General features: G+C 62.5%; 42 protein-coding genes, 1 tRNA gene and 2 pseudogenes. 20 read left to right on the forward strand and 25 right to left on the reverse strand.

Features of this window, described 5'->3' with window-relative positions; genetic code table 11:
- From ACH2DG_RS17495 to ACH2DG_RS17505, 3 genes and pseudogenes are all read right to left on the reverse strand, one after another.
- Positions 1-1,281, reverse strand: a pseudogene (locus tag ACH2DG_RS17495) (trehalose-6-phosphate synthase); the annotation flags it as partial.
- The gene (gene otsB / locus ACH2DG_RS17500) at positions 1,278-2,054 is read right to left on the reverse strand and encodes a trehalose-phosphatase (protein ID WP_395027678.1); all 777 of its coding nucleotides are present in this window, start codon (positions 2,052-2,054) and stop codon (positions 1,278-1,280) included. The gene otsB and the pseudogene ACH2DG_RS17495, both read right to left, overlap by 4 nt.
- Before the next feature lie 2 nt (positions 2,055-2,056).
- A complete protein-coding gene (locus tag ACH2DG_RS17505; RefSeq protein WP_395027679.1) occupies positions 2,057-2,260 on the reverse strand; it encodes a hypothetical protein in 204 nt (67 codons plus the stop codon).
- Between the two features lie 111 nt (positions 2,261-2,371).
- On the opposite strand from ACH2DG_RS17505, the pseudogene ACH2DG_RS17510 reads away from it, so the two are divergent.
- Positions 2,372-3,013: pseudogene (locus ACH2DG_RS17510) on the forward strand (IS5 family transposase); the annotation flags it as partial.
- Between the two features lie 98 nt (positions 3,014-3,111).
- Here the strand turns inward: ACH2DG_RS17510 and ACH2DG_RS17515 are convergent.
- The 7 genes from ACH2DG_RS17515 to ACH2DG_RS17545 form a co-directional block, all read right to left on the reverse strand.
- Positions 3,112-3,187 (reverse strand) — tRNA-Thr (locus tag ACH2DG_RS17515).
- Between the two features lie 53 nt (positions 3,188-3,240).
- Entirely contained in the window at positions 3,241-4,248 is a 1,008-nt protein-coding gene (locus ACH2DG_RS17520; RefSeq protein WP_395027680.1) for a class 1 fructose-bisphosphatase, read from the reverse strand.
- A gap of 156 nt (positions 4,249-4,404) precedes the next feature.
- Positions 4,405-7,128 carry an aminopeptidase N gene (pepN, locus tag ACH2DG_RS17525; RefSeq protein ID WP_395027681.1) on the reverse strand — a complete coding sequence of 908 codons (2,724 nt, stop codon included), beginning with the start codon at positions 7,126-7,128 and terminating at the stop codon, positions 4,405-4,407.
- Positions 7,121-7,792 carry an HAD family hydrolase gene (locus ACH2DG_RS17530; protein ID WP_395027682.1) on the reverse strand — a complete coding sequence of 224 codons (672 nt, stop codon included), beginning with the start codon at positions 7,790-7,792 and terminating at the stop codon, positions 7,121-7,123. Before ACH2DG_RS17530 ends, pepN begins: the two co-directional genes overlap by 8 nt.
- A 106-nt stretch (positions 7,793-7,898) precedes the next feature.
- A protein-coding gene (prfB, locus tag ACH2DG_RS17535; protein ID WP_395027684.1) for a peptide chain release factor 2 occupies positions 7,899-9,003 on the reverse strand; the annotation gives its coding sequence in 2 pieces (ribosomal slippage) (positions 7,899-8,921 and positions 8,923-9,003; 1,104 coding nt in all).
- A gap of 164 nt (positions 9,004-9,167) precedes the next feature.
- On the reverse strand, positions 9,168-9,845 hold the full coding sequence (locus tag ACH2DG_RS17540) for an NUDIX hydrolase (RefSeq protein ID WP_395027686.1): 678 nt from the start codon (positions 9,843-9,845) through the stop codon (positions 9,168-9,170).
- Positions 9,846-9,858: 13 nt separating this feature from the next.
- Positions 9,859-10,776, reverse strand: coding sequence for an alpha/beta fold hydrolase (locus ACH2DG_RS17545; protein WP_395027688.1), 918 nt, complete (start codon positions 10,774-10,776; stop codon positions 9,859-9,861).
- 182 nt (positions 10,777-10,958) lie between these two features.
- Here ACH2DG_RS17545 and ACH2DG_RS17550 point away from each other — a divergent pair, with 182 nt between their 5' ends.
- The 3 genes from ACH2DG_RS17550 (at position 10,959) to plsY (ending at position 13,299) form a co-directional block, all read left to right on the forward strand.
- Positions 10,959-12,020: an aldo/keto reductase gene (locus tag ACH2DG_RS17550; protein ID WP_395027689.1), complete on the forward strand. Its 1,062-nt coding sequence runs from the start codon at positions 10,959-10,961 to the stop codon at positions 12,018-12,020.
- A 76-nt stretch (positions 12,021-12,096) separates the two neighbouring features.
- The gene (ybaK, locus tag ACH2DG_RS17555; RefSeq protein WP_224152214.1) at positions 12,097-12,597 is read left to right on the forward strand and encodes a Cys-tRNA(Pro) deacylase; all 501 of its coding nucleotides are present in this window, start codon (positions 12,097-12,099) and stop codon (positions 12,595-12,597) included.
- Positions 12,598-12,666: 69 nt separating this feature from the next.
- Positions 12,667-13,299 (forward strand): glycerol-3-phosphate 1-O-acyltransferase PlsY, encoded by a 633-nt coding sequence (gene plsY / locus ACH2DG_RS17560; RefSeq protein ID WP_395027692.1) that lies wholly within the window; start codon positions 12,667-12,669, stop codon positions 13,297-13,299.
- A gap of 3 nt (positions 13,300-13,302) precedes the next feature.
- Here the strand turns inward: plsY and ACH2DG_RS17565 are convergent, their stop codons facing one another.
- A complete protein-coding gene (locus ACH2DG_RS17565; protein ID WP_395027694.1) occupies positions 13,303-14,010 on the reverse strand; it encodes a Crp/Fnr family transcriptional regulator in 708 nt (235 codons plus the stop codon).
- Between the two features lie 95 nt (positions 14,011-14,105).
- Here ACH2DG_RS17565 and ACH2DG_RS17570 point away from each other — a divergent pair, with 95 nt between their 5' ends.
- Genes ACH2DG_RS17570 through ACH2DG_RS17585 form a run of 4 tightly spaced genes read left to right on the forward strand, consistent with a single transcriptional unit; the run spans position 14,106 to position 20,070 of the window.
- Positions 14,106-16,409 (forward strand): TonB-dependent receptor, encoded by a 2,304-nt coding sequence (locus ACH2DG_RS17570; protein WP_395027695.1) that lies wholly within the window; start codon positions 14,106-14,108, stop codon positions 16,407-16,409.
- 3 nt (positions 16,410-16,412) lie between these two features.
- Positions 16,413-17,738 carry an MFS transporter gene (locus ACH2DG_RS17575; RefSeq protein ID WP_395027696.1) on the forward strand — a complete coding sequence of 442 codons (1,326 nt, stop codon included), beginning with the start codon at positions 16,413-16,415 and terminating at the stop codon, positions 17,736-17,738.
- Complete coding sequence (locus ACH2DG_RS17580; protein ID WP_395027697.1) at positions 17,735-18,871, forward strand: siderophore-interacting protein; 1,137 nt, start codon at positions 17,735-17,737, stop codon at positions 18,869-18,871. Before ACH2DG_RS17575 ends, ACH2DG_RS17580 begins: the two co-directional genes overlap by 4 nt.
- Complete coding sequence (locus ACH2DG_RS17585; protein WP_395027698.1) at positions 18,871-20,070, forward strand: MFS transporter; 1,200 nt, start codon at positions 18,871-18,873, stop codon at positions 20,068-20,070. The genes ACH2DG_RS17580 and ACH2DG_RS17585 overlap by 1 nt, the downstream gene beginning before the upstream one ends.
- A gap of 75 nt (positions 20,071-20,145) precedes the next feature.
- On the opposite strand, the gene ACH2DG_RS17590 is transcribed toward ACH2DG_RS17585, so the two are convergent.
- Entirely contained in the window at positions 20,146-20,847 is a 702-nt protein-coding gene (locus tag ACH2DG_RS17590; RefSeq protein ID WP_395027699.1) for a TIGR02281 family clan AA aspartic protease, read from the reverse strand.
- Positions 20,848-20,971: 124 nt separating this feature from the next.
- Entirely contained in the window at positions 20,972-21,457 is a 486-nt protein-coding gene (locus ACH2DG_RS17595) for a YajQ family cyclic di-GMP-binding protein (RefSeq protein WP_395027700.1), read from the reverse strand.
- Between the two features lie 66 nt (positions 21,458-21,523).
- Here ACH2DG_RS17595 and murB point away from each other — a divergent pair, with 66 nt between their 5' ends.
- The 3 genes from murB (at position 21,524) to ACH2DG_RS17610 (ending at position 26,899) form a co-directional block, all read left to right on the forward strand.
- Entirely contained in the window at positions 21,524-22,624 is a 1,101-nt protein-coding gene (gene murB, locus ACH2DG_RS17600) for a UDP-N-acetylmuramate dehydrogenase (RefSeq protein ID WP_395027702.1), read from the forward strand.
- 207 nt (positions 22,625-22,831) lie between these two features.
- On the forward strand, positions 22,832-24,373 hold the full coding sequence (locus ACH2DG_RS17605) for an acetolactate synthase large subunit (protein ID WP_395027703.1): 1,542 nt from the start codon (positions 22,832-22,834) through the stop codon (positions 24,371-24,373).
- Positions 24,374-25,006: 633 nt separating this feature from the next.
- The gene (locus ACH2DG_RS17610) at positions 25,007-26,899 is read left to right on the forward strand and encodes a trypsin-like peptidase domain-containing protein (RefSeq protein WP_395027704.1); all 1,893 of its coding nucleotides are present in this window, start codon (positions 25,007-25,009) and stop codon (positions 26,897-26,899) included.
- Positions 26,900-26,963: 64 nt separating this feature from the next.
- Here ACH2DG_RS17610 and ACH2DG_RS17615 read toward each other — a convergent pair whose 3' ends face one another.
- Together ACH2DG_RS17615 and ACH2DG_RS17620 are read right to left on the reverse strand one after the other, a co-directional pair.
- The gene (locus tag ACH2DG_RS17615; protein ID WP_395027705.1) at positions 26,964-27,887 is read right to left on the reverse strand and encodes a DMT family transporter; all 924 of its coding nucleotides are present in this window, start codon (positions 27,885-27,887) and stop codon (positions 26,964-26,966) included.
- Positions 27,888-27,973: 86 nt separating this feature from the next.
- The gene (locus ACH2DG_RS17620; protein WP_395027707.1) at positions 27,974-28,864 is read right to left on the reverse strand and encodes a LysR family transcriptional regulator; all 891 of its coding nucleotides are present in this window, start codon (positions 28,862-28,864) and stop codon (positions 27,974-27,976) included.
- 84 nt (positions 28,865-28,948) lie between these two features.
- Here ACH2DG_RS17620 and ACH2DG_RS17625 point away from each other — a divergent pair, with 84 nt between their 5' ends.
- Positions 28,949-29,194: a hypothetical protein gene (locus ACH2DG_RS17625; RefSeq protein WP_395027709.1), complete on the forward strand. Its 246-nt coding sequence runs from the start codon at positions 28,949-28,951 to the stop codon at positions 29,192-29,194.
- A gap of 94 nt (positions 29,195-29,288) precedes the next feature.
- Here ACH2DG_RS17625 and ACH2DG_RS17630 read toward each other — a convergent pair whose 3' ends face one another.
- Entirely contained in the window at positions 29,289-30,515 is a 1,227-nt protein-coding gene (locus ACH2DG_RS17630) for a YbfB/YjiJ family MFS transporter (RefSeq protein ID WP_395027711.1), read from the reverse strand.
- A gap of 85 nt (positions 30,516-30,600) precedes the next feature.
- Here ACH2DG_RS17630 and ACH2DG_RS17635 point away from each other — a divergent pair, with 85 nt between their 5' ends.
- Complete coding sequence (locus tag ACH2DG_RS17635; RefSeq protein WP_395027712.1) at positions 30,601-31,653, forward strand: GlxA family transcriptional regulator; 1,053 nt, start codon at positions 30,601-30,603, stop codon at positions 31,651-31,653.
- Between the two features lie 97 nt (positions 31,654-31,750).
- Positions 31,751-33,409: a hypothetical protein gene (locus ACH2DG_RS17640; RefSeq protein ID WP_395027713.1), complete on the forward strand. Its 1,659-nt coding sequence runs from the start codon at positions 31,751-31,753 to the stop codon at positions 33,407-33,409.
- A 164-nt stretch (positions 33,410-33,573) separates the two neighbouring features.
- Here the strand turns inward: ACH2DG_RS17640 and ACH2DG_RS17645 are convergent, their stop codons facing one another.
- From ACH2DG_RS17645 to ACH2DG_RS17685, 9 genes are all read right to left on the reverse strand, one after another.
- A complete protein-coding gene (locus tag ACH2DG_RS17645; RefSeq protein WP_395027714.1) occupies positions 33,574-34,350 on the reverse strand; it encodes an ABC transporter ATP-binding protein in 777 nt (258 codons plus the stop codon).
- Between the two features lie 38 nt (positions 34,351-34,388).
- Positions 34,389-35,102 carry an ABC transporter permease gene (locus ACH2DG_RS17650; protein ID WP_395027715.1) on the reverse strand — a complete coding sequence of 238 codons (714 nt, stop codon included), beginning with the start codon at positions 35,100-35,102 and terminating at the stop codon, positions 34,389-34,391.
- Complete coding sequence (locus ACH2DG_RS17655; RefSeq protein ID WP_224152235.1) at positions 35,099-35,785, reverse strand: ABC transporter permease; 687 nt, start codon at positions 35,783-35,785, stop codon at positions 35,099-35,101. The genes ACH2DG_RS17650 and ACH2DG_RS17655 overlap by 4 nt, the downstream gene beginning before the upstream one ends.
- A gap of 305 nt (positions 35,786-36,090) precedes the next feature.
- Positions 36,091-36,852 (reverse strand): transporter substrate-binding domain-containing protein, encoded by a 762-nt coding sequence (locus ACH2DG_RS17660; RefSeq protein WP_395027716.1) that lies wholly within the window; start codon positions 36,850-36,852, stop codon positions 36,091-36,093.
- Between the two features lie 382 nt (positions 36,853-37,234).
- Complete coding sequence (locus ACH2DG_RS17665; RefSeq protein WP_395027717.1) at positions 37,235-37,765, reverse strand: hypothetical protein; 531 nt, start codon at positions 37,763-37,765, stop codon at positions 37,235-37,237.
- Positions 37,766-38,139: 374 nt separating this feature from the next.
- Positions 38,140-39,477, reverse strand: coding sequence for an argininosuccinate synthase (gene argG / locus ACH2DG_RS17670; protein WP_395027718.1), 1,338 nt, complete (start codon positions 39,475-39,477; stop codon positions 38,140-38,142).
- A gap of 85 nt (positions 39,478-39,562) precedes the next feature.
- On the reverse strand, positions 39,563-39,880 hold the full coding sequence (locus ACH2DG_RS17675) for a pyrimidine/purine nucleoside phosphorylase (protein ID WP_224152239.1): 318 nt from the start codon (positions 39,878-39,880) through the stop codon (positions 39,563-39,565).
- A 219-nt stretch (positions 39,881-40,099) separates the two neighbouring features.
- Positions 40,100-40,924, reverse strand: a complete 825-nt coding sequence (locus tag ACH2DG_RS17680; RefSeq protein WP_395027719.1) for a glycine zipper 2TM domain-containing protein — start codon at positions 40,922-40,924, stop codon at positions 40,100-40,102.
- Between the two features lie 326 nt (positions 40,925-41,250).
- Positions 41,251-41,613: an ArsC family reductase gene (locus ACH2DG_RS17685; protein ID WP_395027720.1), complete on the reverse strand. Its 363-nt coding sequence runs from the start codon at positions 41,611-41,613 to the stop codon at positions 41,251-41,253.
- A 46-nt stretch (positions 41,614-41,659) separates the two neighbouring features.
- Between ACH2DG_RS17685 and folC the strand changes: the two genes are divergently transcribed.
- The 6 genes from folC (at position 41,660) to gltX (ending at position 48,821) form a co-directional block, all read left to right on the forward strand.
- Positions 41,660-42,979 (forward strand): bifunctional tetrahydrofolate synthase/dihydrofolate synthase, encoded by a 1,320-nt coding sequence (gene folC, locus ACH2DG_RS17690; RefSeq protein WP_395027722.1) that lies wholly within the window; start codon positions 41,660-41,662, stop codon positions 42,977-42,979.
- 47 nt (positions 42,980-43,026) lie between these two features.
- Positions 43,027-44,025, forward strand: coding sequence for an SPOR domain-containing protein (locus tag ACH2DG_RS17695; protein ID WP_395027723.1), 999 nt, complete (start codon positions 43,027-43,029; stop codon positions 44,023-44,025).
- Between the two features lie 89 nt (positions 44,026-44,114).
- The gene (locus ACH2DG_RS17700) at positions 44,115-44,654 is read left to right on the forward strand and encodes a CvpA family protein (protein WP_395027724.1); all 540 of its coding nucleotides are present in this window, start codon (positions 44,115-44,117) and stop codon (positions 44,652-44,654) included.
- A gap of 19 nt (positions 44,655-44,673) precedes the next feature.
- On the forward strand, positions 44,674-46,179 hold the full coding sequence (gene purF / locus ACH2DG_RS17705) for an amidophosphoribosyltransferase (RefSeq protein ID WP_395027726.1): 1,506 nt from the start codon (positions 44,674-44,676) through the stop codon (positions 46,177-46,179).
- Positions 46,180-46,209: 30 nt separating this feature from the next.
- Positions 46,210-47,424: an O-succinylhomoserine sulfhydrylase gene (locus ACH2DG_RS17710; protein WP_395027727.1), complete on the forward strand. Its 1,215-nt coding sequence runs from the start codon at positions 46,210-46,212 to the stop codon at positions 47,422-47,424.
- On the forward strand, positions 47,421-48,821 hold the full coding sequence (gene gltX, locus ACH2DG_RS17715) for a glutamate--tRNA ligase (RefSeq protein ID WP_395027728.1): 1,401 nt from the start codon (positions 47,421-47,423) through the stop codon (positions 48,819-48,821). The genes ACH2DG_RS17710 and gltX overlap by 4 nt, the downstream gene beginning before the upstream one ends.
- The last annotated feature ends 119 nt before the right edge of the window (positions 48,822-48,940 follow it).

The following is a 48,940-nucleotide window of genomic DNA, read 5'->3' on the forward strand; positions in this document are numbered from 1 at the left end:
CCGCTCGATGCGCTCGGCCAGCGGCATTTGCAGCGCCTGGTCAATGCTGTCGGCGGTGCTGTGGACGTCATACGGATTCACCAGCAGGGCTTCTTGCAACTGCTCGGCTGCTCCGGCAAAGCGCGAGAGCACCAGCACCCCCGGGTCGGCCGGGCGCTGGGCGGCGATGAATTCCTAGGCAACCAGGTTCATGCCATCGCGCAACGGCGTGACCAGTCCCACGGCGGCCGAGCGGCACAGCCCTGCCAAGTGCGCGCGCGTCAACACTTGATGGATGTAGCGCACAGGCATCCAGTCCAACTCGCCAAAATCGCCATTGATGGCGCCGCACAGCGACTCAAATTGACTGCGGATACCCGTATAGGCCTTCAGGTGCTCGCGGGTGGGGGAGCCGATCTGCACCAGGGTGGCGTTGCGCCGCTGGTCAGGGTGCCGCTCCAGCAGATCGCGAAAAGCGTGGATGCGCTCGGGCAGGCCCTTGGAGTAGTCAAGCCGGTCTATACCCACCACTAGTCGGCGCTGGCGGTATTCCTGCTCCATCGTGGCTTGCACTTGCTGGGCTGGGAGCGTGTCCGTCAGTGCCGCAAAGGCGCGTGCGTCGATGCCAATCGGAAACACCTCGCAGCGGGTTTGCTTGCCATGGGCGTGGTAGTGGTGGCGGTGGCTGATGCGGCCATCGGCCTGTGCCAGCGCATAGCTCTGAAAATGCTGCAAGTCTTGCCGACTTTGCAGGCCCACCAAGTCAAAGGCCATCAAGGCCTGCATCAGCGCCTTATGCTGCGGCACGGCGCTGAGAGCAATCAGCGGAGGAAAGGGGATGTGCAGAAAAAAGCCGATGCGCTGTTGGCAGCCCAGCGCGCGCAGCTCTGCTGCCAGCGCCATCAGATGGTAGTCATGCACCCAGATGAGATCGTCGTCTTGCAGCAATGGCAGCAGCTGCTGTGCAAACTGCCGGTTGACGCGCTGGTAGCCTTCATAAAAGCCGGGGTCGAACACGGCCAAGTCCAGGCGGTTGTGAAATACGGGCCAAAGCACATTGTTGCAAAAGCCGCTGTAATAGCTGTCGTGGTCACACCGCTCCAGCTCGGTCGTGGCGACTGTCACCGCGCCCCATTGGCGGACGGAGAGCTGAGGCTTGGACTGATTCGTGAGCTTGCCACCCCAGCCAAACCACAGGCCACTCTCGCGCTGCAACGCTTCTTCTAGCGCAATGGCCAAGCCGCCGGGCGCGGCATCCTGCGGATCGGCCACCCGGTTGGAGACAACGACGAGGCGGCTCACGGCCGAGCCTCCGCAGGTTGGCGCAGGCTATTCAACATGCGTAGCTGCGTGCAGGCCGCCTGCAGCCAGTGGTAGACGGCATTCACACCTTCCAGTCGATGGCTGGCACCGCTGGCACCGGAACCTACCTTGATGGCGACACCGCGCTGGGCCAGAACGGCAGCAAAGCCGCTTTCGTCGCTGATGTCATCACCGAGGAAGAAGGACGTGCGCCCGGCAAAGGGTGGCTCTTGCATGAAGGCCTGGATGGCGCGGCCCTTACTCTTGCCCAGCGGCAGGATCTCCAGCACCCGCTTGCCGCGCAGCAAGATCCACTGCGGCCTATGGGCAAGCATGGCTTGCAGGCTGCGCAGGCACAGGTCCTCCAGCGATGGGTCGCGGCGGTAGTGCAGGGCTACGCCGCTTTGCTTAGGCTCCACATGTAGCGCGGGGTGTGCCTGGGCCAGTTGTTCGCAGGCCTCGATCACTGCTGAGATATCGCCCGGCGCATCGCCGCATTGCTGGCCCCTTGCATCACGGCGCTGCGCACCATGCGCGCCTGCACATGGCAGTTGCAAGGGCTGCAGGTAGTTGTCTAGCGAGGCAATATCCCGGCCAGAGATGATCGCCACAGCGCCGCCCAGCAATGCCTGCAACTCGCGCAGCAGCGCTACCAGTTGGGCGGGAACTGCGATGCTGTCCGGCGTGGATGCTATCGGCACCAGGGTGCCATCAAAGTCCAGAAAAAGCGCCCCATCGTTGGGCAGGTGAGGGGGCAGAGGCGAGGCGGTCAACATCAGGGATTCAGCGGTTCGTGGCCGACGACGCGCTCGGACTCCAGGTCTTGCGGGACGTCGGGCTCAGTGCTGGGGGAGAATGGAGGGTCCGGAGGGGCATCGCCAAGCTCGGGCGTCAAAGGCAGCTGCTCAGGTTCACCGACCGGGTCGATGCTTTCGTCTTCCGTGTGGTCAAGGTTTTTGTTGGACTGGGTCGTACCCATGGCGTGTTCTCCTCGCTGTGATGCCTACTAGATTGGCTGCACTGAAACCGCAGGTCTGTAGGATTTCTGCGCCCGCGCATGGAGTCATCCGCCTGAGTTGGCAGGCATGGCTTGCACATGCTTACCGACTCCACAGGGATCAAGTTTTTGGGCGAAGGCGAGTGGAAAACAAAGAAGCACGGCGCCGAGCGGTGCCGTCAGTGGCGCAAGGTGCACCTTGGCATAGATGCAGAAAATATGCAGATACGAGCCATGGTGGTGACCACCAATGAAGCTGGTGATTCACCAGTAGCAGCAGGGCTACTGCGCCAAATACCAAGCCATGAAATAGTTGCCAGTTTTACAGGCGATGACGCGTACGACACAAAAGACGTGCATGAAGCCTGCCACCACCGCAAAGCCATCCCCGTCATTCCTCCTCGCAAAGGCGCAAGGTTGCGTAAAGGTCTGGCATTCGCGCATCGCAACGAAGCGGTCAAAGCGTGCAAGAAGTTGGGCCGTACTATTTGGAAGCGCTGGAGCGGCTACCACCGTCGGTCCTTGGTGGAGACGAAGATGAACTGCTTGAAGCGCCTAGGCGAGAAGGTGATGGCTAGAGCCGTGCACGGTCGGATCGCCGCTCTTGCCGCAGGCGTCATCCTCCAGGGGCGGGAAGGTCGGCTCGGCTGGCAAATCGTATTTCTGGTGATGCATGGCCTCACGCACGGGCGGATGAAAGGTCAGTGCTTGTACAACACTCGAAGGAAAGTCTGAGCTGCAAAACCATGTACCGATGGCTACACAGTGGCTACACGGAGCAGAAAAATAAAAACCTCGCTATCGTTTAAATAGCGAGGTTTTCTTTTCTGTTGTGGTGCCGGAGAGATGAATCGAACACCCGACCTTCTCATTACGAATGAGCTGCTCTACCGACTGAGCTACACCGGCGTTAGAGATAAATTATAGCGTGAATTTTTGGCTCTCGGGCCAAATTGCGGAATTTATGCTTCCACGTGGTAGCGGGTGACGCGATCCACCTCGTTCTTGGAGCCTAGCACCACGCTGACGCGTTCGTGCAGCTTGGTGGGCTGCAGATCGAGGATGCGTTCGCGGCCGTTGGTGGCTGCGCCGCCGGCCTGCTCCACCAGCCAGGCCATGGGGTTGGCCTCGTACATCAGGCGCAGTTTGCCGGGCTTGTTGGGTTCGCGCTTGTCCCAGGGGTACATGAAGATGCCCCCGCGCGTGAGAATACGGTGCACGTCAGCCACCATCGAGGCAATCCAGCGCATGTTGAAGTCCTTGTTGCGAGGGCCTTCGACGCCCGCCAGGCATTCGTCGACATAGCGCTTCACGGGTGCATCCCAGTGGCGCATATTGCTCATGTTGATGGCGAATTCCTTGGTGTCTTCGGGAATGCGCACGTTTTCCTGGGTCAGGACGAAGCTCCCCATTTCGCGGTCCAGCGTGAACATAGCCACGCCGTCGCCCACGGTCAGCACGAGCGTGGTTTGCGGGCCATAGACGCAATAGCCTGCTGCCACCTGCTGGGCGCCGGGCTGCAGAAAGTCTTCTTCGGTCACGCCAGGGTGGCCTTCGGGTTTTTTGAGCACGCTGAAGATGGTGCCGATCGACACGTTGACGTCGATGTTGGACGAACCGTCCAACGGATCGAACATGAGCAGGTATTCACCTTGGGGGTAGCGGTTGGGCACCAGATAGATGCTGTCCATTTCTTCCGAGGCCATGGCGGCGAGGTGGCCGCCCCATTCATTGGCTTCGATCAGCACTTCGTTGGCAATGATGTCGAGCTTTTTCTGCACTTCGCCTTGCACATTTTCGCTGCCAGCCGTGCCCAGCACACCACCCAGGGCGCCCTTGTTGACGGACTGGCTGATGCTTTTGCAGGCGCGAGCCACTACTTCGAGCAGCAGGCGCAACTGCGCGGGAATGAGGCCGTCGACGCGCTGCTGCTCAACGAGGTAGCGCGACAGGGATATACGTTGGTTCATAACCGTTCCTATCAATACAAATCCGGTTTACACAAATCGGGACGCAGCGAGATGTCTTTCCAGCATGAAGCAGGCGTTGCATCCTCGTCCCTGTTTGCGCAAGTCCTAAAAAACACGACCAGCCGCACATCGGCGCGGCGGGTGAGGCTTGGCGCATCAGTGGTTCATTGCCTGGGTGATGATTTCGCGCACATCATTGCTCAGCTTGGGCTTGGCGGCGACCTTGGCAATGGCGTCACCTGCAGCAGTGCGGTAGGGCTCAGCCAGCTTCTTCCAGCGGTCAAGTGCACGCGCCAGGCGGGCAGCCACCTGCGGGTTGAAGGCGTCCAGCGCGATCACTTGCTCGGCCCAGAAGGCATAACCTGCACCATCGGTGCGGTGGAAGCCGCCAGGGTTGCCGCTGCAGTAGCTGAAGATCACGCTGCGGGCGCGGTTGGGGTTCTTGATATTGAAGTCGGGCAGCTTCATCAGTGCGCGCACGGCGGGCAGGGCGCTGCCGTCCACATCCGGTGCACCTGCTTGCAGGGCGAACCATTTGTCCATCACCAGCTCGTCGTTCTTGAACATGGCATGGAAGGACTGGAGTGCATTGGCTGCCAACTCGCTGCCACTGACTACCAGGGCGCTCAGCGCGTTGTAGCGGTCCGTCATATTGCCCGCGTCCTTGAAGCGCTGCAGCGTCTTGCCGGGCCAGACTTTGTCGCCAGAGGCACGGGCTGCCACGCACAGCATCAGGAGCGCATGGCCGGCGAGGGCCCGCTTGCCGCCGCTTGCGGCGTCGGGCACATAGGCGCCCGTGTTGCTGCACTGTTCATAGACCCATGCCCAGTCGGAAGCCAGATCAGTAGCCAGTTGCTGGCGCATGGCTTCGCGCACCTGATGCACGATCTGTGGATCAACGCTGTCCAACTGTTCGGTGATATAGGCCTCGGATGGCAAGGTCAGTGCCAGGTCCTTGAAGGCGGCATCGAGCAGCGGGTCGCGCAGCACGGCTCGCATGGCTTCGACAAATGGCGCAGGCAAGATGTTTGCATCCAGCGCGCTCTCAGCACCTGCAGTACCTGCACGTGCTGCTATGTTTTGCAGAGCAATGCGCAAGCCCAGGCGCTGGCTGGCCTCCCAGCGGTTGAAGGCGTCTTCGTCGTGTGCCAGCAGGTGGCGAAGCTGGTCGTCGCTGTAGTCCATCTCCAGCACCACGGGGGCGCTGAAATTGCGCAGCAGCGATGGTGTGGGCTCCTGGGTCACGCCTTCGAACACGATGGTCTGTGTTGGCTGCGTCAGTACCACGGTGTGGCTGGTCGCGCTGTTGGCAAAGGCAGAAAGGCCTTCTGCGGCGCGGATGGCCACAGGCAACTGGCTGCCGTCGGCGCCCACCAGGCCCAGCGTGACCGGGATCACGAAGGGCTCCTTGTTGGGCTGCCCAGCCGTGGCGGGGCAGTGTTGTGACAAGGTGAGCGTGTAGGTCTGGGCCGAGGCATCGTAGGTGCCGCTGGCAGCGACACGTGGCGTGCCCGACTGGCTGTACCAGCGCTTGAACTGCGCAAGGTGCTGGGCCAGTGGAGAGCCGGGGTTGGCATCTGCCATGGCCTGGGCGAAGTCATCGCAGGTCACGGCCTGGCCGTCATGGCGCTCGAAATACAGCTTCATGCCCTTGGCAAAGCCTTCGCGGCCCACCAGCTCGGACTGCATGCGCACCACTTCGGCGCCTTTTTCGTAGATCGTGACCGTGTAGAAGTTGTTGATCTCGATATAGCTGTCGGGGCGCACGGGGTGGGCCATGGGGCCGGCATCCTCGGGGAACTGCACGGTGCGCAGCACGCGCACATCGTCAATGCGCTTGACGGCGCGGGCCGAGGCGCTGCCGGCCATGTCCATGCTGAATTCCTGGTCGCGGAAGACGGTCAGGCCTTCCTTGAGCGAGAGCTGGAACCAGTCGCGGCAGGTGACGCGGTCACCCGTCCAGTTGTGGAAGTACTCGTGGCCCACCACCGACTCGATATTGGCGTAGTCGGCATCGGTCGCGGTGGCCTGGCTGGCCAGCACGTACTTGGTGTTGAAGATGTTCAGGCCCTTGTTCTCCATCGCGCCCATGTTGAAGTCGCTGGTGGCGACGATCATGAAGCGCTCCAGGTCCAGGCTGAGGCCAAAGCGGGCTTCGTCCCAGGCGATGGAGGCCATCAGCGAGTTCATGGCGTGCTCGGTCTTTTCCAGATCGCCGGGACGCACGTAGACCTGCAGCAGGTGTTCGTTGCCAGCGCGGCTCTTGATCTTCTGCTCACGCGCAACCAGGTTGCCAGCCACCAGGGCAAACAGGTAGCTGGGCTTCTTGTGCGGGTCCACCCACTTGGCAAAGTGGCGCCCGTCGGGCAATTCGCCTTGCTCCACCAGGTTGCCGTTGGACAGCAGTACCGGGAACAGTGCCTTGCTGGCGCGCAGGGTGACGGTGTACATGGCCATCACATCGGGGCGGTCCAGAAAGTAGGTGATGCGGCGGAAGCCTTCCGCTTCGCATTGCGTAAAGAACGAGCCGTTGCTGGTGTACAGGCCCATCAGCTTGGTGTTCTTCTCGGGAATGCAGGTGGTGAAGATTTCCAGATCCACCGGATCGCTGCCTTCTGGCAGGTTCTCCAGTACCAGATCGGAGCCTTCCATCTTGAACGATGTACCTGCTCCATTGACCAGCACGCGGGCCAGGTTCAATTCGTCGCCATTGAGGTGCAGGGGTTGCGCGGGCACATCGGGGTTGCGGCGCACACGCATCTTGTTCAGGACGCGGGTTTTGGCCGGGTCCAGGTCGAAAGTCAGATCGACCGTCTCAATCCACCATGCAGGGGCCTGGTAATCGGCACGGTAGACGGTGTGTGCTTGTCCTTCACGCATCATGGAGTCTCTCCAGAAATTGCTTGTTCAGCAGGGTCGAGAAATCGGGCGCCCATGCCAGTACATGGGGGCCACCAAGGTCTTGTTCGTTGTGTGTGGTGCCGATGCCCACGGCACGCATGCCAGCGCGCCGCGCCGCTTCAATGCCGTGGGGTGCGTCCTCGAACACCACACAGGCAGCCGGCTCGACATTCAGTCGCTCGGCTGCCTTGAGGAAAATATCGGGGTGGGGCTTGCCGGGCAGCCCCTCGTCGCCGCGAGCAATGGCGTGCGCAGGAGGCTGCATCTGCAGGTTGCCCAGCACGAAATTCACATTGTCCTGGTCGCCCGCGGTGCCAATGGCCACCTTCAGTCCCATTTCATGGGCCTGGGCCGCAAAGCGCTCAAAACCGCCCACTGCGCTGAAGTTGGCTGCAAACAGTTCGCGGTAGATGCCTTCCTTTTCTGCCGTGATGCGCTCGGATTCTTCTGCGCTCACGGTGCGGCCCATCAGGGCGCAGGCGCACTCGAAGGCATTCTTGCCGGTGGTCTGCACCATGAAGGCGGGCACGTCCAGATCCATGCCATGGCGGCGTGCGTATTCAACCCAGGCTTGGGCATGCCAGGGCATGGAATCCACCATGGTTCCGTCCATGTCGAATATCAGGGCTTGGATGGGAGGCATTGCTGGCAAGGGCTTTCCGGTGGCAGTGCATGGCTGCGGGGGGCGCAGCCATGCAGGGTGAATCAACAATCTAAAGCGGAGCAGCGTGTGAACACTGCTCCGGGGGTTACACACCCTGCTTCAGGGATGCTTCAATGAACACATCCAGGTCTCCATCCAGCACCTTCTGGGTGGCCGAGACTTCGACATTGGTGCGCAGGTCCTTGATACGGCTGTTGTCCAGCACGTAGCTGCGGATCTGGTGGCCCCAGCCTACATCGGTCTTGGTGTCTTCGAGCTTTTGCTGCTCTTCCATGCGCTTGCGCATTTCAAAGTCATAGAGCTTGGAGCGCAGGCGCTGCCAGGCAACATCGCGGTTGCTGTGCTGGCTGCGGCCATCCTGGCACTGCACCACGATACCGGTGGGGATGTGCGTCAGGCGCACGGCCGAATCCGTCTTGTTGATGTGCTGGCCGCCCGCGCCGCTGGCACGGTAGGTGTCGGTGCGCACATCGGACGGATTGATCTGGATTTCGATCGAATCGTCGATCTCCGGGTAGACAAACAGCGACGAGAAGCTGGTGTGGCGGCCGCCGGACGAGTCAAACGGGCTCTTGCGCACCAGGCGGTGCACACCGGTTTCAGTACGCAGCAGGCCATAGGCGTATTCGCCCTCGACCTTGATGGTTGCGCTTTTGATACCGGCCACGTCGCCAGGCGTCTCTTCCTCAACAGTGGCCTTGAAGCCCTTGCGCTCGGCGTACTTCAGGTACTGGCGTAGCAGCATGCTGGCCCAGTCGCAGGCTTCGGTACCACCGGCGCCGGCCTGGATGTCGATGAAGCAGTTGAGTGGATCAGCCTCCTGGCTGAACATGCGGCGGAATTCCAGCTCTTCGATCAGCGGGCGCAGTTTGTCGGCTTCGGCCTCGATGGTTTCCAGCCCGGCGTCGTCGCCTTCTTCCTTGCTCATCTCGAAGAGTTCGGAATTGTCGGCCAGCTCACCTGTCAGCTTCTGCAGGGTCAGCACGACGGAATCGAGCGCCTTCTTTTCCTTGCCCAGCTCCTGGGCCTTTTTCGGGTCGTTCCAGACGGCTGGGTCTTCGAGCGAAGCGTTTACCGTGCGCAGGCGTTCGTACTTTGCATCGTAGTCAAAGATACCTCCGAAGCTCTTCTGTCCGGGTGGACAGGTCTTCGAGGGCGTTGCCAATCTGGTTGATGCGTTCTGCTTCCATGTTCTGTGTGTCCTGTTCTTGCAATCAAGCCCATTATTGTCGCATGGCGGCGGTACCGGTCCAGCCATGGTGGCTTTACATACAAGATTGATAAAAATCACCTATTGCGCTTGACAGACGTGCGCAGGCAGCTATGGTTTTGATACTGAAGCTGCCTGCGGCTACTAGCGCCACGCGAACAGGGGCTGGTCAAAATGCGCGACCCGCGTGGTGCGCCCGCACAGGCAGACTTCGCGAAACTGGTACAGAAAAGCCGCCGTGGGCGCTGCGATCCAGCTGTTGCCAATGGGCATGCGCAGAACGGGGTGTGGCGAATGGGCACTGGCATCGAGCATGGGCGAATCGCTGCGCAGCAATTCGGTCAGCGCAATGCGGTGGATGCTGGCCACCTCGTCCGGATTGGGCTGCAATTGCGCCACTGCGCCTGCCCAGACCACGACCGGTGTGATGGCAAAGCCGGAGCGGGTGGCATAGTCGTCGAGGCGGCCCAGTATCTGGGTGGGTGCAAGGCGCAGGCCAATCTCTTCCTGCACCTCGCGCAGCGCAGCCTGCTCGGGCGATTCGCCCGCTTCGATCCGCCCGCCTGGCAGCGCCCATTGCCCGGCGTGGTTGCGCAGATGCAGGGCGCGGCGGGTCAGCAGCAGGGCGGCTTCATGGCTCCAGTGCCTGGGCTCGGCCGGGTCTGACGGGGTGATCTGGTTGGGAAGCTGGGCTCCGGGGCCTTCGTCGCTGATGACCAGCGCGACCGCCGCGCGCGCGTGGCCGCCGCCGTCCGTGCCTTGCACGGCAAAGTGCTGCAGTGCGGTATGGATGCGGGTGCGAAGGGCGGCGGATAGTTCCATGGCTTGATGGAAATCAATTTTCAAGAAAATCCTCGATCAGGGACGCCAGCGCATGCGGCTGGTCGTGGTGCAGCATGTGACCTGCTTCCGAAAGGCTGGCCACCCGCACATCGGGCACCGACGCGAGGCGCTGCAAGAACTCAGCCTGCGTGAACTTGCCCTGCCAGAAGGCGGCCATGGTGTCGGGCTCGGCCTTGACCATCAGCGTGGGGCAGGCAATGGTCGCGTAGCTGGCCAGCATTTCATCGGCGCGAAACAGCTGTGCGCTGACGACCTTGTGTGCGTCGTCACCCGCAATGCGCCACAGGCCATCTGCCCCCACGGTGGCCCAATGGTGGGCCAGCCACAGCGCCTTGTCGGCAGATAGGCGGGGATTGTTCTTCTGCAGCCGCGCGGAGACTTCGGCAGCATCGGCGTAGGGCCGGGTTCCAATCTTGCCGTGGTGCAGGTCGCGGATTTCGTCCAGCCAGCGGGCGGTGCGCTGCGGAGCCTGTGCAGGCTGCGAGGCAGGCAGTCCAAAACCTTCCAGGTTGATGAGCCGACGCACCCGGGCCGGGCGCGCGGCTGCATACAGCATCGCCACATTGCCGCCCATGCTGTGGCCCAGCAGGTCAACCGGCGCATCGGGGCTGATCCCGTCAATGAGTGCATCCAGATCGCCCAGGTAGTCCACAAACGGAAAGTGGTCGGGCGCGCTGGGGCTGCGGCTTTGGCCAAAGCCGCGCCAATCGGGCGCGATGATCGTGCGGCTCTCCGTAAATGCATCGCTGAACTGGTCAACCACAAACTGGAAGGATGCGCCTACATCCATCCAACCGTGGCACAGCACCAGCGCAGGCTGGATTTGGCTACTGCCCCATTGCAGCAGGTGGTAAGGGTGGTTGCGAATGGCCAAGTGGCGACTGGTGGCGTGGCGTTGAGGCTGGTACATGGCTTGCTAGGAGAAGGCAGTGGTCTGGCATTGTCCCGCGGGGCTAGTGCAGACGCATGTACCTGGGTGACTGGCCCGCCCGGGCAAAGGACGGCATATCGTTTTATAGTGCACGCATTGCGCCGCAGCCGCGTTGCGGCGTGCTTTTTTGTATTTTAGATTTTTGCAATTCATCGACAACCATGCAAGACATCCAACTTGGCCGCAGTGATTTGAAGGTATCGCCCATCTGCCTGGGCACCATGACGTTTGGCGAGCAGGTGAACGAAGCCGACGCCCACGCCATGCTCAGCCGCGCGCTCGAGCGCGGCGTGTATTTCTGGGATACGGCCGAGATGTACTCGGTGCCGGCCCGTGCCGAGACCTTTGGCGCCACCGAAACCATCATCGGCAACTGGTTCAAGGCCAACCCCGGCAGGCGCGAGCAGGTGGTGCTGGCCAGCAAGGTGGCAGGGCCCTCGCGCGGCATGCCCTGGGTGCGCGAAGGCAAGGGCATGACGGCAGCTGACATCGTGGCGTCATGCAACGCCAGCCTGCGCCGTCTGCAGACGGATGTGATCGATCTCTACCAGATTCACTGGCCGGAGCGCCATGTGCCCGCCTTCGGCAACCTGTACTACGACCCGAAAAAGGAAACCAGCGAAACCACGATCCGCGAGCAGCTGGAAGCGCTGGCAGGCCTGGTGAAGGCGGGCAAGATTCGCCATGTAGGCCTCTCGAACGAGACGCCCTACGGCGTGCACGAGTTTGTGCGCCTTGCCGAGCAGCATGGCCTGCCGCGTGTGGCCAGCGTCCAGAACGCCTACTGCCTCATCAACCGCAGCTGGGAAAACGGCCTGGACGAAACCTGCGACCGCCTGGGTGTGTCGCTGCTGGCCTATTCCCCGCTGGCCTTCGGCCTGCTCACCGGCAAGTATGACGAAAGCGGCATCACCGGCCCCAACGCGCCCAAGGAGGCGCGCATTGCAGGCTACGAATCGGTGCGCAAGCAGCGCTGGGGCAGGCCGGAATCCTTGGTGGCCGCCAAGCGCTACAACCAGCTGGCGCGTGACCAAGGCATGACGCCTGCCGCGCTGGCATTGGCCTTCTGCTACACCAAATGGCAGGTGGCCAGCACCATCATCGGCGTGCGCACCATGGCGCAGTTGGAAGAAGACCTGAACGTATGGGGCACGCAACTCTCCGAAGACCTGCTTCGCGAAATCGACGCAATCCGTTGGGAGCTGCGCGATCCGGCGCAGTGATGCGGTCTTTGAGGAAAACGGCTTCGAGAGAGCGGCTGCACACTGTCAGCCGCTCCTTGCCCCTGGGTCAACAGCAATGGCAAAAAAAGACAAGAACGCGCATGTGAGCGAAACCCCCGCCACCCAGATGCTCAAGGCGCACAAGGTGGCGTTCACCGAGCATCCCTATGAATATGTGGAGCATGGAGGCACCAGCGAATCCGCGCGCCAGTTGGGGCTGGATGAACATGCGGTGGTCAAGACCCTGGTGATGCAGGACCAGGACGCCAAGCCGCTCATCGTGCTGATGCATGGCGATTGCAAGGTCTCCACCAAGAACCTGGCGCGCCAGATCGGTGCCAAGAGCGTGGAGCCGTGCAAGCCGGAGGTAGCCAACCGGCACAGTGGCTATCTGGTGGGCGGTACCTCGCCCTTCGGAACACGCAAGGACATGCCGGTGTATATCGAAGAAAGCATCCTGGCGCTGCCGCGCATTGCCATCAATGGCGGGCGGCGTGGTTTTTTGGTGCAGATCGACCCGCAGGCCTGCGTTCAGGTGCTGGGAGCCAAGCCTGTGCAGTGCGCGCTGGCAGAATAGCGACTTGATTCTGTCATATACATACATCCGGGTGCGCAAACCATGGGCGCGCGGGCAAGGGGAAGCGTTTTGAGCATTGTCTATTCCATCCTGGTGGCCGTTGCGGCCTATTTTGTAGGCTCGCTGTCGTTTGCCGTCATCGTCAGCCGCGTCATGGGGCTGAACGACCCGCGCACCTATGGCAGCAAGAACCCCGGGGCCACCAATGTGCTGCGCTCAGGCAGCAAGGCTGCTGCTGTTGTCACCTTGCTGCTCGACGCCGCCAAGGGCTGGTTGCCGGTGGCCCTGGTTGCCTGCTTTGGCAAACCCTACGGGTTGGAAGAGGGCGCGATGGCGCTGGCGGGCCTGGGTGCCTTTCTGGGGCATCTATGGCCGGTTTTCTTCAAGTTCGAAGGCGGCAAGGGCGTAGCCACGGCGCTGGGGGTGCTTGTGGGCTTCAGCGGCTGGCTGGGCCTGCTGGTCCTGGCGTGCTGGGTGGTGGTGGCTGCCGTCTGGCGCTATTCGTCGCTGTCGTCGCTGGTCGCGGCGGTGATGGCGCCGGTGCTGTACATCCTCTTGGGCGGTGATCTGTGGGAATTCAACAAGTGGATTCTCCTGGCCATCCTGGCGATGTCGGCCCTGCTGGTATACCGCCACAAGCTCAATATCCAGCGCTTGCTCGAAGGCAAGGAATCCAAGCTGGGTCAGAAGAAGAGCAAGTAGCGCTCAGGCGCTGTAGCGGCGCAGGCCATCAATGTCCTTGAGGCGCACGCTGCGGTAGCCCACTTCCAGAAACTGCTGTTTTTCCAGCGTCAGCAGGGCCTCGTTCAGGCGGGCGCGGGAAACCTGGCAGAAATCGGCCAGCTCGCTCTGCGTGATATTGAGCAGGCCCGCATCGGGAAACGGAAAGTTCATTGGCGTGATGAGGGAGCCCAGGCACTGTGCCACGCGGCTGGTGACTCCGGTGCATTGCTGGGCCGTCAAAAGGCGCATGAGCTGGTGCGTGCGCTCGGCAGCCAGTTCCAGCAGGAAATGGCTGAACGCGGCAGATGTCTGGCGCAAGGCATGGAAGGCATTTGTGGGGAGGGTGATCATCGTGAGGTCATGCAGCGCGATGGCATCGCAATCCATGACCGCCCCCTGGCGCAACAGGTAGGTCTCGCCAAACCAGCTGCCCGCGTAGCCACACAGCGTGATTGAGCGGCCGCTCTCGGTGGATACGCATATCTTGGCTGCCCCGCGCGACACGCCGATCCAGCCCTGGGGCGCATCGCCGGTGTGCCACAAATGCTGGCCCGCATGCACATGGCGCACCCGCAGATGGGGGTGAACCAGCTCGGCAGCCTGTTCGGGGTTCAGCGTATGGGCCCACATGCAATGGCTCCAATGGGCCAGCACCTGCTCCTTTTTGAGAAAAGCCGTCTTTGAATGCATCTGTATTGAGAATTGTTCTCAAAAGAAAAGAATTCTCATTCTCCTCGATATACGCTTCACCTTTGTAGTTGTGAGCGAATAAGAAGGTGACTTTCATGGGCGATCAGGGGCAGAAGAAAACAGATCTGGATGCAGCAGTCCGGGTGGATTGGCATGCAGGGGGCATCAAGGCTTGCCATCTGACGCCGGTGGCGTTGGCCATGGCGCTGTTGGCGTGCCAGGCGCAAGCCCAGGTTCAGGATGCTTCGGCATCTGCAACGTCTGAGCAGGCCAATGCGCAGGCAGAGACCGAGCTGGCAGTCCAGCGCGTGGTGGCAAGCGCCGCACCCGGCATCCGCAGCGAACTGGCGCAAACCACGCAGATCATTGAAAGCGATGCGCTGCTGCAGCAGGTCAATGCCGGCAAAAGCCTGGGCGAAGCGCTGGGCCAACTGGTGCCTGGCGTGGACCTGGGCGGCCAGTCGCGCAGCAACTTCGGGCAGAACCTGCGCGGGCGCACCATGCTGGTGATGCTCGATGGCGTGTCGCTCAACAGCTCGCGCGGCACGGCGCGGCAGCTCGATTCGATCGACCCGTTCAACATCGAGCGCATCGAGGTGCTCTCGGGGGCCAGTGCGCTGTATGGCGGCGGTGCCACGGGCGGCATCGTGAACATCATCACCAAGAAGGGCAGCGCAGCCGGCATGCAACTGGGCAGCGAGGTCGGGGTGACCTCGGGCTTTCAGGGTTCGCGCGATCACCAGTACCGTCTGGCGCAATCGATTGCCGGCGGCAACGACCGGGTGCAGGCGCGCCTGGGCATCGCCCTGCAGAACAACGGCAGCTTCTACGACGGCAAGGGAGCGCCGGTGCGAACCGATATCGCCCAGACGGACACGCAGAACACCAAGGGGGTGGATGTGCTGGGCAATATGCAGATCAAGATCAGCCCGCAGCAGACGCTGGGGCTGACGGGACAGTACTACCGCAACCGGTTCGATGGATCGTCGTACCTGTACGGCGGCCCCAATCTGGCAGGCATCATGGGCGGAAAACCGGAGCTGCTCGAGCAGCGCGGCGGTTTCGTGAGCGACGTGATGCCCAAGACCGAGCGCGCGATGTTCAATGCCGACTACCACGCGGCGCAGGTGTTGGGTGGGCAGGATCTGTATGTACAGGGCTTCTGGCGGCAGGAAAAGCTGGATTTCGCGCCATTTCCAAGCTCGGTGGTGACCGCATCGCGCCAGAACACCGATACCTGGGGGTTGAAGGCGGCCCTCTCCAAGACCTGGGGCGGCATCAACCTGCGCTACGGCGTCGATTGGGACCGCGAGAGCTTCGATGGAGAAGGCGCAGTGTTCGATACGGCGCAGTCCCTCGCATCCGGAGGCATGGTCAACCGTCAGATCGGCACCGTGGGGCGCTATGCTGGCTACCGGGTGAACACGGCTGCTGCCTTTGCGCAGGCGGAATGGAAGCTCGACCCGCAGTGGACGCTCAACGGCGGCCTGCGTTACCAGAAGACCGACCTCACGGTCGATGACTTCGTGGGCTACACCCAGCAGCTGTCCATGCTGCTGGGCCGGGGCACCAGTGCAGATGCCATCCCGGGCGGCAAGAACAGCTACAACGTCAGCCTGTTCAACCTGGGCGCGCGCTACAAGATCGATGCTGCGCGCAGCACCTGGCTGAACTATGCGGAAGGCTTCGAGCTGCCCGACCCTGCCAAGTACTACGGCCAGGGCAGCTATGTGGCCAAGGGCGCGCACTGGCAGCTGGTGTCTGCCATCGATCCGGAAAGCTCTCCGCTCAAGGGTATCAAGACGCGCCAGCTGGAGTGGGGCTTCAAACAGGCCAGCGGTGCGCTGCGGGCACAGACGGCGCTGTTCTATGCATGGTCGGACCAGACGCTGCAGCTCAACAACAGCAACAACAACGTGACCATCAACGTGGCCGATGAAAAACGCCGCAACTACGGATGGGAAGGCGCCCTCGACTACACGGTCGCCCGTGGCTGGGATGTGGGTGGCAATGCCTTGTGGATTCGCTCGGAGACGCGGAAAAACGGTAGCTGGGCCAAGCAGAGCATCATGACGGCAAGCCCGTCCAAGCTGTCTGCCTATGTGCAGTGGAGCCCCAACCCCGTGACGCTGCGCCTGCAGGCAACGCACATGTTTGCGCTCAAGGACGCAAGCGCGCTCAAGATCGACGGCTTCACCACGGTCGACCTGATGGGCGGCGTCAAGCTGCCGGTAGGGCGCTTGAACTTTGGTATTCAGAACCTGCTGGACAAGCAATACCTGACCACCTGGTCGCAGCGCGCCATGGCTCTGTATGGCACGGGCGCGGTCTCGCCCCAGGCCTTTGCCTTCTATGGGCGCGGCCGCACCTTTGCCCTCAACTATGCCGTGGAGTACTGATGCATGGCTGCGGTGACGCAAGGGGTTGATGTGGGCGCCACGCCCATGGCGCCCACGGTGCCCGCGAAGCGGCCATGGCACTTCTGGGCAGTGCTGGTGGCGCTGTATGTGGCGCAGGGCGTGCCCTCGTACCTGATGATCATGACCGTGCCTGCAGCCCTGCGTGCGGCGGGCATGCCCTTGCAGCAGGTCGGCATGCTGTCGATCCTGATGCTGCCGCTGGTGCTCAAGTTCATCTGGGCGCCCTGGGTGGACCGGTTGCGCCCGCTGCGCTGGGGGCACCGCCGGGGCTGGATTGTCTGCACCCAGTTGGCCACCGTGGCCAGTGTTTCGGCACTGGCCTGGGTGGGGCCGCAGGCGCCCATCGGTCTGATAGTCGGCATCGGCATGTGCATGGCGCTCAGCATTGCCACGCAAGACATCGCCACCGACGGCTATGCCACGCAGCAGTTGCGCAGCGATGAGCTGGGGCGCGGCAACGCGATCCAGGCCGCATCGGTGGCGGGTGGCGTGCTGGTGGGTGGGAGCCTTGCCATGTTTCTGGTGGAGCACTGGGGCTGGTACCCCACCATGGGCCTGATGGCACTGCTGTGCCTGCTTCCGCTGCTGGCCCTGCCCTGGATGCAGGAGCCTGGGCCGGATGCCGATGGGCTCGCCAGCGGCGAGGGTATGCAGCCGCACCGGGCCAGCATTCGCCGGTTCTTTGCCCGGCCGGGGGTATGGACCGTGCTCGGGCTGGCCGTGGTGTACCGGCTGAGCGAGGGCATGCTGCGCTCGATGGAGAGCAGCTACCTGTTGCACAGCGGGCTGAGCCTGAGCCAGGTAGGGCTGATTGCCGGCAGCGGCGCGGCCATTGCCGGGCTGGCAGGCAGCTATCTGGCCGCGCGCTGGCTGCAGCGCAGCAGCCGCACGCAGGTTCTGTTGGGCCTGAGTACCTTGCGTGTGCTGGCATTTGTGTTGTTTTTGCTGCATTCGCTGCAGTGGCTGGGCGGGGCGGTACCGCTCGCGGTGCTGGCGGTCGGCCTGAGCGTGCAGCGCTATATGGAGATGGTGGCGCTGTATGCGCTGTTCATGTCCACCGCAAGCCGCAGGCAGCCGGGTACCGATTTTTCTATCCTGGCCTGCGCAGAACTGACCAGCTACATGCTCAGTTCCATGGCGGGCGGCTTCATCGCCAAACAGTTTCAATTTAGCGGCCTCTTTGCCATTGCCAGCGTGATTGCCGTGGGTTGCTGGTTGGCTACCTACTGGCTGCTGCAGCGTCAGACGGCACAAACCGAAGATGTGCAGGCAGAAGCACCGATAGCGGTGCAGAGGGCGGAGACATGAGTACGACAGAGATGGATGCAGCGACAGAGCCGCAGGCGCTTGAGGCGCGCATCACCCTGCCCCGCGCTGCCGCGTACGTGCGATGGCTGGTGCGCCACTGGCGCGATGAGGGCGTGGATGTGGAAGAGCCAGCACCAGGCAAGGTAAGGTTGTCGCTCGCCGATGTCGGTGTGGTGGAGCTGAACGTGGCAGCCGTGCGGCAGCTCGACTGCAGGCTGGCGCCTGCCTCCGCACGCATGGGCGAGCTGATGCAGCTGTCGCTGACCGAGCATCTGGCCGAGTTTGCCGACGAAATGGCGTGGCCCGATGGCAGTTGGGAGGTGGAGTGGAGTGGGCAGGCCCCGCGCAGCCCCGGGCAGTTGCAGGTGTTGAAGGTAGGCAGCAACCGGGCGTTGACCCCGCTGATGCGCCGCCTGCGCCTGCAAGGCGATGGCGTGCGCGCTTTTGCCGACGGCCTGCATGTGCGCATGCTGCTGCCCACACCCGGCCAGACGCCTGCCTGGCCCGAGGTGCAACAGGATGGCCGCCTGCAGTGGCCGGTGGGAAAACCGCGCATGCCGCGCCGTACCTATACGATCCGCGCTATCCATCTGGAAGAGCAGTGGATGGATGTGGATGTGCTGCTGCACCCCGATGCGAAACCTGACGTACAAGCTGATGGACCAGCAGCGGCGGGCGCATCGCCCGGCGCAGGTTGGGCTTTGCAGGCTGCACCGGGCAGCACGGTGGGCGTGCTGAGCCCCGCAGGTGGCCTGGCGCCGCGCGCTGCGCGGCGTGTGCTGGTGGCCGATGCCTGCGCGCTGCCTGCAGCGGCGCGGTTGGTGCAGGCCGCACCCGATACGCCGCCTTCAGGCCTGCTGCTGTGGGTGGCGAATCCGCAGGAGTGCGCGGCCTGGGATGTGGAGGCTGCATCAGGCGTCGATCCCACCTGGATATGCGGTGGCGCGCCTGGCGCCTCACCGGTCGAGATCGACCAGATACTGCGCTGGCTGGCGTTGCAGGATTGGAGTGGCGCAGATACAGTCCTGTGGGTAGCTGGCGGCCTGCCCTTGACGCAGGCGGTGCGCAGCTGGGTGGCGGGCCAGCCGCATCTGGCGCGCGTGCGGTGCATGATCCATACCTATTGGCGTTGATGAATACAGAGATTTCTGCGGCACCCTCGGGGCCGCGAGCCATTCCCAAAAGCGTATGGGCCCTGGGCTTTGTGTCGATGTTCATGGACATTTCCTCCGAAATCGTCCATGCGTTGCTGCCGGTGTACATGGCCACCGTGCTGGGCGCTACGGCGCTGCAGGTCGGGTTGATCGAGGGCATTGCCGAGGCGACGGCATCCATTACCAAGGTGTTCTCAGGCGCCATCAGCGACCGGTTTGGCAAGCGCAAGCTGCTGGCGGGCATCGGCTATGGCCTGGGGGCGCTCACCAAACCGGTGTTTCCGCTGGCAACCGGGTTGGAATGGCTGGTGGGAGCGCGTTTTGTCGACCGCATCGGCAAGGGCATACGGGGCGCGCCACGTGATGCGCTGGTGGCCGATGTCACGCCCGCCGAGCTGCGGGGTGCCGCCTACGGCCTGCGCCAGACACTCGATACGATCGGCGCCTTTACCGGCCCATTGCTGGCGATGCTGCTGATGTGGTGGACGGCCAACAACTACCAGTTGGTCTTCTGGCTGGCGGTACTGCCCGCATTCATTGCAGTCGCCATTTTGGTGATCTTCGTCAAGGAGCCTGCGCATGCACCAACCGTCCAGGCGCGGCGCATGCCGCTCAGCCGATCCCAGATGCAACGCCTGGGCCGCAGCTACTGGTGGGTGGTTGCCATTGGGGTGGTGATGACGCTGGCGCGCTTCAGCGAGGCCTTTCTGGTATTGCGGGCGGTCGATGCCGGCCTGCCAGCCATGCTGGCGCCGCTGGTGCTGGTGGTCATGGGCGTGGCCTATTCGCTGTCGGCCTATCCGGCAGGCGTACTGTCTGACCGCCTGCCACGCCATCAGGTGCTGGCGGCGGGCATGGTGCTGCTCGTGCTGGCCGATCTGGCGCTCGCCCTGCTGCCCGGCCTCTGGGGGTTGGCGCTGGGCGCTGCGCTGTGGGGGCTGCACATGGGATGCACGCAGGGCTTGCTCAATGCCATGGTGGCCGACACCGTGCCCGCAGACCTGCGTGGCACTGCCTTTGGTGTGTTTCACCTGCTGGCAGGCGTGGCGCTTCTGCTCGCCAGCGTGATTGCTGGCGCCCTGTGGGACCGCCTGGGCCATGAAGGCACCTTTATCGCCGGGGCGGTGTTTGCCACGATGGCGATGCTGGGGTTTGTCGCCAGGCGGCAAAGGGCCTGAGAAACCTGCCTCGGAGCTTATACGAAGCACACCGCCACCGCCTGCGCGCGCTGCAGCACCGCCAAATGCGCAGTTCTATTTCGCCCGGTCCAGCGTCAGCTGCGGGCCAATGCGCGTCATGTGAAAACTGTTGAGAAAGCTGTTGCCCAGCAGCACGTAGGGCATCTCACCTGCGCCAATTACGGCGTCCACATTGCGCAGCTCCACATCGGAGATGCGCACGCTGGCCAGCTGAACGTACCAGCCTTGTGCCACGCCATTGGCCGTGCCCATGCGTACCGCGCGGCCCTTGCTGTGGTCAATGCCCAGCTTGCGCGCCTCGCTCATTCCCATGCTCACGGTCGTTGCTCCGGTATCCACGAGAAAGCGTGTGCTCTTGCCATTGATCATGCCGGATGTCAGAAAGTGGCCCTGCGGGTTGGCCATCAGCACGATGCGGCCTGTGTTGCTGGAGGGCAGGGTGCCACCTGTCACGCTGACGGGTGATTCGCCCAGGCGCAGGGTGAGGGGCTGGCCGCCAATGCGCACCTGGGCCTCGCCATCCTTCACGCTGACGACCTGCACCTTCTGGTAACTGCTGCCAGCTTCCACCGCCTTGGGGGCGCCGCCATCTACCACGAGCAGGGCCTTGTTGCCCAGAATGCCGGTTAGTGCAACAGATTTGGGGGCTTCGTCCGCCTCCTGCGCGTTGGCGGCACCGCCCGCGCAGGCCAGCGCCAAGAGTGCCTGGCAAAAGGCGGCACGGGCGGCGCGGGCAAAGCGGTGCGGAGGGTTCATGATCAAATAGCTGTTAACGCTTGTATTTATTGAATTTATAGCTATAAAATATATAGTGAAGTATCAAGAAAAAGGCAGGAGCCCTTGCCAGCTGCCTGCCTTTGCCGTGGCCAAAGGCTGTGGCTCAGTCACGGAAGTTGTTGAAGGACAGTGGCACGTCCGTCACTTCCTTCTTCAACAATGCCATGGCCGCCTGCAGATCGTCGCGCTTGGCGCCGGTCACGCGCACGGCGTCGCCCTGGATGGCAGCCTGCACCTTCATCTTGCTGTCCTTGATGGCCTTCTGGATTTTCTTGGCCAGCTCCTGCTCGATGCCGTTGCGCACCTTGATGACCTGCTTGACCTTGTCGCCGCCCACCTTCTGGACGCTGCCCTTGTCGAGGAAGCGCACGTCCACATTGCGCTTGGTCAATTTGTTGCGCAGGATGTCTTCAACCTGCACGAGCTGGAAGTCGGCGTCGCCGAACAGGGTGATTTCCTTGTCTTTGAGCTCGATGGCAGCCGATGTGCCCTTGAAGTCAAAACGGGTGCCGATTTCCTTGGCCGAATTCTCGACAGCGTTCTTCACCTCGACGAAGTCGGCTTCGCAAACCGTGTCAAACGATGGCATACATACTCTCCTTGCAGATCAGGCAAGCTTGCCTGCGTGGGTCGCTACAAGTGCGACAATCTACCGATGTTAGTCGAGAAAAATGCCCCGCTGCAGCAATACAACACCTTTGGCATCATGGCCCGCGCCATGAATCTGGTGCGCGTGCAATCCGAACAGGATATCCGTGAGTTTCTGGCCGGCCCGCCCCTGGGCGCGAGCCGCCAGGTGGTGGTGCTGGGGGGCGGAAGCAACATCGTCATCACCGGCGATGTGGAGCCGACGGTCTTCAAGATGGAAATCATGGGCAAGCGCCTGGTTGCCGAGACGGACAGGCACTACATCATCGAGGTCGGGGCAGGCGAGGTCTGGCACGACGTGGTGGCCTGGAGCCTGGAGCAGGGCTACCCCGGGCTGGAGAACCTGGCGCTGATCCCGGGCACCGCAGGTGCCGCGCCCGTGCAGAACATTGGCGCCTACGGCATCGAGCTGCAGGACCGCTTCGATTCGCTGGATGCCGTGGACCTGACCAATGGCGAGAGCTTCAGCCTGAACGCAGCCCAATGTGCTTTTGGCTACCGTGACTCGGTTTTCAAGCACGCACCTGCCGAAACCATGCCCTTGACCATGATTGCCCGCGCCACCGGCACCACGGCACCGCGCGGCATGGGCCTTGCCGGCAGGGCGGTGATCACCCGCGTGCGCCTGCGCCTGGCCAAGGACTGGAAGCCTGAGTTGAGCTACCTGGACCTCACGCGCAAACAGGCGGAAAAGGGCGTAGAGAACCCCACGGCGCAGGATATTTTCAGCTGGGTGGTCGAGATTCGCCGCGCCAAGCTGCCCGATCCGGCAACCATCGGCAATGCAGGCAGCTTTTTCAAGAATCCGCAGGTGAGCAGCGAGGTGTGCGAAGACATCATCGCCCGCGAGCCCAAAATCGTGCATTACCCGATGCTGGACGGCAGCGTCAAGCTCGCTGCAGGCTGGATGATCGATGCCTGTGGCTGGCGCGGCAAGAGCATCGGCAAGGCGGGCGTGTACGACCGGCAGGCGCTGGTGTTGGTCAATCTGGGGCAGGGCGATAACAGCGTGACGGGGGGCGAGGTGGTCACCCTGGCGCGGGCCATCCAGGCCAGCGTGTATGAGCGCTTTGGCATCCGGCTGGAGCCGGAGCCCATCGTCTGGTAAGGCCTGCATTGCCACCGCAGTGCGCAGAGCGAGTTGTCTGCGTAAAAAATCCCGAAGTTTTGAGGTGAAACAGCTGTTTGGTGCCCTTTGGTAAAGCGCCATAAGCTATTTTATTCATAGCGTTTCATGGCATTCGCGTGACTGCCGTGATCCGTACCGTCCGCAACAATGACGGCACAGCGATCACAGAGACGGAGCGGCTTTTCCATGAACGGCGCAAAAAGTTTGGTCAAGACCTTGTTGGCAGCAGGTATCGACACCTGCTTTGCCAACCCGGGCACGAGCGAGATGCATTTTGTGGCTGCGCTGGACCAGGTGCCCGGCATGCAATGCGTGCTGGGCCTGCAGGAGAACATCGTCACCGGCATGGCTGATGGCTACTACCGCATGACGCGCAAACCCGCCTGCACCTTGCTGCATTGCGGGCCCGGCCTTGCCAATGGGCTGGCCAACCTTCACAACGCGCGGCGCGCGCGCAGCGGCATCGTCAATATCGTGGGCGACCAGGCCACCTACCACCGACCGCTCGATGCACCACTGACCGCCGACACCGAGGCCCTGGCGCGTACGGTGTCGGCCTGGGTGCATACGGCTGGCACACCCGCAGATGTGGGACGCGATGCCGCGCTGGCCGTGCGCGCGGCCCGTACGTTTCCAGGCCAGATTGCCAGCCTTATCCTCCCGGCCGATACGAGTTGGGGCGAGGGCGGCGAAGTGGCCAGCGCACTGCCCATGCCCCAGCCCGCGCCGCTCGATCCCCATGCCGTGGAAGGCGCCGCCCGGGCCTTGCGCAGCGGTCAACATGCATTGCTGCTGCTGGCAGGAGATGCAGCCTTTGAAGAAGGCCAGCAGCAGGCCTGGCGCGTGGCCAGTGCCACGGGCGCAGCCCTCATGCTCGATTACGTCTGCGCCCACGTACAGCGCGGAAGAGGGCGCTTGCAGATCGAACGCGTGCCTTACGGCATGGAAGCGGCCATCGGGGCGCTGGCGCGGTTCGAGCACATCATTCTGGCGGGCGCCAAGCCGCCGGTGGGCTTTTTTGCCTACCCGGGCCTGCCATCCACCCAATACCCGGCCACGGCGCAATTGCACACCCTGGCCCGGCCGGAGCAAAGCGCCACCGAGGCATTGCGTATTCTGGCCGATGCGCTGGGCGCGCCTGCGGTGGCGATTCCCGATCCCGGCCCGCGCCCCGAGGCAGCCCGTGGCGCCCCGACGCCCGAAGGCGTGGCCCAGACTGTGGCGGCGCTGATGCCCGAAGGCACCATTGTGTCGGACGAATCCATTTCGTACGGCCGGGGCTTTTATCCGCATACCTTTGCTGCACCTGCGCACGACTGGCTGCACCTGGGCGGCGGCGCCATTGGTGACGGCATGCCGGTGGCCACCGGTGCTGCACTGGGGGCGCGCAAGCAGCGGCGCGTCATCAACCTGCAGGCAGACGGCTCGGCCATGTACAGCCTGCAGGCGCTGTGGACGCAGGCGCGCGAATGCCTGCCGGTTACCACCATCCTTCTCAATAACAGCAAGTACAACATCCTGATCGGGGAGTACAGGAACGTGGGCGCCACCCCGGGCCCCACGGCCATGGGCATGCTGGATCTGGGCAACCCGGGCATCAACTGGGTGGCGCTTGCCAACGGCATGGGGGTGGAGGCTGCCCGCGCCACCACCATGGAGGCCTGCAGCGACCTGCTGCGCGCCAGCTTTGGCAGGCCTGGCCCCTTCCTGATCGAGCTGGTGGTGTAGGTCCGGGTCGATCCGCACCGGTAGCCATTGCGCAGCTGCGAACGCCGCTTTGGGGCCAGGGAAGCGAGCGCGGAGAGGAAGGCTGTATGCGAGATGCTGCCGCTCTGTGGCATTGCCGCGTCCGCTTTTTTGGAGCTCGTGCAGTCCGATGGCGCAGCTGCTCCGAGCGCAACCTGCGCAAGGCCTTCAGAAAAGCCCTTTTCCCCGGCATTGCGTCCACATCCTCTACCTGCCACCGCAGCATGCCCAGGGGCAAGGCGGGCGATGCCTGCCTCCATTTCTGCGCATGTTTTTCACTATGGCAGTGCGATGAGAGTTTTCAACGGGCAATCGTCCAGGGCGAATCGTTTGCGTGACAGATGAGGGAAACAGGCCATACACGCGCAAGGCACAGAGCAAAAATGTATGTTTTGTGAGCAAATGCTTATCTTCTATACCTTATTGGCTAATGCATAAGCATTCAACCATGCACATTCATCAATGGTTGAGATTCAAATTTTTTCAAAATTAACAAAATCTATTCTATTGAAATCTTCATAAACGAAAGTCAATTCATCGGCATACGTACTTACTTTTATAAAAACTATCAGTACCATCGAGTGATTCAATTTTTCCTTTTCCGGAGATCGCCCGATGGCTCGCTCTTCCCGTGCTTGCACGCAAACCTTTTTCGCCGCATTGGCGGCCCTGGTGCTATGTATTGGCACGGGCGCTGCACAGGCGCAAAGCGTGCCTGCACGTGTGCAGCCTGCGGATATGGCCAAGCAGGCCACTGTGCAAAGGCACCAAGCCTTGGCCCCGGTGCCAGCAGTGGTTGATCTGGGTGCCTGGGTGGCGCCCAAGGCAGCGGCGGTGCGCAGCGATGTGGTGCAGATCGGCGCCCGCCGGGCAGCCGCCCCCACCGGCACGGCACAGGCCACGGGCGCCTTGCTCCAGTGGCAGGCGTCGGGTGATGGTGGCTTGGTGGCGGCTGTGAGCTTTGTCTCCGATGATGCGTTCGGCCTGCGCGCAGGCCTGCAGATCGGCTCTTTGCCAGACAATGCCACCATTCGTGTCTATGCCCCTGATGACCGTGACGGGGCATTCGAAATATCCGGCCAGGGCATTGCACGGGTACTGCAGAACAACAGCCAGGCGGGAGAGGTGTCGGCAGCGGCAAGCACCTGGTGGACGCCTGCGGTGGATGGCAACGAGCTGACGGTGGAAATCCAGCTGCGTGCCGGTGCAGTGCCCAGCGACGTGAAAGTGTCCATTCCAAGCCTTGTGCACATCTATGAAAACATCTTCGCCCTGATCGACGATGGCACGCAATTGCAGGCCAAGCTCAACAACGCCGCCAGTTGCACGCTGGATTCCACCTGCTACGACGCCTATGCCCGCCAGCGCGATGCCGTGGCCCGCATGCTCTATATGAACGCCGACGGCGCTTTCCTGTGCACCGGCACCTTGCTCAATGACCGCACAGGCAGCGGCACGCCATACTTCATGACGGCCAACCACTGCATCAGCTCGCAGGCCGCCGCATCGAGCCTGCAGACCTTCTGGTTCTACCGCACGCCCAGCTGCAACAGCCGATTGCTGTCCTCGGCCAGCAAGACCCTCAAGGGCGGGGCCAGGCTGCTGTACACATCGGCCACCCCCGATGCCACCTTGCTGGTATTGAACGACACCCCACCTGCCGGTGCCGTGTTCGCAGGATGGGATGCCAATGCCGTGACCAAGGGCGCTGCCGTGGTGGGCGTGCACCACCCGCGTGGCGACCTGCAGAAAATCAGCTTTGGCAGTGTGGTGGGCAGCACCGACTGCAAGCCGGGCAAGGGCGTCTTCACCTGCTATGCCAGCGATGCCATGGGCGAGAACTACTACCGCGTGCAGTGGAGCCAGGGCATGACCGAAGGCGGCAGCAGCGGCTCGGCCCTGTTTGTCAACGGCGTGCTCACCGGCATGCTCTCCAATGGCTCGGCTTCGTGCACCAATGCCGGGGGCTTCAACAACTATGCGCGCTTTGACCGGGTGTTCCCCGCCATCCAGCAATGGCTCTTTGCCGAAGTAGCGGCTTTTGCCACCGACAGCCATGGCCGCAGCGCCATCTTCCGCTTCTACAACGCCCAGACCGGCGCCCACTTCTATACGGCCAGTGTGGCGCAGCGCGACGCAGTGATCGCCGCACTCCCCGCCTTCCAGTATGAAGGCGTGGCCTTCTATGCGTACAGCCAGCAGGCGGGCGCAGGCCTCGCACCGGTCTACCGCTTCTACAACCAGCAGAACGCATCACACGTCTACACCGTGAGCACTTCCGAGCGCGACGGCATGCGGGCCAACCCCGCCGTGTTCAGTGACGAGGGCGTGGCCTGGTGGGCGCAAGCGGGCGAAAGCTCCGCAACCCAGGCCGTGTTTCGCTTCCTGAACCGGCAGACGGGCCGCTATTTCTACACTGCCAGTGCCCAGGAGCGCGATCAGGTCATCGCCACTTACCCTCAGTTCCAGTACCAGGGTGTGGCATACAGCGTGTGGGTTGGGCAGTGAACAAGGCCAGTGATGCGGCCACTTGTCGAGAGGCATTGGCAGGTGCGGGCCTGGCACAGGCAGGCTACCGCCGCCCGGCAATCCACCCATACCCGCTCACCAGCATCACCCCGGCAAGCGCAATCAGTGCACCGATTACAAAGCCGGGTTCAATGGGTTCGTGCAGGAGCCAGGCGCCGAGGATGACGCCAAAGATAGGGGTTAGAAAGGTGAGCACGCCCAGTTGTGATGCCAGGTAGGTGCGCAGTAGCCAGAACCAGGTCAGCAGGCTGGCAAAGGCCATGGGCAGGGCGTTGAAGGCCATGCTGGCCCAGAAGGCAGGTGTGGGGTTGATGCGGCCCTGCCCACTGCCGATCGCAACGGCAACCAGCACCACGCAGCCCACCACCAACTGGTAGAGCAGCGTTTGCGCTGCAGGCAAGGCAGACAGCCGCGTGGTGCGGATGGCGACCGTGGTGGCGCCCCATGCCATACCCGCCAGCAAGGCGAGCAGGTCGCCCCAGAGCATGGCGCCCATGTTGCTGCCCTGGCTTGCGCCAGTTGCACCGTTGCGCCACAGAAAGGCGACCGCGATGCCGGCAAAGGCAAGCGCGATGCCCAGCCACTGCAGCGGAGCCAGCCTTTCCTGGGGCAGCTTGATGTGCAGGCCCAGCGCGGCCCAGATGGGGGCGGTGTAGAGCAGTACCACCATGTGGGCCGCCGATGTGTGGCGCAGGCCTTCGCCCACCAGCACAAATTCCAGCGCAAACAGCGTGCCGACCCACAGGCCCGGACGCCAGCTTCCGTCGCCCCATTGGATGTGCTCGCCACGCCAGCGCATCCACAACCACACCAGAATGGCGGCAATGCCAGAGCGCAGGCCGATCTGCATCATCGGGGCCGCATCGTGCGCGGTGGCCTTGAGTACGATCTGCTGGCCGCTCCAGATGAGGCACAGCACGAGCATCAGGCCGATGGCGCGGGTATCGAGGGCTTGGCGGGTGTCCATAGGAAGGGGCTGGTTTGGGCGGAGCAGGCATTGTCGGCGCAGGTAGGCGACGGAGCTGTCGCCTGCAGTGCTGGGGCTGGTGTTTTCTACAACTGGCCAAATTCGGCCAGCACGGTCCGAACGGCGTCCACAGCCGGATTGGGCGTGCTCAACTGCCGGTGCGCCACGGCCATGGGGCGGATCAGGGGCGGGTACAGGTGGCGGATCTGCACTTCCGGGGCATGCCGCTGGTCTTCCACTTCTTCCAGCGGCAGCAGGGCGGCACTCTGGCAGGCTGCGGCGAGGCTCTTGAGGGCGCCGGGATAGCTGAGCGCCAGAAAAGGGCGAGGCCGGTAGCCCGCCTGCCCAAACCAGGAGGCAATCAGGCCATGCATCTGCGTGGGGGCCGAAAACGATGCCCAGCGCCGCTCCGACAGCCATTGCGCGGTGACCTGCTCGGGGGCATCCCACGCGGCGGGCAGCAAGGCCACCATGGGGTCGGCGCGCCAGGGTGTGAGCACGATGTCGGCCATTGCAGGCTGTGGGCTGGCGACGATGGCAATGTCAAGCGAGCCCAGTTGCAGGCGCTGCATCGATTGTGCCGAGCCAACGGCTTCCAGCCGTACCTCGACGCCAGGGTTGCGCTCGCTCAGGGCCTGCAGCACCAGCGGCAGCAGCCGGGTGCTCACCCCGGCAGATACGCCCACCCGCACCAGACCTTCCCGCCCGCTGGCACGGCGCTGCACCAGCTCGACCAGGTCTTCGCTCGCCGCCAGCAGCTTGCGGCCGCCATCGACCAGGGCGTGGCCTGCGGGAGTCAGTGCTGCCTGCCGCCGCCCGCGCACAACCAGCGTGGCTTCCAACCGTGCCTCCAGCTCCTTGATGTGCAGGCTGACGGTGGGCGGCGCCAGATGCAAGGCCTGAGAGGCTGCTGCGAACGTGCCCAGATCGGCGATGGCCACCAGGGTTTGCAGTTGGTCAAGGTTCAGGTTGCGCATGGGATTGACATCAGGATTTGTGAATTGACTGGTCAGTTAATTCAACTTTACAGATGTTAGCCCAGGCCCGAGCATCGGACAACCATGAACCATTCTTCTCTTCTTTCAGACAAGGACGCCGGGCAGGGCCTGCGCGATGGCAATGCGCCTGACGAGGCCGACCCGCGGAGCGATCTGCGGGGTGATTCGGCGGGCGACGTGCAGGACGAGGTGCCCAGTGGCTTGCCGCCGCGTGTTGGCACCGGATGGCTGCGCAGGCTGGCCCGGGTATTGGAGCGCGCCGAGCAGCGCATCACCGAGAACTTTCGTGTGCCGCCCGGTGGTGGCTGAGCCAGGGTGAGCGTCATTTGGTGCGGAAAATGGAAGCTGGCGCTTGTCTGTCAGGCGCTGGATGCTATGAAAAGTATAGAAACTGTGGCCTCGCTCAACCACCTGCCGCGTGGGCCAGGGGCTTTTGCCGCCAGGCAAGCATGGCGCCGAGCAGCAAGAATGCGGCTGATACCAGCAGGCCGCGCTGCAGGCCGCCTGCTCCATCTGCCACCCAGCCAACCACGGATGGCCCCACGATCTGGCCCAGCGCAAAAATGGTGGTGAAGGCACTGATGCCGGCGGGCCACGCCGCTTGCGGCAGGTTGTGGCGCACCAGTGCGGTGGTGGATGCCACGACTGAGAGGAACACCGCACCAAATACCATGCCCGACAGAAAGACCACGGGCGTCGCGCTGGTGAGTGCCGGCAGCACCGTCACCACGGCGAGCACCAGGCACAGAATGGCCAGCGATTCACCACCCTTGAAGCGGTCCAGCATGCGTGCCCAGATGCGTGAACTGGCCAGCACCGCCAGGCCCAGCGCGGTGTAGAAACCCGTGATCTGGGGCCCGGACATGCCTTGCTGGCGCAGCAGCGCGACGATGAATGTCATGTAGCCGATGTAGCCTGCGCCAAACATGAAGTAGCCAGAGAGCCCGAAGCCGAATTCGTGCAGCGCAAAGCCCTGGCCGGTGCCTGGCACAGCCGTTGGCAGGCCACCGGCAACGCGGCGGGCGGGCATGGCCATCACGGCAGCGGCCAGCATGCACGCGAGGCCCAGGCCGATCCAGGGCCACTGCCAGCTGTGTGGCACAGCGTGGTTGGCTGCGGCCTGCAGCGCTGCCGGTACCAGCAGCGCCGACAGCGCGATGCCGATTCCGGTGCCGCCGTAGTACAGGCCAATCAGAAAGCCTGCGCGCTTTGGAAACAGCGAACCCAGCCGCGCCGCAAGCACCCCGCCTGCAATGAACACCCAGGCACTGGCAGCACCTGCCAGCACGCGCTGCAGCATCAGTGCTGTTGTACCCGTGACCCAGCCCGATACCAGCATGAATACGGCCGCCAGCAGCGACCCGGCCATCAGCACCCGCCATGCGCCGATGCGCCGCATGAGGAACGGCGTCATCAGCGCCCCCGCAAAATAGCCCACGGCGTTGCCGGTGTTCATGGCGCCCGCCAGAAAGTACGACCAGCCCAGGTCTTCACGCATGGGCGGCAGCAGCAGGCCGTACGAGAACCGCGATATGCCCAGCGCAATCGCGGCGCCCAGCGACAGGGCGAGCGCAATGGCAACAGGGTGGCGCAGGGAGCTGTCAGGGGTGGATGTGGCAATGGAGGTCATGGTCGGGGAAGCCGCAGACGTTTTCATTTCCAGGATGCTACTGATTTGTCTAAAATGATCAATAAGAATCCAAATTAGACGAGTAATGGCCCATTTCATCATCCTAGTGGCAGATGGCACCTTGGCCGGTAGCGTAGGTGCCAGTTTGGACATCCTGGCCTTTGCCCAGCGCTGCGGTGCCCCTGCGGAGCGTGTGGCATGGCAGATTGCCAGCGCTCGGCCACAGGTCGCGCTTTCGGGCGGCATGGCCCTGGCGGCGACTCCGGTGGAGCAATTGAAGATGGCTCCCGATGCGGTATTGGTGATTCCTGGCATCGGGCTCGATGCATCTGCACCGCAAGGCATCGGCGGTGGTTTGCCCGGGGGCGCCACGATCAATGAGCGCTATGCCGAGTCGCATTTGCTCTGGCGCATGCAGGAGCCTGACGCGCAGGCGTTTGCCGGATTGGCTGCCGCCCATCATGCGGCAGGCGGCGTGGTTGCCGCGTCATGCTCGGGGGTGTTGCTGCTGGGTATGGCCGGGCTGCTGGATGGAAGGCGCGCTACCACGCATTGGCGCCTGGGAGATTTTGTACGCCGCCACTTTGGCAAGGCCTTGTTCGATGAAAACCGGATGCTGGTCGAGGACCACCGTGTCATCAGCGCCGGTGCCGCCATGGCGCAGGCGGATCTGATGCTGCATCTGGTGCAGCAGGCGGTAGGCGGCGCCGCTGGCGAGGCCGTCGTGCAGCATGTCATGCGCTACCTGCTGGTGGACAGCCGCAGTTCGCAGGCGCGCTATCGCGTATGGGAGCATTTGCATGCCAGCGAGGACGACACTGCGATGCGCTTTGAGGCGCTGATCGAAGCACGCCTGCCCCATGTTCCGACGATTGCCGAGGCCGCCGAAACCTTGGGCATGACCAGCCGCACGCTTTCGCGCCGCATCGCTGCCAGCACGGGGGCTGCTCCGCTTCAACTGGTCAATACGGTGCGCATGCGCCATGCGCAGCGCTTGCTGGCGCAGGGCGAGTTGTCTGTGGACGCCGTCGCCCGGCGCGTGGGATATGCCAACGGCACGGCTTTGCGCAAGCTCACCCTGAAGATGGCGCAACAGCCGCCCGGTGTTCTGCGGCACGGAATGGAGAGCCCGCAATAGCGGTGCGTGGCTGTTGTATCCCCGGCGGTGGCGAGCGCGGGAGAACGTGGCACCTATACTGTTCCCTGATTAAAACAACAGAGGAGACACAGTCACCATGGCAGCCCTTACATCTACTTTGCGCTCCATCGTACTGGTGTCTTGCGTGGCATTGCCGTGCGCGCCCACATGGGCGGCGCGCAACTTCACGCCGCAATCGGGAACCTGGGTCGTGAGCAGCGAGGTCGATGGCAAACCCGGGCGGGGTCTGGCGATCGATGTGCAAGGCAATACCTTTTTCATGCAGGTATTCGGGTACGAGAAAAACGGCGATGCCACGTTCCACATGGCAACCGGGCAGCTGGATGGCGACACCATTACCGCTCCGCTGATACGCTACACAGGTGGACGCAGCTTTGGCAGCTCGGCACGGGATGCGGCGGCAGAGCAATCCGTAGGGGATGTGACCGTGAGCTTTCGCAATGGCTTGAAAGGCACCGTGCAGTTTCCCGGAGAGCCTGCCGTGGCAATCGAGCGGTTTCTGATCGACAGCAACGAGGTCAGCCTGGTCAATCCGCTCGCGCAACTGGGTTATAGAACGTCGCGGGTGCTGGCGATGGATGAGGGCGGTGCGGTGGCGTATGACTGGGCCGTCACAATGACGCGCCGAGAAGATGGCGTGGCAATGGCAAGGCTGTCGCAGGCTTACCCCATGACCAGCTACCTGAGCTACAAGCCTTTTCAGGATTTTGAATGCCATCGCATCCGATCATCGGCGCAGCTCGATTGCAAGGCCATCCCCACGAAGGTGGATGAGTGGCCCGATGTGAAAACACCGCAGGTCGATGCCCTGCGCCTTTGGTTTGCCGCAGAGGAAGTGCTCGGGTCTGCGCGTGTGGGGGGCGACCAGCCCGCCAACGTGTCCTTGATGGGGCGCACGCGCGGCGCCTACTACTGGGTCTCTGCCGGTTTGGGTGGCCCTACTGGACGTCTTAGCCTGAGAGATTCATTCGAGCAGAGTTTTCAAGGGGCAAGCGCCCCGTTTGAGGCCTGCATGATCTCCTGCCAGAAAACGACGGTCTACAGCACGCTCATGCCCTATAACGGCACCTGGATGGTGGAGGATGAAATTACCGGCAAGCCCGGGCGCGGTCTGGCACTGGATATTCAGGGCGAGACCGCCATCCTGCAGGTGTTCAACTACCGGGCAGATGGGCAGCCTACCTTCCATATGGGCAGTGCCGCATACGGAACCAAAGGCGCAGACTCTCGTGCCTCGCTGGCTGTCATCCCGTTGCGTGAATACGCGGGCGGAAAAAGCATGGGAGGCCCCACCCAGCCCGCGCAGGTCAAGGCCGAAGCAGGAGATGCGCAAATTGAATTCAGCGCTGCGCCTCCTGCAACCGAGACCAGTTGGTGGGATGACGGCAAGATCAAGCTGCCAGGGGAGGCACCGGTGCGCATTCGTCGCCTGCAAATGGATACGCCCGCCAGCTTTGCCGAGCGAATGCTGGGTGAATGGTATCTGCCGTTCATTGGCAAGACGCTGAAACTGGTCAGGGTCGATGGTGATGCGGTGACGACCGCCAATGGCAAGGAGCGCTGCACACTGCGCCAGGGAAGCCAGGGAACGGATTTGAACTGTGGACAGCCGCAAGGCAACGCCTGGGTGTGGTTTCAGCGTTTGAAAATACCCACCTCGTTCAGAGACGACGATTCCATGATCCGCTTGCGTGATCGTTTTGGAAATGCTGCGGGTCTGGGAAAGATGGAGTGATATCCGGAGGAACATCCACAAGAGCCGGTAGCCCGTATGGCCTTGGTATCCGGCGCCCGGGCACCCTGCGGCCAGGTATTTTCAGGGCCTGGTCGGCGAGCCTGCAACAGCTGCACACCGGGTGGCGTGCATGACAGGCGCACCACCACCGAGGCGCAGGGCTGTTATTTGAGGTTGCCCGACAGAAAGCGAGCCAGGCGCTCGCTCTTGGGGTTGGCCAGCACTTCGCGCGGGTTGCCTTGCTCTTCGATCACGCCCTTGTGCAGGAAGACGACGTGGTTCGACACCTCGCGGGCAAAACCCATTTCGTGCGTCACGACGAGCATGGTGCGGCCTTCCTGGGCCAGCACCTGCATCACGCGCAGCACTTCGCCGACCAGTTCGGGATCAAGCGCGGAGGTGGGCTCGTCAAACAGCATCACCTCAGGCTCCACCGCCAGGGCGCGGGCAATGGCCACGCGCTGCTGCTGGCCACCGCTCATGTGGCCGGGGTAGGTGTCTTCGCGGCCTTCGAGGCCGACGAGCTGCAGGTATTTGCGGGCGCGCGCCACGGCCTCGTCCTTGCCGAGCCCCAGCACATGGACCGGCACTTCAATGATGTTCTGCAGCACCGTCATGTGTGCCCACAGGTTGAAGTGCTGGAACACCATGGCCAGCTTGGTGCGCAGGCGCTGCAGCTGCTTGGCGTCCACCGCGTTCAGGTCACCATTGCGGGCGGGCTGCAGTTTCAGCTCTTCGCCCGCCACGATGATGCGGCCCTGCTGCGGTTGCTCCAGCAGGTTGATGCAGCGCAGGAACGTGGATTTGCCGGAGCCGGAGCTGCCGATGATGCTGATCACGTCGCCAGGGCAGGCGTTGATCGAGACGCCTTTGAGCACGGCGTTGCTGCCGTAGCTCTTGTGGATGTCCAGCGCCTGCAGTTTGTAGTTGGATGCGTTCATAACAATGCTCGAATTCTATTTTCTTCTGCAAGCCTGGCTCAGGCCTTGCGCGGGGCCAGATACCCGAGGAAATGATGCTCCGCAATGCGGAAGAGGCCAATCAGGATGAAGGTGATGCACAGGTACACCACGGCTGCGGCAATATAGGCCTCAAACGGCAGGTAGTAGTCGGAATACACGCGGCTGGCGGCGCCGGTCAGATCCACCAGCGAGGGTACGGTCGATGCGAGGCTGGTCGAGTGCAGCATCATTACCACCTCGTTGCTGTAGGCGGGCAGGGTGCGGCGAATGGCGCTGGGCATGACAACGCGGCGCATCAGCTGCCAGCGGCTCATGCCCATGGCGCGGGCGGCTTCCACTTCGCCCTTGCTGGTCTCGCGGATGGAGCCGGCCAGCATTTCCGCCGTGTAGGCGGCAGTGTTCAGTGTGAAGGCGAGGAACGCGCAGAAGAACGGCTCCTTGAAGTAGGTCCAGGGCCAGACTGCATCCCAGCGGGCCTGCACCCATTCAAGCTGCGAAAAACCGTAGTAGATGAGGTACACCTGAATGAGCAGCGGCGTGCCGCGCATGAAGTAGGTGAAGGCACCTACGGTCTTGCGCAGTATCCAGGAGCGGCTCACCAGGGCCAGCGCGCCCAGCAAGGCAAGGACAGCGCCGATCGCCAGGCTGGCAATCAGCAGCTTGAGTGTGGTGATGAGGCCCTCGCCGTACAGGGCCAGGGTGTCCGGCTGAAAGATGACTTCCCAATTCATAACTGCACCTTTTCCGTTCCGAGGCTGTAGCGCGCATTGAGGCGGCGCAGCGCCCACAGAGAGGCCGAGGTGTAGATCAGGTACAAAGCGGCGGTAAAGAGGAAGAAGATGAACGGCTGGCGCGCGGCGGCGCTGGCCTGCTTGGCGAGATAGGTCATGTCCTGCAGGCCGATCAGGCTTACCAGTGCGGTCGCCTTGATGAGCACCAGCCAGTTGTTGGTGAAGCCGGGCAGGGCGTAGCGCACCATCTGCGGCAGGGTGATGCGGATGAAGGTCTTGAGCGGGCTCATGCCAAAGGCCCAGGCTGCTTCCATCTGGCCCTTGGGAATGGCCAGGATCGCACCCCGGAAGGTTTCAGTCATGTAGGCGCCGTAGATGAAGCCGATGGTAAGTGAACCGGCAATGAAGGGGTTCAGATCGACGCTCTGGTCGCTGCCCATCTTCTCCAGCAAGGTGTTGAGGCCGATGGCGCCGCCGTAGAAGATCAGCAGCATCATCACCAGCTCGGGAATGCCGCGCACGATGGAGGTATAGAGCGTGGCCAGCCACACGAGGGGCCGCTTGCCCGAGAGCTTGGCACTGGCACCCAGCAGCCCCAGGATGGTGGCGGTAAACACCGACGCCAGCGATACGGCCACTGTGAGCAGCGAGCCCATCAGGATCGATTGGAAATATTCACTCATAGTTTCTAGCCTTCAGCACGGGCGCAGCGCAAACACGCAGGCGGGGCCATGTGCCGGGTCGTCAAAGGGAAAGCGGCGCGCCCCAGTTTCGACCCGCTAACACCACCCTTGATACATCGTTGCTTCGTCGGAGGCGCCAAGCCTTGTCGTACGTTCGTACTGTCTGCGGCTCCGCGCCTCGTCTCAATCGCAAATCTGTGATTGGCTGGATGGTGTTAACGGCTCTTAGTGGTCTGGGAAAGCCGCGCCGCATGGTGTTACCCCTGACAGGAGCCGCTGCAGTGTGCTGCAGGGCCTGGCGGTGATCAGTTGCCGTAGGGATCGAAGTCGAAGTACTTCTTGGCAATGGTGTTGTAGGTGCCATTGCTGCGGATGGTCTTGATCGCTTCGTTGATCTGCTTTTTCAGGTCGCCCTGGCCCTTGCGCAGTGCGATGCCGATGCCGTCGCCGTAGTACTTGGTCTCGTACTGGTCAGGGCCCTTGTAGCCATAGTCGGCGCCTTCGGGCTTGCGCAGGAAACCGCCATTGACCTCGACCTTGTCGGCCACGGTGCCATCAAGGCGGCCAGACTTGATGTCGAGATAGACCTGGTCCTGGGCTTCATAAGGGACCACTGTGGCGCCAGCGGGCTTGAGTTCGCCCATGGCCCATTTCTCTTGCGTGGATCCTTTGAGCACGCCGATCTTCAGGCCCTTGGTGGAGGCGGGGCCGGTGTATTCAGCCGATTTCTTCAGCACCACGGCGCTGGGGGTCTTGTAGTAGCGGTCGCTGAAATCAACGACACGGCGGCGCTCGTCGGTCATCGACATCGACGACACGATCACGTCGTACTTCTTGGCTTGCAGGCCGGGGATCATGCTGTCCCACACCTGTTCCACAAACACGCACTTGCGCTTGATCTGCTCGCACACCGCCTTGGCGATGTCCACGTCAAAGCCGGTCACTTCACCCTTGGGGGTCTTGTAGGTGAACGGTTCATAGGTTGGGTCTACCGCGACTTTCAGGTCGGCAGCAAAGGCGGGGGCGGCAACGGCGGCCACAGCCAGAGCGATCAAGGTCTTGCGCATGTGAATCCTCGGATCCTAAAGGTTGATAAGGTGGCTAGCATGCTAGCGGCACCAGCAGGCGCTTTGCAATCAGGCGCATGGGTTTAACGGCCGCTTGTGGCAGCGCGATGACAGCCCTTGCCTTTTTGCCTGCAAAGCGGCGAGAGTGTACGCATTATTGGCAGCCAAAATGGCCAAGTGGTACGAAAATCAACGCGAAAGCGTCGATTTTTACGCGCCACAGGGGAAATTACCGATAGGTATTTGGTTATACCGTCAGATTGCCTGCGCGATATGACCAAATGATGCTGCAAACGCGTGGATGCGCTCCTGGCAGTGCCTTTTGCGACCACTGCGGTGCAGGCAAGGGCTTGCGCCTGAAACGCATCGTGATGCGAATGCCTTACTTTTTCCAGTAGCCAGGGCGGATCAGCAGGCTGTGGATACGGTAGGGAGCCTTGTCTTCCACGGCGATCTCCATCGGCACAAAGGCCTTGTCGCACTGCAGCAGGTAGCTGCCGGCGTAGGAGATGGGGCTGCGAACCTGGCCAGCAATGCGGCAGGCACCCACGCTCTGGTGCAACTGCTGCAATACCTGTTTGATCTGGTCGGTGGTCACTTCCTTGTTGAAGTCTTCGGTGAAGTTCTTCGCGTCGGGGACTGCTGCCTTGCCTTCGAATGCGGCATACATCGATTGGAAGCGTTGGGCCAGTGCCTTTTCTGCCGCCGGATTGGGGGCAGGCAGCGCAGGCGCGGCAGGCTGCTTTGCATCGGCCGGTGCAGAGGTGCTGGCAGCGGGCGCTGCCGCCTCGGGCGCGGGGGATGGCGTGGCGGCAGGCGTATCGTCTGCCGCGTAGGCTGCTGTCCAGGTGGCAGCGGTCAGCAGGGCGCACAGCAGCATCTGGCGGCTGGTAGAGGAGGGTTGGCGGATCATGTTTTTTCCTTGGTGTCTTTGTAAAGGCACCACTCTAGTAGCTATGTTTCAGGCGAGGGGTAACACTTCGTTTTTTGTAGCTGCTTGCGCATGCTGCGTATACCCAGGAGTGGTTTTATCCTACAAAATCCATCAAGATGAATGTCGGGTTGAGCGTCGCTCGTTGGTGTGGGATTGCTGCGCCGCATCAAAAACATGCATTCGCCTTGCCTCGCCCGGTCTCGCCAATGCTGGCAACTGTCTGGAAGCGCCAGGGCTGCCAGGAGCTGGTAAGAACACCTATGGGTTGACCTCCATTGCTGGCCTGGAATAAAGAAAGCCGCTGCGGCTGCAGCGGCTTTGACGGGCGGAAGGCGGCGGCTGCCGATTACCGATTACTTCTTGTCGCCACCCAGTTGGGGCAGGGCATGGCCGCTGCCTGCGGTCAGCAAGCCGGTCTGGGTGTAGATGGCCAGCTTGTCGCGGGTGTCCATCAGGTCCAGATTGCGCATGGTCAATTGGCCGATGCGGTCTGCCGGGCTGAACGGCGCATCTTCCACCTTTTCCATCGACAGGCGCTCGGGCGCGTAGGTCAGGTTGGGCGATTCGGTGTTCAGGATCGAGTAGTCATTGCCGCGGCGCAGCTCCAGCGTCACGGTGCCGGTCACGGCGCGGGCCACCCAGCGCTGGGCGGTTTCGCGCAGCATGATGGCCTGCGGGTCGAACCAGCGGCCCTGGTACAGCAGGCGGCCGAGCTTGAGGCCGTTCACGCGGTACTGCTCGATGGTGTCTTCGTTGTGGATGCCGGTGACCAGGCGCTCGTAGGCAATGTGCAGCAGGGCCATGCCGGGGGCTTCGTAGATGCCGCGGCTCTTGGCCTCGATGATACGGTTTTCGATCTGGTCGCTCATGCCCAGACCGTGGCGGCCACCAATGCGGTTGGCTTCCAGAAACAGCTCCACCAGGTCTTCGATGCGCTTGCCGTTGAGGGCAACGGGGCGGCCTTCTTCAAAGGTGACCGACACTTCTTCGGCCTTGACTTCGACTTCGGGCTTCCAGAACGCAACGCCCATGATGGGGTTGACGATGCGGATGCCGCTGGCGAGCTGCTCCAGATCCTTGGCTTCGTGCGTGGCTCCCAGCATGTTGCTGTCGGTGGAGTAGGCCTTTTCGACCGACATCTTGTAGCCAAAGCCTTCCTTGATCAGGAATTCCGACATTTCGGTGCGGCCACCGAGTTCGTCAATGAACTGCTGGTCCAGCCAGGGCTTGTAGATCTTCAGTTGCGGGTTGGTGAGCAGGCCGTAGCGGTAGAAACGCTCGATGTCGTTGCCCTTGAAGGTCGAGCCGTCGCCCCAGATGTTGACGTCGTCTTCCTTCATGGCGGCCACCAGCATGGTGCCGGTCACGGCGCGGCCCAACGGCGTGGTGTTGAAGTAGGTGATGCCGCCGGTGCTGATGTGGAAGGCGCCGGCCTGGATGGCGGCGATGCCTTCGCCCGCCAATTGCGCGCGGCAGTCGATCAGGCGGGCCTTTTCTGCACCGTATTCCATGGCCTTGCGGGGGATGGCGTCGTAGTCTTCTTCGTCAGGCTGGCCCAGGTTGGCGGTATAGGCATAGGGCAGGGCGCCCTTGTTCTTCATCCAGCGCAGTGCGGCCGAAGTGTCGAGGCCGCCGGAGAATGCGATGCCGACCTTCTGGCCGACGGGGACGTGTTGCAGGATGGTTTCCATGGTGCTGTTCTCTGTAAAAACGATAGCTGTCAGCGCTTTCTATTCATGCACTGGCGGCCAAAAAACCTGTTGCTGGCGCTTTGGCTCAGGCGTAGTGGCAAATGTAGTGGTACGACTCGGTCACGCGGATGTCGAACTTGCTGTTGGCTGGCACGCTGAATTTTTCGCCCGGGCCGGATTTCTTCCACTCGTCGCTGCCGTCGAGCTTGTATTCGCACGAACCGGCCACGCATTCCATGATCTCGGCGGCAGCCGTGCCAAACGTCAAGGTGGCGGGCAGCACCACGCCCACCGATTGCTTGGTTCCGTCGGCCAGTTGGTAGCTGTGGCTGACGCACTTGCCGTCAAAATAAACATTGGCCTTGGTCGTCAACGTGACGCCAGCGATGCTTGCAGTGGTCATGGAGCTTGCGCAAAAAGGAGGAAAACCCCCATTGTAGGGCAGTAGGGCGGGCTCGTGCCTGCTCTTGCCATGCGGGCGGGTCGGCGTAGCTGCGCGGGAGACATGGGCAGGCACAGGCTCTTGTGCCCCTGCAAGGCCAAAAGAAACTGCGCTGACACATTGGGAGCGTGCAGCGCAGTTGCTGGTTGGGGCGGTGCCCCATTTGATGACAGATTTAGTTCAGCGCCAATGGCGGTGCCCGCCACCCCAGTAACCCCCAATACCCAGCTGGATCACCGGCTGCACCGCCACTGGGGCCGCATAGTAGGCGGGGGCGGGAGCCATGTAGACAGGGGCGGGCGCCGGCATTACGCCCGAGCCGACTACCACGCCAGGCTCGGGCATCGCACGGTTGGGCCCGGTGTTGGCATAAGGCTGGGGGGCGTAGTTGTCGTAGGTGGCGGCTGGCTGAATTGACAGGGGAATCCATTCACCCGGCTGCGTATCGGTGCGCGTGCTGTAGCGGCGGCCTGCGTACTCGTAATCGACGGTATAGCCGTCGGGCTGGTCCTGCGTCACATACTGCGTGCCGCATTGGCGCACCGTCTGGTAGCTGGGGTAGCCGCCTTCGAGCTGGTTGCCGATGGCTGAACCTGCAACCACACCTACGCCGGTAGCCGCAGCCCGGCCAAAACCGTGGCCCACGCCATTGCCCAGCACGCCGCCAATCACTGCGCCGGCAATGGCGCCCACGCCCGAATTGCGCTGGCCGGCATAGACCTGCTGGTCATTGCAAACCTGCTGAGGAATGTTGACCTGGCGATAGTTGGGCCGCACGGAGATGACCTTGCCATAAGGCTGCTCGCCAGCAGGCAGCGGAGGCTGGGCGTTTGACACGGGCTGATCAAGAAACGGATCGGGCTGGGGATAGGACTGCGACTGGTAGCCGTCGTACCTGTCATACGCGCCGGAATTCTGGCTTTGCGCCCAGGCGCCCGCACATGCCGTGACAAGCACCAGGGCAGAGAGTGGAGGAATCAATCGGTTGGACAGGAATCGTGACATACACGCCTCCAAAATGGTTACGAACTTGCGGGCTTGGGCGATTAACGCCCCACCAGGGCGCCGCGACGACAAGCTTTACAAGCCTTTTCCAGGCCTTGGCACCCTGTGCCGCAGGCCCTATGGCTCTGTATGCTACGGCGGCAGGGTTTCCCGCGGTTCGCGCGCAGGTAAAACACAGGTAAAAGTGCCATCAATCATTATGATAGAAGCCAAACCGGCTGCCGGCGATGGATTGGAGGGTGTTGGTACTTCTATTTTGATAGCGAACACCTGCTGCCTTGCTACCTGCTAAAGGCTCATCCCGTCAGGTACCAGGCAGTTTTGTTTTAGGAGACCTTTTGGCTCCAGGCGGCCTCGTCAAACCCGACGGTGACCGAGCCATCTGCCCATTCGACGACCGGGCGCTTGATGACGCTGGGGTTGTCCAACATCAGCTGCGTGGCGCTGGCGGCATCGTTGACGCCCTGCTGCACAGCCGCATCGAGCTTGCGCCAGGTGGTGCCCTGGCGGTTGACGAGCTTTTCCCAAGTGGCCTGGGCAATCCAGGTGGGCACATGGCTCTGTGGCACGCCGGCCTTCTTGAAGTCGTGAAACTGGTAGGCAATGCCTTGCTCGTCCAGCCAGGTACGGGCCTTTTTGACGGTGCTGCAATTGGGGATGCCGTAGACGGTGATGGTGTGGTTACTCATAGGTGTAAATGATGACACAGCCCTAATTACGCGACAATCTGGCCCCATGCAAACCCGATTCGACACCCTGGATCAGTGGCTGGCCCACTGCGAGCAGATTCACCCTTCCACCATCGATATGGGCTTGACGCGTGTCAAAGCTGTGGCAGAGCGGCTGGCGCTGCGTTTTGACTGCCCGGTGATCACCGTGGCGGGCACCAATGGCAAGGGCTCGACCTGCGCCATGGCAGAGGCGATTGCCCTGGAGTCGGGCTATCGTCCGGGCGTGTTCACCTCGCCGCACCTTGTGCACTTTGAGGAGCGCTGCCGCGTGCGGGGCGAGATCGTGTCTGCCGTAGATTTGATGCCGCACTTTGAGGCGGTGGAGGCGGCACGGCTGCAGCCGCCTGAAATCTCGTTGACCTATTTCGAATTCACGACGCTGGCGATTCTGCGCCTCTTGAGCCTGGCCAAGCTGGATGTCGCCATACTGGAAGTCGGTCTCGGCGGGCGGCTCGATGCCACCAATATCATCGACACCGACTGCGCCATCATCACCAGTATCGATCTCGACCACATGGACCTGCTGGGGCCGGACCGTGAATCGATTGGTCGCGAGAAAGCCGGCATCATGCGCCCAGGCAAGCCTGCCGTGGTGAGCGACCCCATGCCACCGCAAAGCGTGATCGACCATGCCGAGTCGATTGGCGCCGATTTGTGGCGCTTTGGCCGCGATTTCAACTACGAAGGCGACAAGCAGCAGTGGAGCTGGGCCGGGCGCGGTCGCCGCTATTCAGGCATGGCCTACCCAGCGCTTCGGGGTGCCAACCAGCTGGTCAATGCGTCGGGCGTGCTGGCCGCTTATGAAGCATTGCGTAACAAATTACCGGTCACGGCCCAGGCGGTGCGCAATGGCCTGGCGATGGTCGAGCTGCCCGGGCGTTTCCAGATCGTGCCGGGACAGCCCACGCTGGTGCTGGACGTGGGGCACAACCCGCACGCCATTGCGGCGCTCACCGCCAATCTGGACGCCATGGGTTATTTCCCGGTCACGCATGCCATCTTCGGGGCCATGCACGACAAGGACCTGACCCCCATGCTGCGCAAGATCGGGCCGCTGATCGACCGCTGGTTCTTCACCGATCTGCCCACGCCGCGCGCCGAGAAGGCCGCCGATCTGCAGTCCAAATGGAATGCGGTGCAGCTGCTGTCGGACAAACGCCACGATGTAACGACCAGCTGCCATCCAGACCCCATGGCGGCTTTGCGTGCTGCTATCGAAGCTGCAGAACCCGCTGATAGAATCGTGGTTTTCGGCTCGTTCTATACGGTGGGTGGGGTGTTGAAGGATGGTGTTCCCCGGCTGGATGCCAAGCACCTGAACTGAGTGCCGCCTGACGGTGGTACCGCCCGACGCTCAACTCCAAATCGTCCATGGCAATTTTCAATCTTCGATGGCCCGGCAAAAAACAGCAGGACGCTGAAAGTGCGCGCGTGATCCGCGCGCCACGCAGCAACCCTGCCGAAAGCGCAGACGCCATGCGGCGCCGCGCGCGCCACCGCCTGATCGGCGCGACCGTCCTGGTGCTGCTGGCCATCATCGGCTTTCCGATGCTGTTCGACACCCAGCCGCGCCCGCTGCCGGTGAATGCCTCCATCGAGATTCCGGACCGCGAAAGGGTGGCTGCGCTGAGCGTGCCTCCTGCCGCCTCGGTGGGCCCGGCCCGTACCGACAACGGCCTGGTGGCCGGTGAAGAAATTGTCTCGGGCAGCAGCGCGGGCAGCCACGCATCGGGCATGGCCCAGAATGCCGCAACCGCTGCGGCAGCGGCAAGCGCAACTGCAGCGGCCGCAGCTTCGGCAAAGCCTGCAGACAAGCCTGCTGTCAGCAAGCCAGAGACTAAGCCCGAGGCCAAGCCAGAACACAAGCCCGAAGCCAAACCTGAAGCCAAGCCCAAGGACGAGCCCAAGCCAGCGCCCAAGCCTGAAACCAAACCGGAGTCCAAGCCCGAAGCCAAACCCCAGTCCAAGCCCGAAGCAAAGCCTGAGGCCAAGCCCAAGGAAGAGCCCAAGAAGGAAGAAAAGCCCAAAGAGCAGCCCAAGCCCAAGCGGGACGAGGAGGCAGACCGCGTCCGCGCCATGATGGAAGGCCGCAGCAACGCTGCTGCTGCGCCCGCTGCCAAGCCCGAAGCGGCTGCAGCGTCATCGCGCTACATCATTCAGGTGGGGGCGTTTGCCGAGGCGGAGAAGGCTTCCGAGGTGCGCGCAAAGCTGCAGATGGCAGGGGTTTCAGCCTTCACCCAAAATGTGAAGACCTCGGCAGGCAACCGCATCCGTGTGCGTGTGGGTCCCTTCAACAGCAAGGAAGAGGCTGAACGCGCTGCAGCGAAGGTCAAGGCCCAGGGCCTGCCCGCTGCGCTGGTGCCCATGTAGGCCCGGGCAGTGGTGCTTGTGATGCAGCGTGATGACCCTATCTGCTGGCCATGCACCTGGTGCGCCGGCCCGCTTGCCTGAGGCTGTTTGTGGCAGCGCTTGATTGGGTATTGCTGGTGGTGTTGCTGGGCTCGGTGCTGATCGGCGCCTGGCGTGGCCTGGTGTTCGAGGTGCTGTCCCTGGCCAGTTGGGTGCTGGCATTCTTTGCCGCACGGCTGTGGGGCGAGGCGGTCGGTGCCTGGCTGCCCATGCAGGATATGGACGAAGGCCTGCGCACCGGTGCAGGCTTCGTGATTGCCTTCATCGCCGCCCTGTTTGCATTGGGTGTGGTGATCTGGCTCATTGGCAAGGTGGTCAATATGGTCGGCCTGCGGCCCTTTGACCGCGCCCTGGGTGCCTTGTTCGGGGCTGTGCGGGGCCTGTTACTACTTGTATTGATAGCTCTGGTTTTTCTGCTGACACCGATGCGGGAATCGCAAATCTGGAACACTTCGGTATTGGCGCCCTATCTGGTGTCTGCAGTGTCGGTATTGCGGCCATGGATGCCGCAGGAAATGGGAAGACATTGGTCTTCGCTGGTGGACCAGCTCACCGAGGCTGGTTCGCGCATCGCGGCAGAGCCGCGTTAACGTTTTTGGAACGCTCAATATGTGTGGAATCGTCGGAGTCGTCAGTAGCACGCCGGTCAATCAATTGATCTATGACGCGCTGTTGCTGTTGCAACACCGTGGACAGGATGCAGCCGGCATCGCAACGCAGCAGGGACGCAAGTTCTTCATGCACAAGGCCAAGGGCATGGTCAAGGATGTGTTCCGCACACGTAACATGCGCGCCTTGCCGGGCAATGTGGGCCTGGGCCAGGTGCGCTACCCCACCGCGGGCAATGCGTACAGCGAAGAAGAGGCGCAGCCTTTCTACGTCAACGCGCCTTTTGGCATTGTGCTGGTGCACAACGGCAATCTGACCAACGCGGTCGAGCTGCGCAAGGAGCTGTTTTCTGCCGACCACCGCCATACCAACACCGAGAGCGATTCGGAAGTGCTGCTCAACGTGTTCGCCCATGAACTCGAGCGCGCAACGCGTGGTGTTCCGCTGCAGAAGGCCGATGTGTTCAACGCCGTGCGCGCGGTGCACAAGCGCATCAAGGGCTCGTATGCGGTAATTGCGCTGATTGCTGGCCACGGCGTTGTGGCTTTCCGCGACCCCAATGGCATCCGCCCGCTGTGCATTGGCAGGGGTGCGGACGGCACGGTCATGGTGGCGAGCGAATCGGTGGCGCTGGAAGGCACGATGCAGCAGCTCGATCGTGACATTGCGCCCGGCGAGGCCGTGTTCATCGACGATGACGGTACCACCACCTTCGAGCAGTGTGCCGACAACTCCACCTTGCATCCCTGCATCTTTGAATTTGTGTACTTGGCGCGCCCCGATTCGGTGCTCGATGGAATGTCGGTCTACCAGGCCCGCCTGAATCTGGGCGAGACTCTGGCCAAGCGCGTGGTCTCCATGGTGCCCCCCAATGAGATCGATGCCGTGATTCCCATCCCTGAATCGAGCCGCCCCAGCGCCATGCAACTGGCGCAGTTGCTGGGCAAGCCGTACCGTGAAGGCTTCGTCAAGAACCGCTATGTGGGCCGCACCTTCATCATGCCGGGCCAGGGCACGCGCAAGAAATCGGTGCGCCAGAAGCTCAATGCCATCAGCAGCGAGTTCAAGGGCCGCAATGTGCTGCTGGTGGATGACTCCATCGTTCGTGGCACCACGTCCAAAGAGATCGTGCAGATGGCGCGCGATGCAGGCGCCAACAAGGTGTACCTGGCCAGTGCCGCACCGCCAGTGCGTTTCCCCAACGTCTACGGCATCGACATGCCCACCGCCAAGGAGCTGGTGGCGCATGACCGCAGCCTGGAAGAAATTCGCCAGTACATTGGCTGCGATGCGCTGATCTACCAGGATGTGGACGGAATGAAGATGGCCGTGGGCAAGCTCAATGCCGATGTGCATGGCTTCGAGGCCTCCTGCTTTGACGGCGTCTACGTCACCGGCATCACCGCAGAAGGCATCTCGCGCGTCAATGAGGGCCGCGTTGCCACCGAAGAAGACGATGTGGATACCTCGCGCCTGTCGCTGCGCAATGCCGCCGATGTGGCCTGAACACGGCAGTCTGGCCGTACTGGAATCTGAATGACAAATAAAGTATTGCCGCAGGGTCTGCATCCAGACACCTTGGCGGTTCGTGAGGCGGTGGAGCGCAGCCAGTGGGGCGAGCACAGCGAGGCGCTGTACCTCGCCAGCAGCTTTGTGCAGCCCAGCGCCGAGACGGCAGCACGCCGGTTTGCAGCGCAGGAAGAAGGCTACACCTACACGCGCACCAGCAACCCCACCGTGACGAGCTTCGAGCGCAGGCTGGCCGCGATGGAGGGCACCGAATGTGCAGTGGCCACATCCACAGGCATGTCCGCGATCCTTCTGGTGGCGCTTACCGCACTGAAGACGGGCGATCACGTCATCTGCTCGCAGTCCATGTTTGGCTCCACCATCAAGCTGCTGGGCACCGAGATGGCGCGCTTCGGGGTGGAGACCACCTTCGTGTCGCAAACCGATACCGCCGCCTGGAAGGCCGCCATCCGGCCGAACACGCGCATGCTGTTTGCCGAAACGCCGACCAACCCGCTCACCGACCTGTGCGACATCGCCGCGCTGGCCGACATTGCCCATGCACACGGCGCCCTGCTGGCCGTGGACAACAGCTTTGCGACGCCCGTGCTGCAGCAGCCGGTCAAGCTCGGGGCCGACCTCGTGGTGCACTCGGGCACCAAGTTCCTCGACGGCCAGGGTCGCGTCATGGCGGGCGCCGTCTGCGGTACCGTGGCGCTGGTGGACAAGGTGATGGGCACCTTCCTGCGCAGTGGTGGCCTCAATCTCTCGCCTTTCAACGCCTGGGTCGTGATGAAGGGGCTGGAGACTCTTTCGTTGCGCGTCAAGGCAGAAAGCGCTGCTGCGCTGGAGCTGGCTGCCTGGCTGGAGGCGCACCCCAAGGTGGCGCGGGTGTACTACCCGGGCCTCAAGAGCCATCCGCAGCACGAGCTGGCCATGCGCCAGCAAAACGGCCTGGGCGGCGCCGTGCTGTCGTTCGATGTGCGTGGCCACAATGCCGAGCAATTGCGCGCCAACGCCTTCCATGTGATCGACAGCACCTTGCTGTGCAGCATCACCGCCAACCTGGGCGATGTGAAAACCACCATCACCCACCCGGCCAGCACCTCGCACGGCCGCCTGACCGAAGAGCAGCGCCAGGCCGCTGGCGTGGGCCAGGGCCTGATTCGCATTTCCGTGGGGCTGGAGCATCTGGATGACCTGAAAGCAGACCTCTCCCGCGGACTGGATACCCTCAAATGACACAAAAAGTACGTACCCGATTCGCACCTTCGCCAACCGGCTTCATCCACCTGGGCAATATCCGCTCGGCCTTGTATCCCTGGGCCTTTGCACGCGCCAACGAAGGTGATTTCATCCTGCGTATCGAAGACACCGACCTGGAGCGCTCGACGCAGGCATCGGTCGATGTGATCCTGGAAGGCATGGCCTGGCTGCAACTGACCCCCGATGAAGGCCCGTTCTACCAGATGCAGCGCATGGACCGCTACAAGGAAGTGCTGGCCACCTTGCGGGAAAAGGGTGCCGTCTACCCCTGCTACATGAGCATGGAAGAGCTGGACGCGCTGCGCGAAAAGCAGATGGCCAACAAGGAAAAGCCGCGCTATGACGGTACCTGGCGGCCAGAGCCAGGCAAGGTGCTGCCTCCGGTACCGGAAGGCGTCAAACCCGTGCTGCGTTTCAAGACGCCGTTGAGCGGCGTGGTCGGCTGGGACGACAAGTGCAAGGGCCACATCGAGTTCCAGAACTCGGAGCTGGATGACCTTGTGATCGCGCGCCCCGATGGCACGCCCACCTACAACTTCTGCGTCTGTGTGGACGACATGGACATGAACATCACCCACGTGATCCGTGGGGATGACCATGTCAACAACACGCCGCGCCAGATCCACATCTTTGAGGCGCTGGGTGCGACCGTGCCGGTGTTTGCCCATCTGCCCACCGTGCTCAACGAACTGGGCGAAAAGATGAGCAAGCGCAATGGCGCCAAGGCCGTCACCCAGTACCGCGATGAGGGCTACCTGCCCGATGCCATGGTGAACTACCTGGCACGTCTGGGCTGGAGCCACGGCGATGATGAAATCTTCTCCCGCCAGCAGTTTCTGGAGTGGTTCAACCTGGACCACCTGGGCCGCAGCGCGGGCCAGTTTGACGAGGCCAAGCTGCGCTGGGTGAATGCTCAGCACATGAAGATGACGCCCGACGATGAGCTGGCTGCCATGGTGATGCCCTTCCTGCAGAAGCTGGGGCTCGATTCCAGAGAGCTGTCCGATGGCCGCCTGCCGCGCATCTGCGGCCTCTTCAAGGACCGCTGCGACACCCTGGTCGACCTGGCCAACTGGGCCCAGGTGTTCTATCGCGATCCGCAGCCGAGTGCGGAAGACCTGGCTCAGCATGTCACGGCCGAGATCACGCCGGTGATCGATGAACTGCTGCAGGTGCTGGAGCAGGGCGACTGGAGCAAGGAATCGATCAGCGCAGGTTTCAAGCAGGTGCTCAAGAACCATGGCATCAAGATGCCCCAGCTGGCAATGCCGGTGCGGGTTTTGGCCGTGGGCACGGCCCACACGCCATCGGTGGATGCGGTGCTTGCATTGCTGGGTCGTGAAAAAATTACCGAAAGACTCCAAAAGCGATAAAATTCACCCTATAATTCAAGTCTTTGGTGAGCAGCACTTAGTAACTGAGCGCTGTTTGTCAGGATTTTGGGGGTATAGCTCAGCTGGGAGAGCGCTTGCATGGCATGCAAGAGGTCATC

This window comes from Comamonas odontotermitis (assembly GCF_040396735.1).
GTDB lineage: Bacteria > Pseudomonadota > Gammaproteobacteria > Burkholderiales > Burkholderiaceae_C > Comamonas > Comamonas odontotermitis_C.

Coding starts and splice junctions, on each gene's coding strand:
- ACH2DG_RS17655 (WP_224152235.1), bottom strand. CDS start 35,785: ATGAGTGAATATTTCCAATCGATCCTGATGGGCTCGCTGCTCACAGTG.
- ACH2DG_RS17605 (WP_395027703.1), top strand. CDS start 22,832: ATGAACGGCGCAAAAAGTTTGGTCAAGACCTTGTTGGCAGCAGGTATC.
- ACH2DG_RS17660 (WP_395027716.1), bottom strand. CDS start 36,852: ATGCGCAAGACCTTGATCGCTCTGGCTGTGGCCGCCGTTGCCGCCCCC.
- ACH2DG_RS17650 (WP_395027715.1), bottom strand. CDS start 35,102: ATGAATTGGGAAGTCATCTTTCAGCCGGACACCCTGGCCCTGTACGGC.
- argG (WP_395027718.1), bottom strand. CDS start 39,477: ATGGAAACCATCCTGCAACACGTCCCCGTCGGCCAGAAGGTCGGCATC.
- ACH2DG_RS17520 (WP_395027680.1), bottom strand. CDS start 4,248: ATGAACCAACGTATATCCCTGTCGCGCTACCTCGTTGAGCAGCAGCGC.
- ACH2DG_RS17610 (WP_395027704.1), top strand. CDS start 25,007: ATGGCTCGCTCTTCCCGTGCTTGCACGCAAACCTTTTTCGCCGCATTG.
- ACH2DG_RS17640 (WP_395027713.1), top strand. CDS start 31,751: ATGGCAGCCCTTACATCTACTTTGCGCTCCATCGTACTGGTGTCTTGC.
- ACH2DG_RS17680 (WP_395027719.1), bottom strand. CDS start 40,924: ATGTCACGATTCCTGTCCAACCGATTGATTCCTCCACTCTCTGCCCTG.
- folC (WP_395027722.1), top strand. CDS start 41,660: ATGCAAACCCGATTCGACACCCTGGATCAGTGGCTGGCCCACTGCGAG.
- murB (WP_395027702.1), top strand. CDS start 21,524: ATGTTAGTCGAGAAAAATGCCCCGCTGCAGCAATACAACACCTTTGGC.
- ACH2DG_RS17630 (WP_395027711.1), bottom strand. CDS start 30,515: ATGACCTCCATTGCCACATCCACCCCTGACAGCTCCCTGCGCCACCCT.
- ACH2DG_RS17645 (WP_395027714.1), bottom strand. CDS start 34,350: ATGAACGCATCCAACTACAAACTGCAGGCGCTGGACATCCACAAGAGC.
- ACH2DG_RS17590 (WP_395027699.1), bottom strand. CDS start 20,847: ATGAACCCTCCGCACCGCTTTGCCCGCGCCGCCCGTGCCGCCTTTTGC.
- ACH2DG_RS17550 (WP_395027689.1), top strand. CDS start 10,959: ATGCAAGACATCCAACTTGGCCGCAGTGATTTGAAGGTATCGCCCATC.
- ACH2DG_RS17615 (WP_395027705.1), bottom strand. CDS start 27,887: ATGGACACCCGCCAAGCCCTCGATACCCGCGCCATCGGCCTGATGCTC.
- ACH2DG_RS17575 (WP_395027696.1), top strand. CDS start 16,413: ATGGCTGCGGTGACGCAAGGGGTTGATGTGGGCGCCACGCCCATGGCG.
- purF (WP_395027726.1), top strand. CDS start 44,674: ATGTGTGGAATCGTCGGAGTCGTCAGTAGCACGCCGGTCAATCAATTG.
- ACH2DG_RS17505 (WP_395027679.1), bottom strand. CDS start 2,260: ATGGGTACGACCCAGTCCAACAAAAACCTTGACCACACGGAAGACGAA.
- ACH2DG_RS17695 (WP_395027723.1), top strand. CDS start 43,027: ATGGCAATTTTCAATCTTCGATGGCCCGGCAAAAAACAGCAGGACGCT.
- ACH2DG_RS17580 (WP_395027697.1), top strand. CDS start 17,735: ATGAGTACGACAGAGATGGATGCAGCGACAGAGCCGCAGGCGCTTGAG.
- ACH2DG_RS17545 (WP_395027688.1), bottom strand. CDS start 10,776: ATGTACCAGCCTCAACGCCACGCCACCAGTCGCCACTTGGCCATTCGC.
- ACH2DG_RS17635 (WP_395027712.1), top strand. CDS start 30,601: ATGGCCCATTTCATCATCCTAGTGGCAGATGGCACCTTGGCCGGTAGC.
- ACH2DG_RS17685 (WP_395027720.1), bottom strand. CDS start 41,613: ATGAGTAACCACACCATCACCGTCTACGGCATCCCCAATTGCAGCACC.
- ACH2DG_RS17570 (WP_395027695.1), top strand. CDS start 14,106: ATGGGCGATCAGGGGCAGAAGAAAACAGATCTGGATGCAGCAGTCCGG.
- ACH2DG_RS17665 (WP_395027717.1), bottom strand. CDS start 37,765: ATGATCCGCCAACCCTCCTCTACCAGCCGCCAGATGCTGCTGTGCGCC.
- gltX (WP_395027728.1), top strand. CDS start 47,421: ATGACACAAAAAGTACGTACCCGATTCGCACCTTCGCCAACCGGCTTC.
- ACH2DG_RS17625 (WP_395027709.1), top strand. CDS start 28,949: ATGAACCATTCTTCTCTTCTTTCAGACAAGGACGCCGGGCAGGGCCTG.
- ACH2DG_RS17595 (WP_395027700.1), bottom strand. CDS start 21,457: ATGCCATCGTTTGACACGGTTTGCGAAGCCGACTTCGTCGAGGTGAAG.
- ACH2DG_RS17565 (WP_395027694.1), bottom strand. CDS start 14,010: ATGCATTCAAAGACGGCTTTTCTCAAAAAGGAGCAGGTGCTGGCCCAT.
- pepN (WP_395027681.1), bottom strand. CDS start 7,128: ATGCGTGAAGGACAAGCACACACCGTCTACCGTGCCGATTACCAGGCC.
- ACH2DG_RS17620 (WP_395027707.1), bottom strand. CDS start 28,864: ATGCGCAACCTGAACCTTGACCAACTGCAAACCCTGGTGGCCATCGCC.
- ACH2DG_RS17710 (WP_395027727.1), top strand. CDS start 46,210: ATGACAAATAAAGTATTGCCGCAGGGTCTGCATCCAGACACCTTGGCG.
- ybaK (WP_224152214.1), top strand. CDS start 12,097: ATGGCAAAAAAAGACAAGAACGCGCATGTGAGCGAAACCCCCGCCACC.
- ACH2DG_RS17675 (WP_224152239.1), bottom strand. CDS start 39,880: ATGACCACTGCAAGCATCGCTGGCGTCACGTTGACGACCAAGGCCAAT.
- ACH2DG_RS17540 (WP_395027686.1), bottom strand. CDS start 9,845: ATGGAACTATCCGCCGCCCTTCGCACCCGCATCCATACCGCACTGCAG.
- ACH2DG_RS17585 (WP_395027698.1), top strand. CDS start 18,871: ATGAATACAGAGATTTCTGCGGCACCCTCGGGGCCGCGAGCCATTCCC.
- ACH2DG_RS17530 (WP_395027682.1), bottom strand. CDS start 7,792: ATGCCTCCCATCCAAGCCCTGATATTCGACATGGACGGAACCATGGTG.